Annotated in this window: 43 protein-coding genes (1 of these 43 cut by a window edge); 23 read left to right on the top strand and 20 right to left on the bottom strand. The window is 73.0% G+C overall.

All coding sequences use genetic code 11. The annotated features are described in order from the left end of the window. Positions 1 to 55: 55 nt before the first annotated feature. Complete coding sequence (locus BDZ31_RS09010) at positions 56 to 1,255, top strand: LysR substrate-binding domain-containing protein (protein WP_183341272.1); 1,200 nt, start codon at positions 56 to 58, stop codon at positions 1,253 to 1,255. A 19-nt stretch (positions 1,256 to 1,274) separates the two neighbouring features. Here the strand turns inward: BDZ31_RS09010 and BDZ31_RS09005 are convergent, their stop codons facing one another. Continuing rightward, the gene (locus tag BDZ31_RS09005) at positions 1,275 to 2,651 is read right to left on the bottom strand and encodes an FAD-binding oxidoreductase (RefSeq protein ID WP_183341270.1); all 1,377 of its coding nucleotides are present in this window, start codon (positions 2,649 to 2,651) and stop codon (positions 1,275 to 1,277) included. 217 nt (positions 2,652 to 2,868) lie between these two features. Here BDZ31_RS09005 and BDZ31_RS09000 point away from each other — a divergent pair, with 217 nt between their 5' ends. Both BDZ31_RS09000 and BDZ31_RS08995 read left to right on the top strand, forming a co-directional pair. After that, positions 2,869 to 4,317 (top strand): TolB family protein, encoded by a 1,449-nt coding sequence (locus tag BDZ31_RS09000; RefSeq protein ID WP_183341268.1) that lies wholly within the window; start codon positions 2,869 to 2,871, stop codon positions 4,315 to 4,317. A gap of 143 nt (positions 4,318 to 4,460) precedes the next feature. Further along, entirely contained in the window at positions 4,461 to 5,342 is an 882-nt protein-coding gene (locus BDZ31_RS08995) for a hypothetical protein (RefSeq protein ID WP_183341266.1), read from the top strand. Here the strand turns inward: BDZ31_RS08995 and BDZ31_RS08990 are convergent. The 11 genes from BDZ31_RS08990 to BDZ31_RS08940 all read right to left on the bottom strand — a co-directional run bounded on the left by BDZ31_RS08990 (position 5,291) and on the right by BDZ31_RS08940 (position 21,102). Continuing rightward, positions 5,291 to 5,935 carry an NADPH-dependent F420 reductase gene (locus BDZ31_RS08990; protein ID WP_221242960.1) on the bottom strand — a complete coding sequence of 215 codons (645 nt, stop codon included), beginning with the start codon at positions 5,933 to 5,935 and terminating at the stop codon, positions 5,291 to 5,293. The genes BDZ31_RS08995 and BDZ31_RS08990 overlap by 52 nt on opposite strands. 45 nt (positions 5,936 to 5,980) lie before the next feature. Further along, positions 5,981 to 6,760, bottom strand: coding sequence for a helical backbone metal receptor (locus BDZ31_RS08985; RefSeq protein WP_183341264.1), 780 nt, complete (start codon positions 6,758 to 6,760; stop codon positions 5,981 to 5,983). 80 nt (positions 6,761 to 6,840) lie between these two features. Further along, positions 6,841 to 10,293, bottom strand: coding sequence for a methylmalonyl-CoA mutase family protein (locus BDZ31_RS08980; RefSeq protein WP_343075555.1), 3,453 nt, complete (start codon positions 10,291 to 10,293; stop codon positions 6,841 to 6,843). Positions 10,294 to 10,463: 170 nt separating this feature from the next. Continuing rightward, entirely contained in the window at positions 10,464 to 10,859 is a 396-nt protein-coding gene (locus BDZ31_RS08975) for a nuclear transport factor 2 family protein (protein ID WP_183341262.1), read from the bottom strand. Positions 10,860 to 11,165: 306 nt separating this feature from the next. Then, complete coding sequence (locus tag BDZ31_RS08970) at positions 11,166 to 12,311, bottom strand: helix-turn-helix domain-containing protein (RefSeq protein ID WP_183341260.1); 1,146 nt, start codon at positions 12,309 to 12,311, stop codon at positions 11,166 to 11,168. A gap of 257 nt (positions 12,312 to 12,568) precedes the next feature. Next, positions 12,569 to 13,456 (bottom strand): hydroxymethylglutaryl-CoA lyase, encoded by an 888-nt coding sequence (locus tag BDZ31_RS08965; protein WP_183341258.1) that lies wholly within the window; start codon positions 13,454 to 13,456, stop codon positions 12,569 to 12,571. A gap of 49 nt (positions 13,457 to 13,505) precedes the next feature. After that, on the bottom strand, positions 13,506 to 14,783 hold the full coding sequence (locus BDZ31_RS08960) for a hydroxymethylglutaryl-CoA reductase, degradative (RefSeq protein WP_183341256.1): 1,278 nt from the start codon (positions 14,781 to 14,783) through the stop codon (positions 13,506 to 13,508). A gap of 27 nt (positions 14,784 to 14,810) precedes the next feature. Continuing rightward, positions 14,811 to 15,590 carry an enoyl-CoA hydratase/isomerase family protein gene (locus tag BDZ31_RS08955; RefSeq protein WP_183341254.1) on the bottom strand — a complete coding sequence of 260 codons (780 nt, stop codon included), beginning with the start codon at positions 15,588 to 15,590 and terminating at the stop codon, positions 14,811 to 14,813. Continuing rightward, entirely contained in the window at positions 15,590 to 16,849 is a 1,260-nt protein-coding gene (locus BDZ31_RS08950) for a CoA transferase (RefSeq protein WP_183341252.1), read from the bottom strand. The genes BDZ31_RS08955 and BDZ31_RS08950 overlap by 1 nt, the downstream gene beginning before the upstream one ends. Further along, positions 16,846 to 19,029, bottom strand: coding sequence for a hydantoinase B/oxoprolinase family protein (locus BDZ31_RS08945; protein ID WP_183341250.1), 2,184 nt, complete (start codon positions 19,027 to 19,029; stop codon positions 16,846 to 16,848). Before BDZ31_RS08945 ends, BDZ31_RS08950 begins: the two co-directional genes overlap by 4 nt. Positions 19,030 to 19,056: 27 nt before the next feature. Further along, positions 19,057 to 21,102, bottom strand: coding sequence for a hydantoinase/oxoprolinase family protein (locus BDZ31_RS08940; RefSeq protein WP_221242959.1), 2,046 nt, complete (start codon positions 21,100 to 21,102; stop codon positions 19,057 to 19,059). Between the two features lie 193 nt (positions 21,103 to 21,295). Here BDZ31_RS08940 and BDZ31_RS08935 point away from each other — a divergent pair, with 193 nt between their 5' ends. The 3 genes from BDZ31_RS08935 (at position 21,296) to BDZ31_RS08925 (ending at position 24,142) form a co-directional block, all read left to right on the top strand. Further along, complete coding sequence (locus tag BDZ31_RS08935; protein WP_183341246.1) at positions 21,296 to 23,347, top strand: helix-turn-helix domain-containing protein; 2,052 nt, start codon at positions 21,296 to 21,298, stop codon at positions 23,345 to 23,347. 91 nt (positions 23,348 to 23,438) lie between these two features. Then, a complete protein-coding gene (locus BDZ31_RS08930; protein WP_183341244.1) occupies positions 23,439 to 23,720 on the top strand; it encodes a hypothetical protein in 282 nt (93 codons plus the stop codon). 146 nt (positions 23,721 to 23,866) lie between these two features. After that, positions 23,867 to 24,142 (top strand): hypothetical protein, encoded by a 276-nt coding sequence (locus BDZ31_RS08925; protein WP_183341242.1) that lies wholly within the window; start codon positions 23,867 to 23,869, stop codon positions 24,140 to 24,142. Here the strand turns inward: BDZ31_RS08925 and BDZ31_RS08920 are convergent. The 3 genes from BDZ31_RS08920 to BDZ31_RS24520 all read right to left on the bottom strand — a co-directional run bounded on the left by BDZ31_RS08920 (position 24,139) and on the right by BDZ31_RS24520 (position 26,959). Then, positions 24,139 to 25,098, bottom strand: coding sequence for an NAD(P)/FAD-dependent oxidoreductase (locus BDZ31_RS08920; RefSeq protein ID WP_183341240.1), 960 nt, complete (start codon positions 25,096 to 25,098; stop codon positions 24,139 to 24,141). The two genes, BDZ31_RS08925 and BDZ31_RS08920, sit on opposite strands and share 4 nt — an antisense overlap. 200 nt (positions 25,099 to 25,298) lie before the next feature. Further along, a complete protein-coding gene (locus tag BDZ31_RS08915) occupies positions 25,299 to 26,792 on the bottom strand; it encodes an FAD-dependent oxidoreductase (RefSeq protein ID WP_221242958.1) in 1,494 nt (497 codons plus the stop codon). Next, entirely contained in the window at positions 26,789 to 26,959 is a 171-nt protein-coding gene (locus tag BDZ31_RS24520; protein ID WP_221242957.1) for a hypothetical protein, read from the bottom strand. Before BDZ31_RS24520 ends, BDZ31_RS08915 begins: the two co-directional genes overlap by 4 nt. 85 nt (positions 26,960 to 27,044) lie before the next feature. On the opposite strand from BDZ31_RS24520, the gene BDZ31_RS08910 reads away from it, so the two are divergent. After that, on the top strand, positions 27,045 to 28,346 hold the full coding sequence (locus BDZ31_RS08910) for an RsbRD N-terminal domain-containing protein (RefSeq protein ID WP_183341236.1): 1,302 nt from the start codon (positions 27,045 to 27,047) through the stop codon (positions 28,344 to 28,346). Here BDZ31_RS08910 and BDZ31_RS08905 read toward each other — a convergent pair. Next, positions 28,322 to 30,034 (bottom strand): FAD-dependent oxidoreductase, encoded by a 1,713-nt coding sequence (locus BDZ31_RS08905; protein WP_183341234.1) that lies wholly within the window; start codon positions 30,032 to 30,034, stop codon positions 28,322 to 28,324. The genes BDZ31_RS08910 and BDZ31_RS08905 overlap by 25 nt on opposite strands. A 169-nt stretch (positions 30,035 to 30,203) precedes the next feature. Between BDZ31_RS08905 and aceB the strand changes: the two genes are divergently transcribed. Both aceB and BDZ31_RS08895 read left to right on the top strand, forming a co-directional pair. Continuing rightward, positions 30,204 to 31,769: a malate synthase A gene (gene aceB / locus BDZ31_RS08900; RefSeq protein WP_183341231.1), complete on the top strand. Its 1,566-nt coding sequence runs from the start codon at positions 30,204 to 30,206 to the stop codon at positions 31,767 to 31,769. Between the two features lie 74 nt (positions 31,770 to 31,843). Then, on the top strand, positions 31,844 to 32,347 hold the full coding sequence (locus BDZ31_RS08895) for a YciE/YciF ferroxidase family protein (RefSeq protein ID WP_183341230.1): 504 nt from the start codon (positions 31,844 to 31,846) through the stop codon (positions 32,345 to 32,347). Between the two features lie 70 nt (positions 32,348 to 32,417). On the opposite strand, the gene BDZ31_RS08890 is transcribed toward BDZ31_RS08895, so the two are convergent. Beyond that, positions 32,418 to 32,849, bottom strand: coding sequence for a MerR family transcriptional regulator (locus tag BDZ31_RS08890; RefSeq protein WP_183341228.1), 432 nt, complete (start codon positions 32,847 to 32,849; stop codon positions 32,418 to 32,420). A gap of 162 nt (positions 32,850 to 33,011) precedes the next feature. Here BDZ31_RS08890 and BDZ31_RS08885 point away from each other — a divergent pair, with 162 nt between their 5' ends. The 4 genes from BDZ31_RS08885 (at position 33,012) to BDZ31_RS08870 (ending at position 41,159) form a co-directional block, all read left to right on the top strand. Then, the gene (locus BDZ31_RS08885) at positions 33,012 to 34,508 is read left to right on the top strand and encodes a SulP family inorganic anion transporter (RefSeq protein WP_183341226.1); all 1,497 of its coding nucleotides are present in this window, start codon (positions 33,012 to 33,014) and stop codon (positions 34,506 to 34,508) included. Between the two features lie 373 nt (positions 34,509 to 34,881). Beyond that, complete coding sequence (locus BDZ31_RS08880) at positions 34,882 to 40,335, top strand: RHS repeat protein (RefSeq protein ID WP_183341224.1); 5,454 nt, start codon at positions 34,882 to 34,884, stop codon at positions 40,333 to 40,335. 356 nt (positions 40,336 to 40,691) lie between these two features. Further along, positions 40,692 to 40,841, top strand: coding sequence for an RHS repeat-associated core domain-containing protein (locus tag BDZ31_RS08875; RefSeq protein ID WP_183341222.1), 150 nt, complete (start codon positions 40,692 to 40,694; stop codon positions 40,839 to 40,841). 18 nt (positions 40,842 to 40,859) lie between these two features. After that, positions 40,860 to 41,159, top strand: a complete 300-nt coding sequence (locus BDZ31_RS08870; RefSeq protein WP_183341220.1) for a hypothetical protein — start codon at positions 40,860 to 40,862, stop codon at positions 41,157 to 41,159. Positions 41,160 to 41,249: 90 nt separating this feature from the next. Here BDZ31_RS08870 and BDZ31_RS24515 read toward each other — a convergent pair whose 3' ends face one another. After that, complete coding sequence (locus tag BDZ31_RS24515) at positions 41,250 to 41,498, bottom strand: hypothetical protein (RefSeq protein ID WP_221242955.1); 249 nt, start codon at positions 41,496 to 41,498, stop codon at positions 41,250 to 41,252. Between the two features lie 42 nt (positions 41,499 to 41,540). Between BDZ31_RS24515 and BDZ31_RS24510 the strand changes: the two genes are divergently transcribed. From BDZ31_RS24510 to BDZ31_RS08835, 7 genes are all read left to right on the top strand, one after another. Further along, complete coding sequence (locus tag BDZ31_RS24510) at positions 41,541 to 41,879, top strand: hypothetical protein (protein ID WP_221242954.1); 339 nt, start codon at positions 41,541 to 41,543, stop codon at positions 41,877 to 41,879. Positions 41,880 to 42,504: 625 nt separating this feature from the next. Continuing rightward, complete coding sequence (locus BDZ31_RS08860) at positions 42,505 to 42,981, top strand: RHS repeat domain-containing protein (protein ID WP_221242953.1); 477 nt, start codon at positions 42,505 to 42,507, stop codon at positions 42,979 to 42,981. A gap of 29 nt (positions 42,982 to 43,010) precedes the next feature. Beyond that, on the top strand, positions 43,011 to 43,295 hold the full coding sequence (locus BDZ31_RS08855; RefSeq protein WP_183341215.1) for a hypothetical protein: 285 nt from the start codon (positions 43,011 to 43,013) through the stop codon (positions 43,293 to 43,295). A gap of 260 nt (positions 43,296 to 43,555) precedes the next feature. Further along, the gene (locus tag BDZ31_RS08850) at positions 43,556 to 43,909 is read left to right on the top strand and encodes a hypothetical protein (RefSeq protein WP_183341213.1); all 354 of its coding nucleotides are present in this window, start codon (positions 43,556 to 43,558) and stop codon (positions 43,907 to 43,909) included. Beyond that, entirely contained in the window at positions 43,884 to 44,120 is a 237-nt protein-coding gene (locus tag BDZ31_RS08845) for a hypothetical protein (protein ID WP_183341211.1), read from the top strand. The genes BDZ31_RS08850 and BDZ31_RS08845 overlap by 26 nt, the downstream gene beginning before the upstream one ends. Before the next feature lie 148 nt (positions 44,121 to 44,268). Continuing rightward, on the top strand, positions 44,269 to 44,448 hold the full coding sequence (locus tag BDZ31_RS08840; RefSeq protein WP_183341209.1) for a hypothetical protein: 180 nt from the start codon (positions 44,269 to 44,271) through the stop codon (positions 44,446 to 44,448). A 142-nt stretch (positions 44,449 to 44,590) separates the two neighbouring features. After that, complete coding sequence (locus BDZ31_RS08835) at positions 44,591 to 45,220, top strand: class I SAM-dependent methyltransferase (RefSeq protein ID WP_183341207.1); 630 nt, start codon at positions 44,591 to 44,593, stop codon at positions 45,218 to 45,220. Between the two features lie 37 nt (positions 45,221 to 45,257). Here BDZ31_RS08835 and tal read toward each other — a convergent pair whose 3' ends face one another. Both tal and tkt read right to left on the bottom strand, forming a co-directional pair. After that, positions 45,258 to 46,364, bottom strand: a complete 1,107-nt coding sequence (gene tal / locus BDZ31_RS08830) for a transaldolase (RefSeq protein WP_183341205.1) — start codon at positions 46,362 to 46,364, stop codon at positions 45,258 to 45,260. A 28-nt stretch (positions 46,365 to 46,392) separates the two neighbouring features. Further along, on the bottom strand, positions 46,393 to 48,429 hold the full coding sequence (tkt, locus tag BDZ31_RS08825) for a transketolase (RefSeq protein ID WP_183341203.1): 2,037 nt from the start codon (positions 48,427 to 48,429) through the stop codon (positions 46,393 to 46,395). Positions 48,430 to 48,569: 140 nt separating this feature from the next. Between tkt and BDZ31_RS08820 the strand changes: the two genes are divergently transcribed. The 3 genes from BDZ31_RS08820 to BDZ31_RS08810 all read left to right on the top strand — a co-directional run. Then, positions 48,570 to 49,391, top strand: a complete 822-nt coding sequence (locus BDZ31_RS08820) for a L,D-transpeptidase (protein ID WP_183341201.1) — start codon at positions 48,570 to 48,572, stop codon at positions 49,389 to 49,391. A gap of 101 nt (positions 49,392 to 49,492) precedes the next feature. Further along, on the top strand, positions 49,493 to 50,134 hold the full coding sequence (locus BDZ31_RS08815) for a putative glycolipid-binding domain-containing protein (protein WP_343075554.1): 642 nt from the start codon (positions 49,493 to 49,495) through the stop codon (positions 50,132 to 50,134). A gap of 116 nt (positions 50,135 to 50,250) precedes the next feature. Continuing rightward, positions 50,251 to 50,314 carry the 5' end (the start) of an SfnB family sulfur acquisition oxidoreductase gene (locus BDZ31_RS08810; protein WP_183341199.1) on the top strand. Its footprint extends 1,184 nt past the window's final position, so only the first 64 of its 1,248 coding nucleotides appear in the window; the start codon lies at positions 50,251 to 50,253; the stop codon falls past the right edge of the window.

Below are 50,314 nucleotides of genomic sequence, written 5' to 3'. Positions count from 1 at the left end.
GGCGAGCGGGCGCGTCGCGGTGGCGCGGCGGCACTCCGGAACGTAGACTGCGCCGGTGAGCTTCGAGCTGCGCCATCTGCGGGCCTTCGTGGCGGTCGCCGAGGAGCTGAGCTTCACGCGCGCGGCGCAGCGGCTCCACCTCGCGCAGCAGGCGCTCAGCACGCAGGTCCGCCAGCTGGAGGAGCGGGTCGGCGCGGTGCTCGTCCAGCGCACGACGCGCAAGGTCGAGCTGACGCCGGCCGGGCGCGCCTTCTACGACCACGCGGTCGCGCTGCTGGCGGCCGCCGACGCCGCCGCCGAGGCGGCGCGCGCAGCGGCCGGCGAGCGCCAGCGGCTGATGGTCGGCTTCGGCACCCCGTTCGACCACGAGCCGCTGAAGCCGGTGCTCGAGCGGTTCGCGCAGCGCCGCCCCGACGTCGCGACCGACGTGCTGTTCGCCGATCTCGTCGACGCGTGCGGCGGCGCGCGGCGCGACGACGTCGACATCGGCGTCGCCGCCGGCCCGTTCGACACGACCGGACTCGAACGGCAGGTGCTGTGGAGCGAGCCGCTCGGCGTCGCGATGGCGGCCGACCATCCGCTCGCCGCGAGAGCGGCGATCTCCGTCGAGGAGTACGTCGCCGCGACGATCTTCGACTTCCCGACGCCGGACCAGCCGTCGCGCGACTTCTGGATGGGCGTCCGTCACCGCGGCGGCCGCCCGCCCCATTTCGTCGCGCGCTTCCACAGCCTCGACGCGCTGCTGCAGGGCATCCGGGCCGGCCTCGGCGTCAGCTTCATCCGCGAACGGATCGTCGACTCGCTCGGCCCGGCCTCCGGCGTCGTCTTCCGTCCGCTCGACAACGGCGAGCGGGTCGAGATGTCGCTCGCCTGGCGGACGGGAGACGGCCGCGACCCCGTCCGCGACTTCGTCGACGCCTGCCGCGTCGCCTTCGGCCACACGCCGGCTCCGGCCGAGGACGCCGCCGGGAAGGCGTCCGGACCGGCGCCGGCTCCGGCCGTCGACGCCGCCGGACCGGAAGGCACCCCCGCGGCCGCCGACACCGCCGGACCGACGCGTGACCCGGCGCCCGCTCCGGCCGGCCCGCCCGCCCCGACAGGCTCGCCCACGCCGGCCGTGCCCGCGCCGGCTGGCTCGCCCGCGCCGGCCGGGCCCGCGCCGGCTGGCCCGCCCGCGCCGGCCGGCTTGCCCGCGCCGGCCGGCCCGCCCGCGCCGACCGCACCCGGCGGTCCGGAGCGCGACGCCGCTCCGTGACCGCCGGCGGTCGGATCGATCAGGCCGGCGGGACCGGGCGGTTCGAGCGGATCAGGTCGCCCGGGTCGACGGCCGCCTTGACCTGCTGCAGCCGCCGCCACGTCTCCGCGTCGAAGGCGCTGGCGGTCTCGACCGGCGTGTCGGCGAAGTTGAGGACGCTGCCGCTCCGCACCGGCGCGACCGCCGCCAGCACGCCGTCGAGCGCGCTCCGGATCGCCACGCCGCCGTCGGGTCCCATCGGGATGCCGAACGCGAACAGCAGCTGCTCGCCGTCGATCCACGCGAGCGCGCCGGCGTCGCGCGGCGCACGGCCGAGCGCGCCGCCGAGGTGGCGCAGCTCGACGCCGACGAGCGGATGACCAGCCTCCGGGCCGGCGGCCGCTGAGAGCGCGGCGGCCGCGGCGTCGTCGAGCGCGCTGAGCAGGGCGTGGTCGCCGAACGCTGGCGTCGGCTGCTCGGGATCGCCGTTTATGTGGCAGAGCGCCGGCGCCGGGAGGACGGCGAATCTGTCGAGCGTCGCGCCGCCGAGCGCGCGCAGCGACGCCAGCAGCGCGTCGGCCTCCGTCGCCGGGCCGTCGTGGACGGCGGTGATCGCGACCGTCGGGCGTCCGCGCAGCGGCTCGGGCACCTCCGGAAGCGGCGGCAGCTGCAGCCAGCGGAAGGACGAGGTCGTGGCGTCGGGCAGCGTCGCCGTCCATTCCCGCCACGCGGCGAGCAGCTCGGCGCCCCGCTCGCCGGGCCAGGCGATCGTCCCGGCGAAGGCCTCGGCGAGCGGCAGCAGCTCGAACTCGATCGCGGTCACGAGCGCGAACGCCCCGCCGCCGCCGCGCAGCGCCCAGAACAGATCGGCGTCGGCGTCGGCGGTGACCCGGCGCTGCGCGCCGTCGGCGGTCACGACCTCGAACGCGACGACCTTGCTCGACGCCAGCCCGTGGCGGCGCGCCAGCCAGCTCAGCCCGCCGCCGAGCGTGTAGCCGACGACGCCGACGTCGGGCGAGGAGCCGTGCAGCGCCGCCAGCCCGTGGCGGCCGGCGCTGACGGCGACATCGCCCCACAGCGCGCCGGCCTGCGCCCGCGCCACCCGGCGGGCCGGGTCGATCTCGACGGCGGCCATCCGCTGCGTCTTCAGCAGCAGCGTGTCGGAGAGGTCGCCGAGGGCGGGCGCGCCGTGGCCGGTGCCCTGCATCGCGACGCGCAGGCCGCGCTCGCCGGCGAAGCGCATCGTCGCGGCGATCTCGGCGGCCTCCTCGGCGTAGACGACGGCGGCCGGCCGCAGGTCGGCGGCGAGGTTCCACGCCTGGCGTGCGGCGTCCCAGCCGTCGTCGCCGGGGGCGAGCGCGTGGCCGCGCAGCGCGGCGCGCAGCGGTGAGAGGTCGAGGCTGGCGTCGGTCGTCATCTGGGTCTCCTCGCGGTCGGTTCGGAAGGCGATCGTGGGCCAGCGGGGCGGCGATGTGAAACAGCCGTTCGGTGTCGCTCTCACAACGTCGCGTTGTCGAGCCCATTGACCTCGGTACGCGGTGAATCCCACATCGAGTCGCTGTTTCACCTGAAGCCGGAGCGATCCTACCGTGGGCGCCGTCGAATCCGAACCCCACGCTCCAGGAGGAGTCCAGATGCAGCAGCTCCAGCGCGCGCTCCGGCGCGGGGCGCTGGCGGCCGTCCTCGCGACGGCCGTCGCTCCCGGTGCCGCAAGCGCCGACTCGATCGTCTTCGTCAAGGACCACGACGTGTGGCTCGCCGAGCCCGACGGCAGCGCGCAGCACCGCGTCACGTCCGACGGGACCGCCGACAACCCCTACCGGTCGCCCTCGCAGAGCGACGACGGCACGATCGTCACGGTTCGTGCCCAACCCAACAACGGCCCGCTGCTGAAGCTGCGCCAGAACGGCGAGGCGCTCGGCGAGATCAGGCTGCCGCCGATGGTCGCCGGGCCGCTCAGCCCGCACATCTCGCCCGACGGCCGGCTGGTCGCCTACGAAGAGGCGAACGGCGACCCGACCGGCTGGCTCTCGACCGACGTCTACTACAGCCGCACCGACGCGTACACGCCGCGCGCGACGTTCGGCTCGCCCGGCCGCGGCGCGCGCGGGCCGTCGTGGATCGACTCCGGCCGCGCGCTCGTCGGCGTCGGCAACCTCGCGACGACGCATGCGCCCGGACAGCCGGCGACGACCTGGTGGGACGATTGGGACCACTGGGATCGCTTCGGCGGCGGCGGGAACCTGGAGGACGGCGAGTACGCCGCCGGGACGGTCGTCTTCGCGCGCGGCTACCAGCAGATCGACAACCAGCTGATCGTCTACCGCGCCGCCGGCGGCTTCGCGACGCTGCCGACGCCGATCTGCTCCTTCAGCGACCCGGCCGACGGGCCGCTCGGCCGCCACTTCGCCGACCCGACGCTGTCGGCCGACGGGCGCCGGCTGTGGTGGCAGGAGGGCGACGGCGTCTGGACGGCCCCGCTGCCGGCCGGCGACGACTGCGCCGAGATCAGACCGCGGCTGCTGATACCGGGCGCGAGCGAGCCCGACTGGAGCCCGGCGGCCGTGAACCCGGGGCCGCGGCCGGCGCCGAGAGAGCCCGCGCCGGGCCCGGAGCCGGATCCCCAGCCGGTGCCGAGAACGGGCGGGCCGGGCAGATCGGGCAGATCCGGCAGAGCGGGCGGGCCGGGCAGAGCGGACAGATCGGGCCGGTCGGGCAGAGCGGGCCGACCGGGCCGGTCGGGCGGCGGCAGGCCCGGCGGCGGCTCTTCCGCGACGGTGCGCGCGCGGCTCGCCGCGACGCCGCGGATCGGCGCCGCGCTGCGCGGCGGCCTGCGGCTCCGGATGACGACGCAAGCGGCCGGCACGGTGCGCGCGACCGCCCGCCACGGCGGCGCGATCGTCGCCCGCGGCAGCGGACGCGCCCGCGGCGCCGGCACGACGACCGTCGCGCTCCGCTTCACGCGCGCGGGCAGACGCGAGCTGCGCGCCGCCCGCCGCGCCCGCCTGGCGCTCCGTGTCAGCTTCGCCGCCCGCGGAGCCGCGCCGGCGACGCGGACCGTCGCGGTGACCCTGCGCCGCTGACCCTGCGAACTCCGGTCGTTCGCACCCTCCGCGGGGTGCGGACGACCCGACGAAGCCGAACTCCGGTCGTTTGCACCCCTCTGCGGGGTGCGGACGACCGGAGTTCCCGACCCGACCGACACGATCGAGAGAAGGAGACGGACATGACGAGGACCGCCCTGCTGGCTGCGATCGGCGCGGCCGCGCTGCTGCCGGCGAGCGCGCCGGCCGCGACCCGCGCGCCGCACGCGCCGGCCGCGACGCACGCCCCGGCCGCGCCGCCCGCGCCGGCCGTGACGCACGCACGTGCCGCCGCCCACCCCGGCGCCGCCCACCCCGGCGCCACCACCGCCCGCGCGAAGGTGCGGACCGGGCTGTTCAAGGTCGAGCTGGAGGGGGTGCAGCGCACGACCTGGTCGACCGACTGGAGCTCGACCGAGGGCTGCGATCTGTCGGTGCACGGGAGCGGAAGCGAGACGGTCCGCTTCCGCTCCAAGCCGACGACGATCCTCGTGACGTGGATCGGCCAGACGCGGGTCTTCACGCGCGGCAGAGCGATCGGAGCGCTCGACCTCGCCGCGACGATCACGCGCCACGGCAGCGAGCAGGCGGACGGCGAGGTCTGCTCCGACGGCGACGGCGGCGGCGCGCCGGCGGCGCCCGACTGCGGCACGAAGCGCTCCCGCCGCACCGTCGAGCTCGGCTACCCCGTCCGCCGCAGCGACGTGATCGCGCTGCGGACCGACCACAACGTCCCGCTCGGCCCGTTCAGAAGCTGCCCGACCGGCGGCGTCTCATGGCCGTCGCTGCTCGACACCCACCCGGTCACCGGCCGCGTGGTCGGCGCCGCGCTTCCGATCGCCGACCTCTTCCGCCACGGCAAGAACGTCGTGATCGCGCGCGACCGCGCGGTGCAGGACAGCGGCGGCGACCGCTCGACCACGACGATCCGCTGGACGCTCAGCTTCACGCGCCTTGGCGGCAAGCCGCCCGCTCAGGCCGCGAGCCGGTCGCGCAGCTCGCCGGTGCGGAGATCGGCGCCGTAGACCGGCGCGCCCGGCTGCTGTCTGCGGCCGTCGGCGAGCGAGCCGGCGTCGACGGCGTCGAAGCCGAGCTGGTCGACGAGGCCGGTGACGACCCGCTTGGCCTCCTGGTCGTCGCCGGCGATCGGGATGCCGATCCGGTCGGGGTCGCCGGCCGGCCGGCCGCGGTCGCGCAGGTGGTCCCAGCGGATCGTGTTGAACGCCTTCACGACCTGCGATTGGGGGAGGTGGGCGGCGAGCAGCTCGCTGGAGGTCGTGCGGTCGTCGTCGAGGCGGGCGTCATGGCCGTCGCGCTCGGGGTAGTAGTTGTTGGCGTCGATCACGACCTTGCCGGCGAGACCGTCCGGCGGCAGCTCGGCATAGCGCCCGAACGGGATCGCGACGATCGCCAGCTCGCCGAACTCGGCCGCCTGCGCGGCGTCGAGCGCGCGCACGCCGGGACCGATCTCGGTCACGAGCTCGCGCAGCGTCTCGGGTCCGCGCGAGTTGGCGATCGCGACCTCGTGGCCGGCCGCGACGAGCCCGCGCGCGAGCGTCCCGCCGATGTGCCCGGCGCCGATGATCCCGATTCTCATGCCGTGCACGACCGGCGTCATCGGCGAGCCGCTACCCGCGCCGCGAACGGGAGAAACGGCCGCCGGTCAGCCGCCGGCCCGCTCGCCCAGGTAGCGCAGCCCGGCGATCGCGCGCGAGCCGTACCACGAGGTCATCTCGCCGTCGATCAGCTCGACCGCCGCGTCGGGGAGCACTGCGGAGACCTCCGCGATGTGGCGCTCCTTGAAGTGGTAGGGCTCGCTGCTGAGCAGGACGCGGTCGACGGCACCGGCGACCTCGGCGAGCGCGACCTCGGGGTAGCGGTCGGCGGCGGGGCGGGGGAGGGTCCGCCAGCCGACGAGCGCGAGCGTGCGCGCGATGTAGGTGTCGGGCGCGACCGTCATCCACGGCTCGCGCCAGATCAGGTACAGCACGTCGCGCGCCGGCCAGTCGCGCGCGGCGAGCGCGTCGTGCTCGCGCAGCAGCGCCGCGCACAGCGCCTCGGCCTCGGTCTCGCGGTCGAAGATCGCGCCGAGCAGCCGGTAGAGCGGGAGGTTGTCGAGCGGGCCGCAGGGGTGGGTGACGACGACGTGGGGGACGAACGCGGCGAGCGCATCCGCCGTCCCGCGCGTGTTCTCGTCGACGTTGACGATCGCGTGCGTCGGCGCGAGCGCGCGGACGGCGTCGAGCTTGACGTCCTTCGTCCCGCCGACCTTCGGGATCGTCCGCACCGTCTCCCACGGGTGGATGCAGAAGCCGGTCCGCCCGACCAGCCGCTCCGCGAGCCCGAGGTCGCACAGCAGCTCGGTGATGCTCGGCACGAGGCAGACGATCCGCGGCTCCGGCCCGGCCGGCGCGTGCCGCACCCCGGCCGCGTCGACCAGCACCTCCCCGAACTCCGCAGGGTTCTGGGTCTGTGAGACCCGAAACCCTGCGCTCTTCGGCTCGCGCGGGCCCGCCACGCCAGCTACATGTTGCGGCGGTACTCGCCGCCGACCTCGTAGAGCGTCGCGGAGATGTGGCCGAGCGAGGCGACCTTGACCGCGTCCAGCAGCGCGTCGAAGACGTTCTCGCGCGCGAGCGCGACCTCCCGCAGGTGGGCGAGCGCGGCCTCGCGGCGGTCGGCGGCGTTGCGCTCGAAGGCGCGCACGTTGGCGATCTGGGCCTGCTTCTCGCCCTCGGTCGAGCGGGCCAGCTCCGGTTCGACGTCGAGCTCGCCGGCGCCCTCGCGCGGGAGGAAGGTGTTGACGCCGATCAGCGGGAGCGTGCCGTCGTGCTTCAGACGCTCGTAGTAGAGCGACTCCTCCTGGATCTTGCCGCGCTGGTACATCGTGTCCATCGCGCCGAGCACGCCGCCGCGCTCGGAGAGTCGCTCGAACTCCTCGTAGACGGCCGCCTCGACCAGGTCGGTCAGCTCCTCGATCGCGAACGAGCCCTGCCACGGGTTCTCGGTGAAGTTCAGCCCCAGCTCGCGGTTGATGATCAGCTGGATCGCGACCGCCCGCCGCACCGACTCCTCCGTCGGGGTCGTGATCGCCTCGTCGTAGGCGTTCGTGTGCAGCGAGTTGGTGTTGTCGAAGATCGCGTAGAGCGCCTGCAGCGTCGTGCGGATGTCGTTGAACGACATCTCCTGCGCGTGAAGCGACCGGCCCGAGGTCTGGATGTGGTACTTCAGCATCTGGCTGCGCGGGCTCGCGCCGTAGCGCTCGCGCATCGCGCGCGCCCAGATGCGCCGGGCGACGCGGCCGATCACCGCGTACTCCGGGTCCATCCCGTTGGAGAAGAAGAAGCTGAGGTTCGGCGCGAAGTCGTCGATCGCCATCCCGCGCGCGAGGTAGTACTCGACGATCGTGAAGCCGTTCGCGAGCGTGAAGGCGAGCTGGGAGATCGGGTTGGCCCCGGCCTCGGCGATGTGGTACCCGCTGATCGAGACGCTGTAGAAGTTGCGCACCTCGTGGTCGACGAAGTACTGCTGGACGTCGCCCATCATCTTCAGCGCGAACTCGGTCGAGAAGATGCAGGTGTTCTGGGCCTGGTCCTCCTTGAGGATGTCGGCCTGGACCGTGCCGCGCACCGTCCGCAGCGTCTCGGCCTTGATCCGCTCGTAGGTGTCGCGGTCGACGACCTGGTCGCCGGAGACGCCGAGCAGGCGCAGGCCGAGGCCGTCGCTGCCGGACGGCAGCTCGCCGCTGTAGCGGGGGCGCTCCTTGCCGGCGAAGAGCTCGTCGAGCTTCTGCTCCGCCTCCGGCCAGCCGCCGGTCGCGTCGAGGTGCTTCTCGACCTGCTGGTCGATCGCCGCGTTGAGGAAGAAGGCGAGCACTATCGGCGCCGGGCCGTTGATCGTCATCGAGACCGAGGTCGTCGGCGCGCACAGGTCGAAGCCCGAGTAGAGCTTCTTCGCGTCGTCGACGGTCGCGATCGAGACGCCGGAGTTGCCGACCTTGCCGTAGATGTCGGGACGCTCGGCCGGGTCCTCGCCGTAGAGCGTGACCGAGTCGAAGGCGGTCGAGAGGCGGGCCGCCGGCTGGCCCTCGGAGAGGTAGTGGAAGCGGCGGTTGGTGCGCTCCGGCGTGCCCTCGCCGGCGAACATGCGGGTCGGGTCCTCGCCGGCGCGGCGGTAGGGGAAGACGCCGCCGGTGTACGGGTAGTGGCCCGGCAGGTTCTCCTTCATCAGGAAGCGCAGCCGGTCGCCCCAGCCGTCGAGGCGCGGCGGCGCGATCTTCGGGATCTTCTGGCCGGAGAGCGATTCGCGGTAGTTGTCGCCGGTGATCTCGCGGCCGCGGACGGTGTAGGAGTAGGTGTCGGCGGTGATCCGCTCGACCATCTGGTCCCAGCCGCGCAGCAGCCCGACCGCCTCGGCGCCGAGGTCGGCGACCGTCGCGTTGTAGCGCTCGCGCAGCGCGGCGGCGGGATCGTCGCCCTCGGCCGCGGCGTCGAGCGCGGCGGCCGGGTAGGGCTCGAGCGGCGCCGGCAGCGCCGGGTCGTGCAGCGCTCTCAGCGCCGCGTAGAGGTGCTGGGCCTCGGCGGCCTGGCCGGCGAGGCGCTCGATCTCGGCGTTGACCGCGCGGCCCTGCTCGGCGATCTCGGCGAGGTAGCGGACGCGGCTGCCGGGGATCAGCTGGTTGCCGAGCGGCTCCCTGCTCGCCAGCTCCAGCCGCGGGTCCCAGCGCTCGGGGTCGACGCCGTCGGCGGCGCCGAGCGCTCTGCAGAGGTTGACGAACAGCCAGCTGACGCCGGGGTCGTTGAACTGGCTGGCGATCGTCGGGTAGACCGGCGTCTCGTCGTCGGTCGCCTCGAAGGCGACGCGGTTGCGGCGCCACTGCTTGCGCACGTCGCGCAGCGCGTCCTTGGCGCCGCGCTTGTCGAACTTGTTGATCGCGACGAGGTCGGCGAGATCGAGCATGTCGATCTTCTCCAGCTGCGACGCCGCGCCGAACTCGCTCGTCATCACGTACATCGCGACGTCGACGAGGTCGACGATCTCCGAGTCGCTCTGGCCGATCCCGGCCGTCTCGACGATCACGAGGTCGAAGCCCGAGGCGCGCAGGTAGGCGACGGCGTCCTCGAGTATCGCGCTGGTGGCGCGGTGGCTGCGGCGGGTCGCGAACGAGCGCATGAAGATCCGCTCGTTGCGCAGGCTGTTCATGCGGATGCGGTCGCCGAGCAGCGCGCCGCCGGTGCGGCGGCGCGTCGGGTCGACCGCCAGCACCGCGACCCGCAGCTCCGGGAAGGAACGCATGAAACGGGCGAGCAGCTCGTCGGTGACGGTGCTCTTGCCGGCGCCGCCGGTGCCGGTGATGCCGAGCACCGGCACGCCGGCGCCGCCGTCGCGCCACGCCGCGCGCAGCTGGTCGAGCGCGGCGGTGTCGAAGACCTCGTCCTCCAGCGCGGAGAGCATGCGGGCGATCGAGAGGTCGTCGCGCGCGGACGGATCCGCGGGCGGCTCGGAGGCGACCCGCTGCGCCTGCGCGCGCTCGATCAGGTCGCCGATCATGCCGGTCAGCCCGAGCGCCATCCCGTCGTTGGGGTGGTAGATCCGCTCGACGCCGTGCTCCTGCAGGTCGGCGATCTCCTGCGGCGTGATCGTGCCGCCGCCGCCGCCGAAGACGCGGATGTGCTCGGCCCCGAGCTCGGCGAGCATGTCGACGGCGTACGTGAAGTACTCGGTGTGGCCGCCCTGGTAGGAGCTGATCGCGATCCCGTCGGCGTCCTCCTGGATCGCGGCGCGCACGACGTCGCGGACGCTGCGGTTGTGGCCGAGGTGGACGACCTCGGCGCCGCTGTCCTGGATCAGCCGGCGCATGACGTTGATCGCGGCGTCATGGCCGTCGAACAGCGACGCGGCGGTCACGAACCGCAGCGGCGGGGCGTCGGTGCGCTGGTCGGTGGCGGCGTCGGCGACGCTGGACTGGATCGTCACGTCATCTCTCCTGGGACGCTCAATTCCTGCAGTCCCGAATGTCGGGATCAAGATAGTAGGAGTGTCGCATATTTCCCGCGCGCCGATCGCCAGCAGGTCGCAGGGCGGACCTGCGTCGCAGCTCCGAGCCGATCCAGGGCGGCGCTCGCCGGGGACCGCCCCGACGCCCGCTACGTCGCGACCATGCTGGTGTGGTGGGCCTGGTGGCGCCAGAGGCCCTCGCGGGGGTCGCGGACGAGCACGTCGGTCGCGAGGCCGTCGAGCGCGAACGGACGGCCGGCGTGGGTGCCGGACTCGCTCCACGCGTAGGCGCAGACGGCGACGTCGCCGTGGCGGCGCACGGCGAAGTCGGAGAGCGCGTGCGACTCGATCGTCGCCGCGGCGACGAACTCGCGCGCCTGCGCCAGCACCTCGTCGCGCCCGAGCGTGCGCGCGACCGGGCCGCCGCTGGAGATGTAGTCGTCGAGCAGCAGCTGCTCCAGCGCGGCGAGGTCGCCGGCTCTCATGCTGTCCCACCACCGCCGGACGGCGGCCTCGGGCGTCGTCGTCTCGGTCGCTGCGCTCATGCTGATCCTCCGTCGATCGGATGCGCGCCGGCCCGTGCCGGCACCGTCGCCGCATCGTCGCCGGGCGCGCCGCCGGCCGCCTGATCGGATTTGCGCTTCTCGTGGGCGGTGGAGCGAGGCGGCGCGGGGCGACGCGGGCGCGGTGCGAGGTGCGGGCGGTCAGGGCGCGCCGCGCAGCTCGGCGGCGGCGTGCGAGGCGGGGCGACGGGCGCGCGGGGCGAGGTGCGGGTGGTCAGGTCGTGCCGCGCAGCTCGGCGGCGGCGTGCGGGGCGGGGGCGACGCGGGCGCGGGGCGAGGTGCGGGTGGTCAGGTCGTGCCGCGCAGCTCGGCGGCGGCGCGCGGGGCGGGGGCGACGCGGGCGCGCTCCCATTCGAGCGGGCAGCCGGGCTCGCGCTCGCGGCCGTCGAGCTCGGCCAGCACGCCGGCGAGCACCTCGCGGCGATGGGCGCTGAACGTCAGCACGTGCGCGACGGCGCCGCCGAAGGTGAAGCTCTGCGGCGGGTCGCAGAGCGCGTCGACGAACAGGTCGTCCCACTGGCCGCGCTCGGCGATCCGCCGCGCCAGCGCGACGAAGGCGTCGCCGGCGGCCGCGAAGCGGGTGCGGAGGGCGGCGATCGTGCGGTCGCCCGCCGGCGGCAGCGCCGTCCCGCCGATCGCGGCCGTCCACACCTCCTTGGTCCAGACGAGCCGGTCGAGCATCGCCCGCGCGCTCGGCTCTGGGCCGTCGAAGCTCAGCACGACGTGCCCCGGCCGCAGCTCGCGGTCGAGCTGATCGTCGGTCAGCAGCGCCGCGCGCTCGATCAGGCGGCCGGTCAGCCAGCGGTCGTGCTCGAGCATCCGGTCGGTCAGGCCGTCGGGTGCGCCTCGGGTCGGGGAGCCGTGAACGCCGCCGGCGCGGTCGGGACCGCGGTGGCGGTCGTCGCAGCGGCCGCGCTCGTGGTCGTCGCCGAGGTGGTGGTGGCGCTCGTGGTCGTCGCCGAGGTGGTGGTGGCGGGTGGAGCCGCGGTCGGCGGCGGAGCCGAGGTCGTGGTCGCGGGTGGAGTCGCGGTTGCGGTCGCGCGCGTGGGCGACCAGGCCGGCGGGCGGGTGGAAGTGGATCCCGTTCGGCGCCGCGACGCGGAAGTCGCCGCGGGCGCTCGCGAAGCGGCTCGGCGCGATCCCGTGGAGGCGCGCGAAGGCGCGCGAGAAGGCCTCGGTCGAGCCGTAGCCGGCGTCGATCCCCGCGTCGGTGACGGTCGCCCCCTGGAGCAGCTGCCACGCGGCCCGCTCCAGCAGCACGCGGCGGCGCAGCGTCGCGGGCGGCTCGCCGGCGCCGGCCGCCACCAGCCGGTCGAAGTGGAAGCGGCTGAAGTGCGCCCGCCCTGCCACCGCCGCCCCGCCGGCCGGCCGCCCGACCGCGTCGAGCACGGCGTCGAGCAGCGCGCGCAGGCGATCGGGTCTCGCATCCTCCACGCGCCGATCCTCTCACGCGGGGCGCGGGGCGCGGGGCGCGGGGCGCGGGGCGCGGGGCGCGGGGCGCGGGGCGCGGGGTGCGGGGTGCGGGGCGCGGGGCGCGGGGCGCGGGGCGCGGCGCGGGCGCGCGAGGCGCGGGGCGCGCGAGGCGCGGCGCGGGGCGCGCGAGGCGCGGCGCGGGGCGCGGGCGCGCGAGGCGCGGGGCGCGAGCCCACGGCGGCGTGCTGCGCCGGGCGGGGCGGGGCGGGGCGGGGCGCTCAGCCTCCGCCGTGGCGGGCGAGGGGGGTCGGGGGCTCGCCGACCAGCTCGGCGAGCATCCGCGAGGCGTCGAGGAGGGCGGGGAGGTCGACGCCGGTCGCGACGCCGGCCGCCTCGAATAGATGCACGAGCGCCTCGGTCGCGACGTTGCCGGCCGAGCCGGGCGCGAACGGGGAGCCGCCGAGGCCGCCGACGGAGCTGTCGAAGCGCGCCACGCCGAGCGTCAGGCCGGCCCACGCGTTGACGAGGCCGGTCGCGCGCGTCTCGTGGAAGTGGAGGCCGATCTCCGCGCCCAGCTTGCCGACGAGCGCGGCGACCCGCGGCGGCGTCGCCAGCCCGGTCGTGTCGGCGCAGGTGATCCGCGCGGCGCCGGCGGCGCGCGCGGCGGCGGCGATCCGGGCCACCTCCGCCGGCGCGACGTCGCCCTCGTACGGGCAGCCGAAGGCGCAGGAGATGACGACGTCGACCGGCACGCCGGCATCGCCCGCGAGCGCGCCGATCGCCTCCACCTGCGCGAGCGCCTCGGCGCGAGACATGTTCGTGTTGCTGCGGCTGTAGCCCTCCGACGCCGAGACGGTCACCGTCAGCTCGTCGGCGCCGGCCGCGAGCGCGTCGCGGGCGCCGCGCGCGTTGGGAACGAGCGCCGCGCGCGTGACGCCGGGCAGCGGCCCCAGCAGCTCCAGCAGCTCGCCGCTGCCGGCCATCGCCGGGACCGCTCTCGGCGAGACGAAGGCGCCGACCTCGATCCGCTTCAGCCCGGCCGCAGCCAGCGCCCGCACCAGCCGCGCCCGCTGCTCGAGCGGCAGCGGCCGGTGGACCTGCAGCCCGTCGCGCGGCCCGACGTCGCGCAGCTCGACGGCCGCCGGCAGCGTCCACGGGGCGCTCACGCCGGCGCCTCTGCGCGCAGGTCGGCGGCCGGCAGCGCCCACGGCCCGCTCACGCCGGCGCCCCCGCGCGCAGCTCGGCGAGCGCGGCCTCGGCGCGGTCGGCGCGGACGGTGCCCTCGGCGACGAGTCGCCGCACGACCGCGTCGACCTCCTCCGCCGTCGCGCCGGCCGCGATCGCGATGTTACGCGCGTGGAGCGTCATGTGGCCGCGCTGGATCCCCTCGGTCGCGAGCGCGCGCAGTGCGCCGACGTTCTGCGCCAGCCCGACCGCGACGACGACCTGCGCCAGCTCGGCGGCGGTCTCGACGCCGAGCAGCCTGACCGCGGCGCGGGCGGTCGGGTGGGTCTTCGTCGCGCCGCCGACGAGGCCGACCGGCATCGGCACCTCGAGCGTGCCGACGAGGTTGCCGTCGGCGTCGCGCTCCATGTGCGACAGCGTCGTGTAGCGGCCGTCGCGGACCGCGTGGCTGTGGCAGCCGGCCTCGACGGCGCGGGTGTCGTTGCCGGTCGCCAGCACGACGGCGCTGATGCCGTTCATGATCCCCTTGTTGTGCGTCGCCGCGCGGTAGGGGTCGTCGAAGGCGAGCCGATAGGCGTCGACGATCCCGTCGACGACCTCGGCGCCGCCGAGCTTGCCGGCGTCGAAGACGGCGCGCGCCCGCGCGAGGCGGAGGTCGGCCTTGTTGGAGAGGATCCGCAGCAGCACGCGCCCGCGCGCGATCTCGGCGATCCGCGGCGCGAGCGCCTCGGCCATCGTGTTGACGGCGTTGGCGCCCATCGCGTCGCCGACGTCGACGATCAGGTGGACGACGACGTGGCGCTGCTCGGCGCCGTCGACGACCCGCACCTGCAGCTCGCGCGCGCCGCCGCCGAGCCGCACCAGCACCGGGTCCTGCGCGTCGGCGGCGGCGAGCAGCTCGTCGCGGCGCTCGTGGAGGCGCAGGCTGGCGCCGTGCGGGTCGGCGACGTCGAGCACCTGGATCTGGGCGATCATCAGCGGCGCGCTGGTCGAGCAGAAGAAGCCGCCGTGCTCGCGCGCGACCTGGGCGAGGTTGCTGGCGGCGGCGATCACCGACGGCTCCTCGGTCGCCATCGGCACGAGCAGGTCGCGGCCGTTGACGCGGAAGTTGGCGCCGACCCCGAGCGGGACCGGCATCAGCCCGACGGCGTTCTCGACCATCCCGTCGGCGATCGGCAGGATCGCCTCGTGCGCGGGACGCAGGTCGTCGAGCACCGCCGGGTCGGCGTCGCTCGCCTCCGCGAGGGCGGCGAAGCGCTCGTCGAGCGCGAGCTTGTAGAAGCCGGGCAGGCGGCTGTTGACAGGCATTGCTTCTCTCCCTGATGTCGGTCGCGGTCAGCGCTCGGCGGAGCCGCGGAAGTCCGGTGCGCGGCGCTCGGCGAAGGCCCGCAGCCCCTCGCGCGCGTCGTCGCTGGTGAAGGTCCTCTGGCCGAGCCGCGCCTCGCGCGCGAACGCGTCGGCGAGCGGCAGGTCGGCCAGCTCCAGCACGCTCTGCTTCGTCGTCTGGACCGCCTGGGCGCTGAGCGACGCGATCCGCTCGGCGACGCCGCGCGCGGTCGCGTGCAGCTCGCCGGGCGCGACGACGCGGTTGAGCACGCCGACCCGCAGCAGGTGCTCGGCGTCGAAGCGCTCGCCGGTCAGCAGCAGCTCCATCGCGGCCGCGTAGCCGATCTGGCGCTGCAGCCGCACGAGCGTCCCGCCGGCCGGCACGAAGCCCATCGTCGGCTCCGGGAAGCCGAAGCTGGCGTCGGCGGCGGCGATGCGGATGTCGGTCGCCAGCAGCAGCTCGAAGCCGCCGCCGAGGCAGAGGCCGTTGACGGCGGCGACGATCGGCTTGTGGAACGGGGCGTCCTTGAGGTGGGCCGGGTCCCAGCGCGAGATGTCGAACTGGTCGGAGGCGAGCGCCGGGATCGACTCGGTCAGGTCGGCGCCGACGCAGAAGGCGCGCTCGCCGGCGCCGGTCAGCAGCACGACGCGGACGGCGTCGTCGTCGCGCGCCGCCCTCCACGCCTCGCCGAGCTGGTCGTACATCGCGAGCGTCAGCGCGTTGAGCTTCTCGGGCCGGTCGAAGCGGATCTCGGCGATCCCGTCGGCGACCTCGTAGGCGATCGCCATCAGATCGTCCCCCGTGCGCGCAGCTCGGCGAGCCGCTCGGCGGAGAGGCCGAGCGCGCCGCCGAGCACGTCGTCGTTGTGCTGGCCGGGCGTCGGCGCCTGCGCGCGCGGGTCGCCAGGCGTCTCGCTCAGCTTCACCGGCAGCCCGAACATCCCGACCGCGCCGCCCGGGTAGTCGACGTCGACGACCATCTCGCGCGCGGCGACCTGCGGGTCGGCGACGACCTCGCCGATGTCCTTGACGGCGCTGAGCGGGATCCGGTCGCCGGCGATCGCCTCCAGCTCGGCCTTCGTGCGGGAGGCGAACCAGCCCTCGACGATCGGCTTGACGCGCCGCTGGTAGACCTCCTCGTCGAAGCGCTGCTCCATCGTCGCGATCTCGGGGTCGTCGACCAGCTCCGGCGCCCCGAACAGCTCGCAGCTCTCGCGCCACAGCTTCTGCGTGTAGCCGCCGAAGAAGACGTGGCCGTCCTTGCAGGGGAAGAGGCCGTACGGCCGCACGAACGGGTGGTCGTTGCCGAGCGGGCCGGCGACCCTGCCGGCGACGGTGTAGTCGACGACGGCCGTCTCGGTCAGCGACAGGACGGCGTCCTGCTGGCTGACGTCGACCAGCTGGCCGACGCCGGTCCGCTCGGCCTCGCGCAGCGCCGCGACGGTGCCGAAGGCGGCGTAGAGCGACGCCGACAGGTCGCCGATGATCGTGCCGACGCGGACCGGCTCGCGGTCGGCATAGCCGTTCATCGACCACAGCCCGCCGGTCGCCTGGCCGCTGTTGTCGTAGGCCGGCTTGCGCGAGCTGGGGCCGTACTGCCCGAAGCCGGAGATCGCCGTGTAGACGAGCGCCGGGTTCTCCTCCCGCAGCGACGCGTAGCCGAGTCCCAGCCGCTCCATCGTGCCGGCGCGGAAGTTCTCGACCAGCACGTCGCTGCGCCGCACCAGCTCGCGCAGCAGCGCCTGGCCGTCGGGCGACTTGAGGTCGAGCGTGATGCCGAGCTTGTTGCGGTTGTACTGCGCGAAGAAGCCGCTGAAGCGGTCGCCGCCGTCGCCGACGAACGGCGGGAAGTCGCGCGCGTAGTCGGGCTCGGCGGGGTTCTCGACCTTGATGACGGTCGCGCCGAGGTCGCCGAGCAGCATCGCGCAGTAGGGGCCGGCGACGACGCGCGTGACGTCGAGCACGGTGACGCCGCGCAGCGGCCCCTGCCGCCGCGGCGCGCCCGCGACGGCGTCGAGCGCGGCCTGCCAGTCGGTGCGCGTGCTCACGCCGCACGCTCCACCGTCACGCGCACGTCGAGCGCGGTGCCGCAGCCGGGGCAGAGGTGCTCGTCGAGCCGCACGGCGTCGTTGGGGCGGACGCGCACGCCGAGCTCGCCGAGCCGTTCGGCGGCCCTCGTCCGCCGCAGCACCGCGCCCTCGGCCCACTCCTCGCCGGCGCCGAGGCCGGTCCCGCAGACGCGGCACTCCCAGCCGTCGCCGCCGCGCTGGCAGAGCGAGCCGGCGCCCTGCTCGCCGCGGCGCAGCTCGGCGAGGCTGCGGATCGCGACCGCGGCCGGCTCGCGGCCGAGGCGCTCGGCCCGCGCCCGCGCCCGCAGCCGCTCGGTCCCGGCCTGGTCGACGGCGCCCTCGCCGTCGAGCGCCACGCCGTAGGCGGCCTCGGCGGCGGCCGCGGTGACGTAGCCGTCGCGCACGTCGGCGGCGACCGCCGCCGGGTCGCGCAGGAGCGGGTCGCCGTAGCCGCCGCCGCCCGCGATCCGCTGGCGGAAGACGTCGCCGGCGCGGATCGTCAGGCCCTGCTGGACCAGCTCCAGCAGCTCGGTCTCGCGCGGCGCGAGCCGCTCGGGGTCGGCGGCCTCGCCGCGCGCGAAGGCGCCGTCGACGTCGACCTCGCGCAGGATGCTCTGCTCGCCGCCGCCGCCCGGGTAGGCGCCGCCGTAGCCGCCGGCCGGCACCTGGGCGCAGGGGCAGAAGACGGTGTGCAGGACCTCGTCGCAGCGGCGCAGCGTCCAGGCGTAGTCGACGCCGAGCCCGCCGCGCTGCGCGCCCGGGCCGCCGGTCGCCGCGTCGACCCGCTTCCACAGGTAGAGGACGGGATACATCAGCTCGTTCATCTCGACGTCGGGGACCATGTTGCTGATCTGCGTCGTCATGCCCGAGCCGTCGAGGCCGTCGCCGGTCGCCTGCGCGCCGGCGCCCATCAGCCCGCCGTCCATGTTGAAGAGGACGAAGTACTCGCCGTCGTCGGTGCGGGTGCCGGCGGAGATGCCGCCGGTCCACGAGTCGGCCCAGATGCCCTGGGCGCGGCCGCGCAGCTCGGGGTCGTCGCTGCGCTCGACGACGCGGTTGAGCAGCAGCGTCACGAGGCGGGTGACGCGGCCGCCGACGGTGAGGTGGCCGTTGCTTGCCGGCGCCGGCACGTCCGGGTTGACGATGCTCGCCTCCGCGGCGAGGATCTCGACCGGCCCGAGCACGCCCTGGTTGAACGGCAGGTCCCACGCGAGCACCGGGTTCATCCCGCTGGCGACGCTGCCGACGAGCGCGCCGTAGGAGCAGTTGACGAAGCCGGCGACCTGCGGGCTGGAGCCGGAGAAGTCGAAGGTCAGCCGCTCGCCGTCGACGGTCATGCGGCAGTGGATCTCCAGCAGGTCGGCGACCTTGCCGTCGCCCTCCTGCCACTCGCTCGCCTCGTAGACGCCGTCGGGCAGGCGGCCGATCCGCTCGGCGACGACCTGGCGGGCCGCCTCCAGTGCCAGCTCGGCGTAGCGCGCGAAGGTGTCGGCGCCGAACTCGTCGATCGTCGCGGCGAGGCGGCGGGCGCCGGTGTTGTTGGAGGCGACGAGGCTGCGCACGTCGTTCCAGAAGGGGACGGGCAGCCGCACGTTGTTGACGATCATGCGGCGGACCGACTCGACCGGCTCGCCGGCGTCGTAGCACTTGACGCCTGGCGGCATCCGCAGCGCCTCGGCGAAGCAGTCGACGGCGCTCGGCGCGAAGCCGCCGGGGTTCATCCCGCCGATGTCGAGCAGGTGGGCCTGCGACTGCGCGAAGCCGACGACCCGCCCGTCGTGGAAGATCGGCGAGATCACCGAGACGTCGGGCGGATGGGTCGAGCCGGCGGTGTGCGAGTCGTTGGAGATGAAGGCGTCGCCGGGCCGCATCTCCTCCAGCGGGACGGCGTCGAGCAGGCCCCTCAGCGCGACGCTGGCGGAGCCGATGTGGAACTGGACGTAGTTGGAGTACGCGTAGATGCGGCCCTCGGCGTCGAAGAGGGCGGTGTTGAAGTCGCCCGACTCGGTGATCACCGGCGAGCCCGACGAGCGCATCATCGCGATCGCCATCTCGTCGACGATCGCGTCGAGCCGCATCCGGATGACCTCGAGCGTGACGGGATCGTGCGCCTGCGCGCCGCGGGGCGCGGTGGGGGCGGCGGTGTCGATCGTGCTCATCTCTGTCTCTCCTCGCAGCCCGGGCGCTCAGCCGCGCGCCGGCAGGTCGATGATGTAGTTGGCCTGCGCGTCACGCTCGATCGCGGCGCCGTCGGGCACGTAGAGGTTGGTGTCGGGCTCCTCGACGATGCAGGGGCCCGCGCGGCGCTCGCCGAGCGGCAGGCCGCGGTGGACCTCGACCTCGCGGCGGCGGCCGGTCATCGGCTCGACGATCTCGCGCCGGCGCTGGCCGCCGTCGTCGTCGAGCAGCAGCTTCACGGGCGCCGGGTCGCCGGCGCCGAAGCGGCCGATCCCCTTCACGCGCGTGTTGGTGACGAGCACCTCGGCCTCGGTCCAGGCGGTGCCCTCGCCGAACTCGGCCTCGTAGTCGGCGACGAAGCGCTCGCGCACGGCCGCCTTGAGGTCGTCGGTGAAGGCGGTGGCCGGCAGCTGCGAGGTGACCTCGAAGACCTGGCCGGCGAACTTCATGTCGGCCTCGCGCACCAGCTCGCGGGCGTCGGGCGCGATCTGGTCGGCGCCGAACCACTCCTGCACGCGCGCCTCCAGCGCGGCGAAGGCGCGCTCCAGCTCCTCGGCGCTCTGCGCGAAGCTCCACGGCGTCGTCTGCACCGCGGTGAAGATCGAGTCGGAGTGGAGCAGCCCGAAGGCGGAGAAGACCGACGCCGCGGCCGGCACGACAAGGCGGGCGACGTCGCACTCGCGCGCGATCTCGGCCGCGAACAGGCCGCACGCGCCGCCGAAGGAGACCATCGTGAACTCGCGCGGGTCGTGGCCGCGGTTGACGGTCAGCGCGCGGATCGCGTTCGCCATCTGGACGGTCGTCAGCCGGTAGATGCCGGCGGCGGCCTCGTCGACGTCGTAGCGCAGCGGCGTCGCGACCCGCTCGATCGCCGCGCGGGCGCGGTCGCGGTCGAGCGCGATCGTGCCGCCGAGGAAGTAGCCGGGGTCGATCAGGCCCATCGCGACGGTCGCGTCGGTGACGGTCGGCTCCTCGCCGCCGCGGGCGTAGCAGGCGGGGCCGGGCACCGAGCCGGCGCTCGTGGGCCCGACGCGCATCAGCCCGCGCGAGTCGATCCACGCGATCGAGCCGCCGCCGGCGCCGATCGAGCTGATGTCGACGGCCGTCAGCGCGGTCGGGAACTGGCCCATCTCGGCGCGCGGCAGGACGCGGTAGGCGCCGTCGCTGATGATCGCCGCGTCGAAGCTGGTGCCGCCCATGTCGGCGGTCACGACCCGTCTGAGGCCGAGCTGGTCGCCGAGCCGGCGCGCGCCCTCGACGCCGCCGACCGGGCCGGAGTTGAACATCTTGATCGGCGTCTTGCCGGCCTCGTCGACCGACAGGAAGCCGCCGTCGACCTGCATCAGCTTCAGCCCGCTGCGCAGGCCGCGCTCGCGCAGCGCCGCGTCGAGCTGGGCGAAGTGCTCGGCGACGACCGGCTTGCAGGCGGCGTCGAGGACGGTCGTGACCATCCGCTCGTACTCGCGGTAGACCGGCGCCAGCTCGGAGGAGAGCGTCACCGGCAGGTCGGGCGCCAGCTCGCGCACGAGCGCCGCCGCGGCCTGCTCGTTGGCGGGATTCTTGAACGACCACAGGAAGCAGATCGCGATCGCCTCGACGCCCTGGTCGAGCAGGCCGGCGATCGCCGCGCGCGCCTGCTCGCGGTCGAGCTCGCGCAGCACGACGCCCTCGACGTCGACGCGCTCGGCGACCTCGGCGATCCGCCGGCGGTCGACGATCTCCGGCGGGGCGCTGTTGGCGTGGGCGTCGCGCGAGGGGCCGCGGTTGGAGCGCGCGATCCGCAGCGTGTCCTTGAAGCCGGCGGTCGTCAGCAGGCCGACCGACGGGAAGCGCAGCTCGTCGATCACGTTCGTGACGATCGTGTTGCCGAGCACGAACTTCTCGATCGAGCCGAAGAAGGTCGCCTCGTCGAGCTCAAGCTGCTCGCGCGCCCGTCCGAGCACGGCGAGGATGCCGCTCGTGACGTCCTTGGTCGAGTAGGCCTTGGCCCGGATCAGCTCGCTGCCGGCCGACACCACCGTATCGGTGAACGTGCCGCCGACGTCCACTCCCACTTTGATCCGCATAGCTCTCCTCAGAACCGGAAGGTCTCCCGCCGCCGGGGGAGGTTCGGCGGGACTGCCGCAACGCTACGGCCGCCCGACACCCGGTCGCAATGTGTCGATGTCCACTGTTGGCGATGCACTATGGTGAATCCTCCGCTGTCGGTGCCGCGTCGAGGAGCGCGGTCCGTCACAGGTTCCCGTGATGCAGAGACGCGACCGCGCCACCAACGCCGTGCCGAGAGCAGCGCTCGAGCTGCTCGCCCGAGGCGAGCCGGCAGAGCGGCTGCGGGCGCTCGCCGACGGCGCCGGCGCGGGGGAGCGGGCCGACGTCGACCTGGCGCTGCAGGTGCTCGGCCAGCTCGAGCGCCATCGGACCCGCGAGCGGGAGCTGCTGGCGCTGTACGAGACGGCGCACGACCTGACCGCGCTGCGCGACGTCGACCGGGTGCTGGGCGCGATCGTCCGCCGTGCCCGGCAACTGCTGTCGAGCGACGTCGGCTACCTGTCGATCCACGACCGCGAGCGCGACGACTTCTACGTGCGCGCGACCGACGGCTCCTTCTCCGACGACTTCCGCCGCATCCGCGTGCCGGCCGGCGTCGGCATCTGCGGCCTCGTCGCCGCCGACAAGCGGCCCCGCTTCTCCAGCGACTACGCCGACGACGACCGCTTCCGGCACAGCGGCCGGATCGACCACGGCGTGCTCGCCGAGGGGATCGAGTCGCTGCTCGGCGTGCCGCTGATGGCCGACGACGCGGTGATCGGCGTGCTGTTCGTCGCCGACCGCTACCCGCGCGCCTACGCGCCCGAGCAGATCGCGCTGCTCGACTCGCTCGGCGCGCTCGCAGCCGCCGCGATCGAGAACGCCCGCCTCTTCCAGGAGAGCCGCGACGCGCTGCTGCGCGAGCGGCGCGCGAACGCGGCGCTGCAGGCGCGCACGCTGGAGATCCAGTCGGCCGCCGACGTCCACGAGCAGCTGACCGCGCTGCTCGCCGCCGGCGGCGAGCTGGCCGACTTGGCCGACGTCGTCGCGCGCGAGCTCGGCGGCGAGGTGATCGTCGTCGGCGACGCCGGCGAGCCGCTCGCGCGCTCGGGCGGCGACGACGGCGCCGGCTCCAGCGGCGGCGGTGGTGTCGGCTCCAGCGGCGGCGGTGGCGCCGGCGGCGGCGGTGGCGGCGGTGTCGGCTCCAGCGGCGGCGACGGCATCGGCTCTAGCAGCGGCGTCGGCGCGGGCGGCGAGCTGAGCGACGCGCTGCGGGACGGGCTGCGGCGCTCGGCCGAGCTGGGGCGCTCGCTGCGGCTGGAGGCCGAGGGCGCGTGGGCGGCCTCGACGGCGGCGCCGAGCGGCGGCGAGGGCGGGCTGGTGCTGCTACGCGACGGGCCGCTGTCGCCGCCGCAGGTCCGCATGCTGGAGCGCGCCGCGGTGATGGTCGCGCTCGTGCTGCTGTCGCGCGAGCGGGTCGTCGCCGCCGAGCAGCGCGCGATGGGCGACCTCGTCAACGGTCTGCTGACGCAGCCCCACGCCGATCCCGAGGCGCTCGGCCGCGAGGCGCGCCGTCACGGGCTTCCGCTCGACCAGCCGCTGGCGGTGGTCGCGCTGCGGCTGGAGCAGGCGCGCGAGCCGCGCTTCGCGCAGGTCGCGCGCGCCGCGCTCGGCGGCCGCGGCCTGGTCGGGGCGTTCAACGGCGAGCTGGCGGCGATCGTCGCCGCCGACGACGCCGAGACGAGCGCCGCGCGCGTCCACGCCGACCTCGCCGCGGCCGCGCGGGCGCCGGTGACGGCCGCGATCGCGCTCGCCGGCGAGCCGGCCCAGCTGCCCGGCGCCCACCGCCGCGCCAGCCGCTGCCTGCGGCTGCTCGTCAGCCTCGGCCGCGAGGGCGACTGCGCGAGCGAGACGGCGCTCGCGCCGTACGCGCTGCTGCTGAGCGGCCAGGGCCGCGCCCAGGTCGGCGGCTACGTCGAGCGTGAGCTGGCCCCGCTCGCGCGCTGGGACGAGCGGCGCGGCACCGAGCTGGTGCGCACGCTGCTGACCTACTTCGACTGCGGCCACAGCACGACCGCCGCCTCCGCCGCGCTCCACATCCACCCGAACACGCTCCGCCAGCGGCTCGACAAGGTGACCTCGCTGCTGCCCGGCTGGAACGACCCCTCGCGCGTCCTCGAGCTCCACCTCGCCCTGCGGCTCCACATGCTCCACGCCGCCGACGGCGGCGACGGCGCCGAGCCGGCGGACGGCCGGCCGGCGAGGGGGTGAGGCGGCGGCTGGACCTGCGGTCGATCTCTCGGAGTGAACGAAGTGGGCACATGCCTCGCTGCTGCCGGCGATCGTCGGCTAGGGTCGGCGGATGAGCGAGTTCCGTGGGTGGGTCGGGGTGCCGTCGTTCCCGGATGGGCGGGACGAGGCGTGGATGCGGCTGTTGTCGTGGCTGGACACGCATACCGACACGGGGCCGATACTCGACGGGCCGGCTGACGATCGTGCCGGGGTGCGAGTGGTGCTCGCGACCGAGGCGAACGGCGAGGCTGCGGCTGTGCGTGCGATGGTCGACGTGACGACCAGGGCGCTGGAGGCGATCGGGCTGGGCGATCGCAGCCCCACGTCGGTCGAGCTGGAGCGCGTCGCATGACCGTCTGGATCCTGAGCTGCGAACGGGCCGCTCGATGGTCGATCACCTCGATGCGGCGGCGATCGCGACGCCGTCGCACCGTCCGACGCTCGGCGCAGCGAACGCCGGTTGTCGGCGTTTCCGGCCGGTAGGATCGCGCACCAAGCATGCTCGCCCACTACGACAGCGAGGCGAGATCGCTCGCGATCAGCCTCGAAGCCGATGCCTCCCATCGGCGAGTCACTGAGGTCGCGCCCAACGTGATCGTCGGCGTCCGCGACGGCAGAGCCGTATTCGTGGAGGTCATAGCGTGCGATGTCGTCGGGCTCGACGGGCTTGGCACGGCTGCACGCGAGTTCGGCCTCGACGGCGATGCGCTGCACGCCGCTGCCAGGGCTGCCATCGCCGCACCCGACCGCGACATCGACATCACGGTCGGCTAGCGCCGGGCCCGGTCGTCGGAGACCCCGACCGGCTCGCCGGCGGCCTGTTCGTCCATCAGGCCGTGGACGACGAAGGCGGCGGCTTGGGCGCCGGCGGCGACGGCGTTGGCGACGGAGGGCATCGCACCGGTGAGGTCGCCGGCGGCGGCGAGGCCGGGGACGTCGGTCTGGTTGAACGGGTCGACGACGACCGCGTCGGCGGCGAGGCCGGCGGAGGCGGAGACGGCGCCGAGCTGCTCGGCGAGCGGCGAGCGCTGGTGGAGCGTCACGGGGACGAGCAGGCCCTCGCAGCGCAGCTCGCCCCCGTCGGCGAACTCGACGGCCTCCAGCGCGTCGCCGGTGCCGCGCAGCCCGGCGACGGGGCGCTCGTCGACCGTCACGCCGAGCGCGTCGAGCCGGCGCGCGTCGTCGTCGGAGAGCCCGGCCGGGCCGTCGGCGAGCAGCGTGACCTCGTCGCTCCAGCTGCGCAGCAGCACGGCGCGGCGGGCGCCGTCCTCGCCGCGGTCGAGCACGGCGAGCGGTCGCTCGCGCACCTCCCAGCCGTGGCAGAAGGGGCAGTGGAAGACCGAGCGGCCCCAGCGCTCGGCGATCCCGGGCAGCTCCGGCGGGCGGTAGTCCATCCCGGTCGCGAGCAGCACCCGCCGTGCCGTCTCGCGGCGGCCGTCGGCCAGCTCCAGCTGGAAGCCGCCGCCGTCACGGCGTTCACCGGCGACGACCTCGCCGTCGCGGACCTCGACGGAGGGGTACGCCGCCAGCTCGCGGCGGCCGAGCGCGTACAGCTCGGCCGGCGGGCGGCCGTCGTGGCCGAGCAGGCCGCCGATCCCGTGCGCCGGCAGGTTGCTCTGAGCGCCCGCGTCGACGACGAGCGTCCGCCGCCGCGCCCGCCCGAGCGCGAGCGCGGCGCTGAGGCCGGCGGCCCCGCCGCCGACGACGATGCAGTCCCATGTCGTGTCCATGTGACCAACGTGGCAGCGGCGGGGCGATCTGCCAAGGGCGCTTGCCGAACCGGCAAGCGCTGCGCCGCGTCGAGGCGCTTGCTCGCGGCTCCGCACGCCGCCGACGCCACGTCGAACGGGAGCAGGCGGCCGAAAGAGGCAGGCGCCCGCCGCGGGCGCCGCGACCCCGGAGGTGGCGGTGAGCTCGCCGGCGAGCCGCGTCACCCCGCCGGCGCCGGGGCGGACGGCGGCGTCGCCTCCTCCGCGGACGGCGCCCCGACCAGCTGGAAGTCGGCGGCGTCGGCATGCGCGACCGCGCGGACGTACTCGAGCATGAAGCCCGGCCAGTTGCCGACGACGCGGCCGTCGCCGTCCTTGCGGTACCAGCTCTGGCACCGGGTCCAGACCGAGCCGTCGAGGCGCGTCTGGACGGCCTCGGTCGAGGCGCGCTCGACCTCCGGCCGCACCGACAGCGCGCCGCCGCCGGCGCGCGCCAGCAGCGCGAGCGCGCTGACGACGTAGCCGGCTTGCGCCTCGATCATCGCGACGATCGAGCCGACGCCGAGGTTGGTGTTCGGCCCGTACATCAGGAACAGGTTGGGGAAGCCGGCGACGGTGATCCCCAGGTGGGCGCGGGCGCCGTCGCGCCACGCCGCCTGCAGCTCGCCGCCGCCGGCGCCGTGGACGCGCAGCGGCACGACCGGCTCGTCGGCGTGGAAGCCGGTGCCCCAGACGATCGCGTCGACCGGCCGGTGGACGCCGTCGGCGGTGCGCACCCCGTCGGCGTCGATCCGCTCGACCCGCTCGGTCACGACCTCGACGTTCGGCCGCTGCAGCGCCGGCAGGTAGGTCGAGCTGAAGAGGATCCGCTTGCAGCCGAACTCGTGTCTGGGCCAGACCTTGCGGCGCACCTCGCGGTCGCGCAGCTGCAGGCGCATGAAGCCGGCCGACCAGAGGCGGAAGGCCGCCTTCAGCGGCGGCAGCTTCGTGTAGCCAAGGATGAACGTCTCCATCACGCCCCACATCCCGTAGCGGCGCAACCGCTGCAGCCCCGGGACGCGTCGGATCGCCGTTCGCACCGCGGCCGGGTAGGCCGGGTTGCGGCGCGGCAGCAGGTACGGCGCGGTGCGCTGGTAGAGGTCGACGCGCGCCGCCTGCTGCGCCAGCACCGGCACGAACTGGATCGCGCTCGCGCCGGTGCCGATCACCGCGACCCGTCTGCCGCGCAGGTCGACGTCGTGGTCCCAGCGGGCCGAGTGGAAGGCCGGCCCGGCGAACGCGTCGGCGCCGGGGATGTCGGGATAGGCGGGGCGGTTGAGCTGGCCGCAGGCGAGCACGAGCGCGTCGGCGACGTGCCGCTCGCCGGCGGCAGTCGTGAGCGTCCACGACAGCGCCCGCTCGTCCCAGTGCGCCTCGGCGATCTCGCAGCCGAAGCGGATCCGCGCCAGGATCCCGTCGCGCTCGGCGACCTCGCGCAGGTAACGCTGGATCTCCGCCTGCGGTGAGCACGGACGCGACCAGTCGCGCCGCTGCGCCCACGAGAACGAGTAGAGGTAGGAGGGGACGTCGCAGGCGGCGCCCGGATAGGTGTTGTCGTTCCAGACGCCGCCGAGGTCGTCGGAGCGCTCGAAGATCGTGTACTCGTGGCCGGCCAGCCGCAGTCGGTGGGCGCACTCGATGCCGCTGAAGCCCGCGCCGACGATCGCGACCCTCACGACGCCGCCTCGCAGGTCCGGACGCGGATCGCGCCGCCCCCGTCGAGGGTTCGGCGGCGGATGAGCCCGCTCGCCTGGTCGAACGCGGCGGGCGGGAGCCCGATCCGGCGGGAGGGGCCGGTCGGCTCCGGCGCGGGCCGCGGCGCTGCGGAGACGGTGGTCGACATGGTCTCCGATCGTCACCGCCCGGCACGGCGCGGCCGTGTGCGAAGCGCACATCCGGCCCGTCGCGGCGGGGTACCATCGCACGCCGTGACCCCCGGGGCGTGGAGGGAGCTCGCGGCAGAGCTCGCCGACGACGGCGACCGCGTCGGCCTGCTCGCGAACGCCGTGACCGACCGGATCCTCGCGACGCTGCCGCTCGGCGCCGACGAGGAGATCGCGGATGCGACCCGCCACAGCGTCGCGGACAACATCTGGCTGTTCACGTCGATGGTCGCCGCCGGCATCGCGCCCGAGCGCGCCGCGCCGCGGACGATGGCGGAGGAGTGGGTCCGCCTGCTCGCGCGCCGCGGCATCGGCGCCGAGACGGTCGCCGCCTCCTACCGGCTGGCGCTGGGCGGCTTCTGGGAGGCGTGGACCGAGCTGCTGCGCGACCGCGCCGACCCGCACGAGCTGGCCGACGAGCTCGACCGCTCGATCCGCTACATGCTCGCGTGGGTCGACGTCCTCTCCGAGCGGGTCGTCGAGCTGCACGAGCAGGAGCGCCGCGCCTGGGCGCGCAGCGGCGAGGCGGTGCGGGCCGACACGATCCGCGACCTGCTCGACGGCGCCCCGGTCGACCTGCGGCTGGCCGAGAGCCGGCTCGGCTACCCGCTCGCACGGACCCACCGCTGCGTCGTCGGGTGGTGCGAGGCCGGCGGGGAGCAGCAGCCCGATCACGGCCGGCTCGCCGCCGACGTCGCGGCCGCGCTCGGCGCGCGGCGGTCGGTCAGCTTCGCGGTCGACCGCGAGACGGTCGCGGTGTGGGCGATCGAGGCGGAGGAGGGGAGCGGCGCCGGAGCGGGCGGCGGGCGCGGATCGGGTGGCGGGCGCGGGCCGCGCGGCGGCGCGACCGGCGATCCGCTCGCCGCGGTCGCCGCCGACGGCGTCTCGATCGCGGTCGGGCGCGCGCACGCCGGGCTCGACGGCTTCCGCTGGGCCCACCGCGAGGCGATGCACGCCCGCCGCGTCGCGCTGCTGGAGCGCCGGCCTCCGGGCGCGGTCGTCCGCTACGAGCAGGTCGCGCTGCAGGCGCTCGCGAGCGCCGATCCCGAGCACGCCCGCCGCTTCGTCGCCTGGCAGCTCGGCCCGCTCGCCGGCGGCGACCCCGCCTCGCGCGTGCTTGCAGAGACGGTCCGCTCCTACCTGCTGCACGAGTCGAACCTGCGCGCCGCCGCGGCCGACCTCGGGATCCACCACAACACGGTCGCCAACCGGCTGCGGCGGGCCTCCGAGCTGCTCGGCGGCCCGCTCGCCGGGCGCGGCGCCGAGCTGCTGATGGCGCTCGCGCTGCTCGACGCGACGCGCGACGGCGCCGCACGGACCCGTCAGGCGGCCGACGGCACCTCCTGAGGGACCGGCTCGGGCTCGCCGCCGGCGGTGCGGCCGGGGATCGGGAGCGAGCCGAGCGGGACGACGTCGGACGCGCCCGGGGCGGCCGGGACCGTGCTCATCGCCCGCTCGGCCATCGCCGCGATCGTCAGCGACGGGTTGACGCCGACGTTGGCCGGCACCGCCGCGCCGTCGCAGACGAGCAGGTTCTCGTAGCCGAAGACGCGGTGGTCGCGGTCGACGACGCCCTCCTCCGGCGTCGCGCCGATCGCCGCGCCGCCAAGGATGTGGGCGGTCGTCGGGATTCCGAACAGCGCCTCCGGCACCGACGAGCCCGGCGCGCCGCCGGTCTCGCGCGCCAGCCACTCGGCGAAGGCGTTGGCGACCGGGATGAAGGTCGGGTTCGGTCTCTCCGGGTCCTGCCGGGTCTGCATCCGCACGCCGCCGCCCCGCCGGCGGCGGAAGGTCAGCTCCATCGAGCTGTCGAGCGTCTGCATCACGAGCACGACGATCGAGCGCTGGCCCCATCTCGGCTTGAAGACCAGCTCGGCGACCCAGCCGGGATGGCGGACCACCTGGCGCAGCCATTTGAGCGGCCGCGTGAGCCGGTTGCCGCCGCCGGTGAGGACGGTGAAGAGGCCGCGGATCGCGCCGCCGCCGGCCCCGTAGGTGACCGTCTCGACGTGGGTGTGCGGGTCGGGGTAGATCGACGAGGTGATCGCGACCCGCCTGGAGATCGCCTCCGCGCGGCCCTCCGGCACCGTCACGACCAGCACGGCCTCGCTGTTGGTGCGGATCAGCTTGCCGAGCCGCCGCGACAGCCGCGGCAGCGAGCCGTCGAAGCGGGCGCGCGCGAGCAGCTCGTTGGTGCCCAGCGCGCCGCCGGCGAGCACGACGCCGCCGGCGCGGATCGTGCGGGCGGTGCGGTCGGAGCGGCCGGTGCGGCGGTGGGTGACGAGCCAGCCGTCGCTCCCGTCCGCGGCACCGAGCGGCCGCAGGCCGATCGCCTCGCGGCCGGCCTCGATCCGCGCGCCCCAGCGCTGCGCGAAGTGGAGGTAGTTCTTGTCGGTCGAGTTCTTCGAGCCGTGGCGGCAGCCGAGCATGCAGCGCCCCTCGTGCTGGCAGCCCATGCGGTGCGGCCCGTCGCCGCCGAAGTAGGGGTCGGCGACCTCTCTGCCGGGGTTCTCGAGGTAGGCCCCGACGCGCGCCTTGCGGTAGGTGTGGCCGACGCCGATCTCCTCGCCGTAGCGCTTCAGCAGCTGGTCGGCCGGGTCGTCGCCGGTCACGTCGGTGACGCCGAGCATCCGCTGCGCGGTCTCGAAGTGCGGCGCCAGCTCGGCCTCCCAGTCGCCGAGGGACTCCCACTGCGCGTCGTGGAAGAACGCTCTCGGCGGGACGTAGAGCGTCATCGCGTAGACGAGGCTGCCACCGCCGACGCCGGCGCCGCTCATCACCAGCGCGTCCTTGAAGAACGACAGCCGGAACAGCCCGCGCAGCCCGAGTCGGGGCGCGTACAGGTAGCGGCGCAGGTCCCACGAGCTGGACGGCATCTCGCTCGCGTCGCGGAACTGCTCGCCGCGCTCCAGCACGAGCACCGACCAGCCCTTCTCCGCCAGCCGCATCGCGCTGACGCTGCCGCCGAAGCCCGATCCGATCACGACCCAGTCGACGTCGAGCGCCGGCCGCCGGTCCGTCACGTTCTCTCCCATGGCGTGCAGCCTCTCCGGCGGCGGGGCGCCGGCGCTGTGCGGACGACACCGCCGCGGCGACCGCGGCCGTGCGCCGCGCACAGGCGCGCCCTCACCGCATCGGGCGTCCGCCGCGCGCGGACCCGGCGGCTCGCGTCCGGCGGCCCGCCGGATTATGGTGGTTGGCGAGATGTCGAGGGCAACCGCCTCACCGGTCCGCCCGCCGCGCGACGAGCGCGACGCCGAGCTGCTGTCGGCCGACGCGCTCGCGTTCCTCGCCGAGCTGCACGGCCGCTTCGGCGCCCGCCGCGACGCGCTGCTGGCGGCGCGGCGCGGGCGCCCGGCGCCGAGCGGCTTCCTGGCGGAGACGCGCGCGATCTGCGAGGACGACGACTGGCAGGTTCCGCCGCCGCGCCCCGACTACGCAGACCGGCGGGTGGAGATCACCGGCCCGACCGACCGGAAGCTGGTCGTCAACGCGCTCAACTCCGGCGCGCGCGGCTTCATGGCCGACTTCGAGGACGCGACGACGCCGCGCTGGGACCTGCTGCTCGACGGCCAGCTCAACCTGACCGAGGCGATCGCCGGCACGCTCGTCCACGAGGAGCCCGACGGGCGTCGCTACGAGCTCGGCGAGCGGACGGCGACGCTGCTGGTGCGGCCGCGCGGCTGGCACCTGCCGGAGGGGAACCTGCTCGTCGGCGGGGAGCCGATCGCCGGCGCGCTGTTCGACGTCGGCCTCCACCTGCTGCGCAACGCGCGGGCGCTGCTGGAGCGCGGCTCGGCGCCGTACCTCTACCTGCCGAAGCTCGAGCACCACGACGAGGCGGCGCTGTGGCACGACGTGCTGAGCTGGATCGAGCAGGCGCTCGACCTCCCGCACGGCGCCGTGCGCCCGACGGTCCTGATCGAGACGCTGCCGGCGGCCTTCCAGATGGAGGAGATCCTGTTCGCGCTGCGGGAGCGCTCCTACGGCCTCAACGCCGGCCGCTGGGACTACATCTTCTCGGCGATCAAGAGCTTCCGCGACCGGCCCGAGATGGTCCTGCCCGACCGCGTCGACGTGAAGATGACCGTCCCGTTCATGCGCGCCTACACCGACCTGCTCGTCGCGACCTGCCACCGCCGCGGCGCCTTCGCGATGGGCGGGATGGCGGCGCTGGTGCCGTCGCGCGGCGACGAGGAGGCGACCGCGCGCGCCGTCGAGGCGGTCCGCGCCGACAAGCGGCGCGAGGCCGGCGACGGCTTCGACGGCACATGGGTCGCCCACCCGGCGGTCGTCGTGGTCGCGCAGGAGGCGTTCGACGCCGTGCTCGGCGAGCGGCCCAACCAGATCGACCGCCGCCGCGACGACGTGACCGCCGACGCCGGCGCGCTGCTCGACCTTCCGGCGACGCCGGGCGCCGTCACCGAGCGCGGCGTGCGCGGCGCCTGCCGCGTCGCCTACCTCTACCTGTCGTCGTGGCTGAGCGGCCGCGGCGCGGTCGCGATCGACGGCCTGATGGAGGACGCCGCGACCGCCGAGATCTGCCGCGCGCAGCTGTGGCAGTGGATCCGCCACGGCACGCGGCTCGACGACGGCCGCGTCGTCACGCACGAGCTGGTGACCGCGCTGCTCGACGAGGAGATCGCGCGCACCGGGGTCGACGACTCCCGTGCGCGCGACTTGCTCGAGCTGGTCGCGCTCGGCGACGAGCTGCCGGAGTTCCTGACGCTCGTCGCCTACGACGGGCTCGGCTCCGCGCCGCCTCCGTGACGGCGGCATCGCACGTTTCCGTGGGCAGGCGGCGGGTAGCGGAGCCGGCACCCCCGCAATGGAAGGAGCGAGCGATGTTCGAGCACTTGAACACGCCCGAGGAGGCCTACAACTACAAGCTCGGCGCGACGTTGAAGATGGAGAACAAGGTTCTCGACATCCTCGACGACAACATCGAGCACGCCCAGGACGAGCGCGTCAAGGCGCTGTTCCGCCATCATCAGGACGAGACCCGCAGACATGTCGCGAACATCGAGCAGGCGTTCAGACTGATGGGCTGGGAGATCGACGACTCGCCCTGCCCGGCGATCGAGGGGCTCGAGAAGGAGGCGAAGGCGAACGTCAGAAAGAGCGACGACGCGCTCGTCGACTCGGTCCTGCTGCAGGGCGCCGTCGAGGTCGAGCACCACGAGATCGGCGTCTACGAGAACCTGATCCTCAACGCCAGAGCGATGGGCCGCGAGGACGTGGCCGCGCTGCTGAGACAGAACATCGACGAGGAGATGCACACGCTCGAGGAGGTCCGTTCGCTGGAAGCCCAGCTCGTCGGCGCGACCGCTGGGCAGCCGCTGCACTGACACGGCGAGGCGCCGCGGCGGAGCGGAGCGGCGCTCCGCTCCGTCCCGCCGCGTCGCGCCCGACGTCGCCTCAGCCGCCCGCCAGCGCGCGCAGCTGCGCGGCGAACCGCTCGCCGTTGGCGAGCTTGGCGCGGAGGTCGTCGCAGCGGGCGGCGGCGAGAGCGGCGAAGTCGGCGATCGCGGCGCGGGCGGCGGCGCGCTCGGCGGCCGGCGCGGCGTCGTCGCCGAGGAGGTCGTGGGCGGCGAGCAGCTCGCGCATCTGCTCGACGGTGAAGCCGAGCGGCTTCATCTGCTTGATCAGCAGCAGGCGCTCGATCTGCTCCTCGGTGTAGAGGCGGAAGCCGCCCTCGGAGCGGGCCGCGGGGATGACGAGGCCCTCCTCCTCGTAGAAGCGGACGGTGCGCAGCGAGAGGGCCACACGCTCGGCAACCTCGCCGATCTGCAGCATCCGCTCGGAGCGGTCGGCCGGCGCGGCGGCGGAGTGCTCGGCGGGGGAGGGCATCGCGAGCGACAGCGTATCGGGCCGGAGGTGCCGTCCCCTCGCGCGCACTCTGTGCGCGACCTCACAGATCAGACCGTTATCCCTACCCTCACGTTCGGGTAGGGTTGCTCGCCGTCGGGCGTGAGGTTCCGGCAGACCCACCGAGCCCCCGGAGCGCCGCCCATGCCCGCCATCGCCCTGCCCGCACGTCCCCGCCTGAGACGCCCGCGCCTGCCCGCCGGCGGCGTGCTGCGGACCGAGCTGCTGTCCGGCCTCGTCGTCGCGCTGGCGCTGATCCCCGAGGCGATCTCGTTCTCGATCATCGCCGGCGTCGACCCGAGGGTCGGCCTCTACGCGTCGTTCACGATGGCGGTGACGATCGCGATCGCCGGCGGCCGGCCGGCGATGATCTCGGCGGCGACCGGGGCGATGGCGCTCGTCGTCGTCTCGCTCGTCGAGCAGCACGGGGTCGAGTACCTGCTCGCGGCCGGCATCCTCGCAGGCATCTTCCAGGTCGTGCTCGGCGCGCTCGGCGTCGCGAAGCTGATGCGGTTCGTGCCGCGGTCGGTGATGACCGGCTTCGTCAACGCGCTCGCGATCCTGATCTTCCTCGCGCAGGTGCCGCACCTGACCGACGGCGGCCTCGCCGGCTGGCTGCTGGTCGCCGCCGGCCTCGCGATCATCCTGCTCGTCCCGCGCGCGACGAGAGCGGTCCCGGCGCCGCTGGTCGCGATCGTCGTGCTGACGGTCGTCGTCGTCGCCTTCGGGCTCGACGTCAACGACGTCGGCGACGAGGGCGAGCTGCCGAGCGCGCTGCCGGTGCTCGGGCTGCCGTCGGTGCCGTTCGAGCTGGAGACGCTGCGGATCGTCGCGCCGTACGCGCTGACGCTCGCCGCCGTCGGCCTGCTGGAGTCGCTGATGACCGCGAAGCTGGTCGACGACATCACCGAGACGCGCTCGAACAAGGACAGGGAGGCGCGCGGGCAGGGGATCGCGAACGTCGTCACCGGCTTCTTCGGCGGCATGCCGGGCTGCGCGATGATCGGGCAGACGATGATCAACGTCCGCGCCGGCGGCGCCCGCACGCGGCTGTCGACCTTCTGCGCCGGCCTCTTCCTGCTGATCCTCGTCGTCGGCCTCGGCGACGTCGTCGCGACGATCCCGATGGGGGCGCTCGTCGCGGTGATGATCCTCGTCTCGATCTCGACCTTCGACTGGCACAGCGTCGCGCCGGCGACGCTGCGCCGGCTGCCGCGCGGCGAGACGGTCGTGATGCTGCTGACCGTCGCCGGCACCGTCGCGACCCACAACCTCGCGATCGGCGTCGCGCTCGGCGTGCTCGCGTCGATGGTCCTCTTCGCCCGCCGCGCCGCCCGGCTGGTCGCGGTCGAGCGGGTGGTCGACCCCGACGGGACGACCGCGATCTACTCCGTCAGCGGCGAGCTGTTCTTCGCCTCCGACCAGGACCTGATCGACGCCTTCCAGTACGCCGACGATCCCGCGCGGATCGTGATCGACCTCTCGCGCGCCCACCTGTGGGACTCCTCCGCGGTCGCCGCGCTCGACGCCGTCGAGGGCCACTACGCCCGCCACGGCGCGACGGTCGAGATCACCGGCCTCGACCGCGGCAGCGAGCAGCTGCGCCGCGACCTCTCCGGCCAGCTCGCCGGGGTGGAGTAGCGCGCGTCTCGCGGTGGTCGTCGTCATGGCGCCGTGCCCCGTGCCGGTCAACGACGCGGCAGCTCGTCGCTGTCAGGGCAGCGAGACGCTTCCGGCTGAGAAGTACGCGCCGGCGAGCATCGCCCCTTTAGTTGTTTCTTGACGCGCTCGCGAGTGGTGCGTAGGGTCTCGGCGCGTTGACGCTCGTGGGAGCCAGCCACGGGGCGACGGGGATCGGGGAGGGGCTGTGTCCGTTCGCGTTGTTGCGGTTGGGTTGGCTTTGCTGCTCGGATTTGCGGCATCGTCGGTGGAGGCGGCGACGCCGTTTGAGCGACCTGAGCGAGCGGTCCGGGAGTTCGTCGGGAGACGAACGCCGACGACACGGACATGGCAGATGCCCTCCGGTCAGCATGTGACGCAGGTCGCGGCCGGTCCGGTGCAATGGAGGGATCGCAACGGTCGCTGGCACGAGTTCTCGCTCGATCTTCGTCCGGGTGATGGTGTGTGGCGCGCCAGGGCCGGTCGAGCGGCGGTCGAACTTCCGACCGTGCTTGGCATGGCGGGCGCCGGGATCACGCTGTCGAACCGCGATGGCGACGAACTGGGCATGCTCTTCGTCGGAAGACCGACGCAAGCGCAGGTTTTCGGATCGGAAGCGACCTATCGCGAGGTGGCCGATGGTGTGGACCTGAGGCTGCAGGTGGTCCCTGAGGGTTTGAAGGAGGACATCGTCCTGGCGGGGCCGCACGCGGATCGGCGTTTGGCGTTTCGGATCACCGCTCCTGGACTCACCGTCGATCAGCGCCGCGGCATGCTGCGCTTTCGGCGGGGCGAGCGCACGGCGTTCGCGATTCCGCGGCCGGTGCTGATCGACGCGAACGGGGCGATGACGGCGGACAACGGCTTCCAGCTGCGGCAGGTCGCGCCGGGGGAGTGGGAGCTGACCGTTGTGCTCGACGATGCGTGGCTCAAGGAGATGGGGCGGGCGTGGCCGGTGGCGGTCGATCCGACCGCCAATGTGCTCGTGTTGGATGCGGTGGACGACTGCCAGTGGTTCTGGTCGCCCTTGGACGACCCGTCGCCGGTGTGCAACGTTGGTCCGGAGCGGTTCGTCGGGCAGACCGCGGCGCTCGACAGCAGCGGGCTTGTTCAGATCGGCATGCCGAGACTCTCGTTCGGGCCCTCATTGACGCTTGTGCCGACGGACACGATCGAGAGCGCGACGCTGCGGCTTCACCGGCTCGACAGTCAGCTCGTTGATCCGGCGGGGTCGATAACGAGAGCATGGAGCCATGACGTCCTCGTGCTGCCGGCTCTGACGAGATACGACATGGGTGTGAACTACAGAGGCGTCAGAGGCGCGCCGATCGCTCCGGGCACTGCAGGGCCGGTGGAGAGCGATGTGACCGAGCTTGCGCGCCAGTGGCAGCTGAACGAACTGACCGGTGGCACTGAGGGGATCGCGAATGAGGGTTTCCGGTTCGTTCACAACGAACATGTGCGGTTCAGAACCTGCACGCAGATACTCAACACCTGCGACTGGACCAGATTCGCCTCCGCGCAGCATCCCGACCCGGAGCTGCGCCCTGTGCTCGAGGTTCGGAGCTGGCCGGCAGCACCGGCTGGCAGTGCGGTGATCTCGCCTAGAGAGGGTGAGTTGACGGGCCGGTTCATGAGATTGCAGGCGCGGGCCTTGCATTCGTCGGTGACTGACGTGCAGTTCCAGTACGTCGCGGGTTCGGGTAGAAGATGGCAGGACATCCCTTTGAGCGCGTTGCGCAGTACCGCGCGCGAGCCGCTGGCGAGCACGGTGATCCCGGTGAGCGGGCCGACCGGTGACCGCCGCTCGCAGATGGTGGTGTGGGATCTGTCGGCGACGCCGGACGGCGACATCGACGGTCCCGTGCATGTGCGCGCGTATCTCAACAGCCCGTGGTTCGGTCAGGGCGGCATGACCGATGATGTCGGTTTCCGGCTTGACCGGAACGGCATTGCGAGAACGGCGAGCACGGATCTCGGACCCGGTGAGCTGGATCTCGTCAGCGGCGAGTTCTCGCTGACCGAGACGGATGCGACGCACCGGGCGTTCTTGCAGGACTTGACCTTGTCGCGCACCTACAGCTCTCGCGGTGTGTCAAGACGCAACTACGACATGTTCGGGCCTGGTTGGGAGGCCAACATCGATCCGGATGGCGGCGAGCTCCCGTACAAGAACATCTACAACTTCAGCAAGATCGAGGACGAGGTCGTCGAGCGTCAGGAGTTCAGACTCGGCGACTTCGACTGGGAGAACTTCCTGAACGGTTTCCTCGAATGCGTGATTCTCGCCGAGGATGAAGACGCCGCGAACGCCTGCTTGGCGATGAGAGGGTCGATCGACTACAGCGTCGAGACGATTTCCGAGATCAAGAGATGGGAGTATCGGTACGCCGTGCTCGAGCTCGGCGACGGCCGCAAGACGACGTTCACGCAGACCGTCGATCCCAACGGCCAGGTGACGGGTTGGGTGCCGGCCGACGACATCCCCGGCTACAGACTGGAGTACGCGAGAACAGAGACGGCGGGCATCTTCGAGTTCGTGCTCACCGAGCCGGGTGGCGGCGTCGCCCGGTTCCGGTCGGAGATCGCGAACTCGCCGAACCACCGAATCCAGTCGTACCGGCAGCCGGGGAGCCCCTCTGCGTTGAGCTACACGTATGAGGCGAGCGGCGGTCGGCAGCGGCTCAAGCGGGTGACGGCACCGACTCCGACCGGCGGCACTGCGCATTGGATGGAGCTCAGCTGGAGCGATATCGGCGCAGGAACGTGGCGCGTGACGTCGGTGAGCGTCGGCTCGGGTGCTTCGGCGGGGACCACGGTCGCGCAGTACGCCTACAACGCGAACAAGCGGCTTGCGAGAGCTTGGGATCCGCGCATCAGCCCTGCGCTCGTCACCGAGTACGCGTATGACACGAGAGGGCTGCTGAACCAGGTCGGGCCGCCCGGCGAGGAGGAGTGGCGACTCGCCTACACGCAGCACGCCGGAGATGTCGGGCCACGGTTGGAGTCCATGAGCCGCGACCATCCGAATGGTGGGACCGCTGTGAACACCGTGCGGTACGGCGTGCCGCTGAGCGGGAGTGGCGCACCGTACGACATGAGCCCGGCCGAGACCGCCCGCTGGGGACAGGTCGACGATCTGCCGTGGGACGCCGTCGCGATCTTCCCCGCCGATGACGTCCCGACCGGCTCGACGCCTGACTACGGAAGAGCGACGATCCACTACCTCGATCTGGACGGGCGCGAGGTCAACGTTGCCGAGCCCGGCGGGCACATCTCGACCGTCGAGCATGATGCCAACGGGAACGTGATCCGGCTGTTGACCGCAGAGAACCGTGTCCGCGCGCTTGCCGCCGGTGCCGCGAGCGCCAACGTCGCCAACGATTTGTCGACGGTCAACCTGTATTCGCCGGATGGCGTCGATCTCGTCGCGACCTACGAGCCGCGGACGGAGATCGAGCTGGCAAGCGGCAGAGTCGTGACGGGTCGCCGTGTCACGACCACGCACTACGATCAGGGAGCTCCCGCCGGCGGCCCATACCACCTGCCGACCAGCAAGTGGCGCGCGGTCGAGATAAGTCCCGGGTACCGGGCAGACCAGCGGGAGATGGTCCGCTACAGCTACGACGCGCCGACCGATGGCGTCGGCGGCATGAGCGGGTGGAGAGCGCGCACCGCGACCCGGACGACGGTCGACCCCGGCGGTAGAAGACTCGTCTCCCAGCAGTTCCTGCACCCCGACTACCCCATCGTCGAGGAGACTCGCACACCGCGCGGCGCCGACGGCGGAGCGCGGCCAGAGGTGCGCTACCGCCGCTACGCGAACATCGGCAGTAGACGAGTCCCGGCCGGCGTCCAATCGCTCTGGGGATGCGGCAGAGGGGCGCCCAGCGGCTTTCTCTGCCTTGAAGCAGACAACACGTACAGAAGCCCAATAATCGATGGCGCAAAGGGCAAGCTTCCGCGAACGTACACCTACAACGTCCTCGGTCTCCCGACGGAAATTGCCGATTACTTCGATCCTGGTCTCGCGCCACGTACCGCATCGACAACGTACGACACGGCCGGGCGGGTGACGAGAACGTCGGTGGCCGGCGGGCAGGGCACCGCGGTGCCAGAGACGACGGTGACCTACAGCTCGACGACCGGCCGCGAGACCGGTGTGAGCGCGCCGGGCCGCGGCACGATCGCGCGCGTCTTCGACTCCAACGGACGCCTGCAGCAGTACACCGACGCGAGTGGGTTGGTCACCAGATCGACCTACGATCTGCGCGGACGGGTCAGGTCGACGGTCGAGGACGACTCGCGGACGACCACGTATGGCTATGACGATCGCGACAATCTCGTGAGCGTCACCGACCCAGACGCCGGCGGAGCGATCACGGCCGCGTACGATGCCGACGGTCAGCTGATCCGCGAGAGCTTGCCGAACGGCATCGAAGGCTTCTTCGGCTATGACGTCGCCGGATATCCGAGCACGCTGCGCTGGGAGAAGATGGTCGGCTGTACCAGAGACTGCGTCTGGGTCCGCAGCGATATCACGGCCCGCGATGCCGACGGCAAGATCACCGGCCACGAGACCACGGGGTCTAGACAGACCTATCGCTACGACACGGCGGGCCGCCTCGAACGCGTCGACGACATCCGAGCTGTCGATCAGCGCTGCGTGCGCGAACAGTATGCCTACGACGTCGAGTACAACCGCACCAGCCGCGACGAGACCGTCGGCACCCCGAGTGCAGCATGCGGCACGGGCGCCACCACGTCGCGCTCATGGACGCACGACAACGCGAACCGCATTACGAACATGGGGTGGAGACACGACGCGTACGGGCGCGCAACCGATGTCCCCGCGCCCGACTCCGGTGGCAGAGGTGCGCTGAGAGCCGTCTACTACGCTGATGACCTCGTGCGGCAACTGACGCTCGACGGGCGCTCCCACACCTACGATCGGGATCCTCTCGGGCGGACGTCTTCGGTCGTCTCGACCGGCGGTTCGATTCTCGCGCTGACTTCCAGACATCGCTACGCCGACGACTCAGATACGCCAGTGGCCACGACCCGCAGCGACAGCACCACCGCCCGCAACATCGGCGGCCCGAGCGGGCAGCTCGTCGCCATCAAGGACGGTGCGACGCTCGCCTTCCAGCTGCGCGATGTCCACGGCAGCATCGTCGCGACAGCTCCCGCTACCGGTTCGCCGGATGCGAGCACGAGCTACAACCCCTTCGGCGCTGTCGTCTCACCGACGCCGAACGTGGTCGACTGGGCCAAGGGCACTGCCGGCTACGGCTGGCTCGGCGCACACCAACGAACCAGCGAGTTCGAGCAGTTCGAGGGCGCCGCGCCGCCGATGGAGATGGGCGTCCGCGTCTACCTTCCCGCTGTCGGGCGTTTCCTGCAGGTCGACCCGGTCGAAGGCGGGTCAGCGAACGACTACGAGTACGCGCTGCAAGACCCGGTCAACTTGAACGACCTCGACGGCAAGCGGGGCCGACCTGCGTACTACAGACCGTGGTGCACGAGAGTCGGTAAGAAAACGAAATGCTCGTGGAGAGTGAAACGGCCGGATAGCAGCGGGTTTGGCGTCTTCCGAGTGGTCGGCTCGACCGTCCGGGCGATCAACCGGTGGGTCTATGCGAAGATCAATCCGTTCAATCCCCATTCGTCAGTGTCAAGGTGGGTCCACGACAACGCGCCGTCTCTCGGAGATCTGTTTGGCTGTGGCCTGAGCTTCAAGATCGGAAAGCGAGACTATGGACCGGACCTCTGCCAAGCGGGCTACGAGTGGAACCGCGCACATGGATGAGTCGGGATGAAAGCGACACGGCGTTTCTGGTTGTTCGCGATTCTGTCGTTGCTGTGGGCGGGCTTGCTTGTGCAGGCACTGTTTCCTCCGGATGGGGCCAAGACGGAGCTGCTGCACCTCGGGACGGTCTTCTGGGTAGTGGTTCAGGGAGCTCTGCTCTGGCTGGCGTATCGGGCGTGGCAGGACTGGCGATAGCCGCCGGTCCGGCCCGCACAAGCCGCGAACACGATCCCTTCGGCACGGTGCCTTTCCGACACCGAACGTGCTCGACTGGACCAAGGCACTGCCGGCTACGGCTGGCTCGGCGCACACCAGCGCTCCACCGAGTCGAACAGTTCGAAGGATCCGGCGCACCGATGGAGATGGGCGTCCGTGTCTACCTCCCGGCGGTCAGGCGTTTCCTGCAGGTCGATCCGGTCGAGGGCGGGTCTCCGAACGACTACGAGTATGGACCGGAGGACCCGGTCAACGTGAACGATCTCAGCGGCGCGATAGTGAACCCTTGAGCTAGCATTGAGCAAGCGGTGAAGAACTCGTGGATATTCAGAGCGCAGGACTCCATGAAGAAGGTGCTTAGACGATGCGTCGCCGGCACTGTATGGGGTGGCGTCATAGGCGCAGCGCTCGACGCGGGACGCCAGTTGTTGGCCAGAACGGACGCCCTCAAGCGAAACGCCCGCCGTATCCGTAAGATCGCGACCGTTTCCGGTCCCAACGCGGCACGGAAGCGCCAGCATTACCTGAAGCGCATGTTTCGGGACCTGAACGGCGTCATGAAGGCGGCCAGATCAATTTCGACATTCGGCGTTTTCACTCGTGTGTGACGGGAGGATGAACGATCGTGAATTCAGCGCGTTCTAAGTATCGTGCTCATCCTGCGTTTGTGTCGAGAGAGATGGGCGCGGGTGATCCGCTCACGCTTTTGCCGGAGCGTCTCGGCGTGCGATGGTGGAGTCGCAATCGCGCCGAACGGCACCGGCAGGAGGGGGGCGTTCTTCTCTTCGTTGCTGAGAACGTTTGGAGAGGAGTCCGGCGCGACGGTCTTCGCCGAATTCAGGAACGCAGACCACGCACAGGCGTTCGCCGCTCGTTGGCAGTTGTGTGCCGATGGTGACGAAGTCACCGGTGGTAGCACGGGCGAGATTGTTTGGGATCTCGCTCATGAAAGAGTTGACTGCGTAGAGATCCGGAGCTTCGACGGTCGCATGAGGCTTGAGCTGGAGACACCGTGGAATGGCGTGGCGGTGTGGCTCAATGCCGACGAGGAGGAGGCGTGGCGCCCGGGCCTTCAAGACGTTATCCGTATCGATGCCTCCGACGCTAACGCGGACGGACATCCGGTACGCGCCGTCATCTATGTCGCCTTGGGACACGCGACTTGGATCGTTCCGTCCCTTCTCGGAATCCTCACTATGATGGGTATGGATCGGCTTGGCTTGAGTCTGCTGATCGCGATCCCGCTGGGCTTTATGCTGATCGGCGCTCTGATCCTCGGTCCTCCCGTCACGGCGACGCGACGCGCAGTGGGGCGTTGGATGTCGTGAGGATGGACGAAACTCTCGTCCCTTCTGGTCGGGGCATGAATAGCCGCATGCCTCGAGGCCCGTGGAAGCCTGAGTGTTACGCCTGGCACGGGCGCCACCACGTCGCGCTCATGGACGCACGACAACGCGAACCGCATCACCAACATGGGGTGGAGACACGACGCGTACGGGCGCGCAACCGATGTCCCGGCACCCGACTCCGGCAGCAGAGGTGCGCTGAGAGCCGTCTACTACGCTGATGACCTCGTGCGGCAACTGACGCTCGACGGGCGCTCCCACACCTACGATCGGGATCCTCTCGGGCGGACCTCGTCGGTCGTCTCGACCGGTGGCTCGATTCTCGCGCTGACTTCCAGACATCGCTACGCCGACGACTCAGATACGCCAGTGGCCACGACCCGCAGCGACAGCACCACAGTCCGCAACATCGGCGGCCCGAGCGGGCAGCTCGTCGCGGTCAAGGACGGTGCGACGCTCGCGTTCCAGTTGCGCGACGTCCATGGCAGCATCGTCGCGACCGCTCCGCCCGTCGGTTCGCCGGGTGCGAGCACCAGCTACAACCCCTTCGGCGCTGTGATCTCGCCGGCTCCGAATGTGCTCGACTGGACCAAGGGCGTGGCCGGCTATGGGTGGCTCGGATCGCATCAGCACCACCGAGTTCGAGCAGTTCGAGGGCGCCGCGCCGCCGATGGAGATGGGTGTCCGCGTCTACCTCCCGGCTGTCGGGCGTTTCCTGCAGGTCGACCCGATCGACGGCGGGTCAGCGAACGACTACGAATACGCGCTGCAAGACCCGGTCAACTTGAACGACCTCGACGGCAGATGCGTCAAGGTGTTTGGAAAGAAACTGCCGTGCCCTGAAGTGGCCAAGAAGAGCATGCGGAAAGCAGGCAAAGCTGCGAGATGGATGGTGAGGAAGGGAAAACAGGCGTGGTCAGCCGGTAAGAGACTCGTCAAAGTCGCTCGTGGGGCGACTGGTATTAGCTGGGCAGCTTGCTTTGGGTGGAAGCTGAGCGCGGCAAGCCGCGAGAGCGTGCCGTCTGCGCGTCAGGTCGGAAGGATCGCAATGAGCTGTACACCGGTCGGGTTCGTATTGGAATGATCGAGACTGCGAGATCGACCCCTGCGTGGGTGCTCACGACGCTGTTCGTCGTGATCGGTGTAGGCGTAGGTGTGTGGACGACGCCCTGGGTCACCGTCGCGGCGTTCGTGATCTTCTCGGCGGTCGTGATCTGCCGGGGCATCGAGCCGGCGCACATCCTCGGGACGGTCGTCGGCGTCTCGGGGGCGGTGTTGCTCGTTGCGGATGTGCTTTCCGTCACGCAACCCTTCAAGGCAATGCTGGCGTCGCTTTTGCCAGTTGCGGTCTACTTTGCATGTGACCGCGATAGCGCGGCGCAGAATCCTCATGGATAAAGCGACGTCGCGGAAGTGTCTGTGATTAGGAGATGTGCGTCGCGGCGACCGCTTGGTCGTGCTCGGAAGTGATTCAGCGCGATAATGTGTCTATTGTTGTGCGGGTGGAAATTTCACTGGGTGTTCGTTGGAGTGGCGCTCTTGGTGGCTGCGGCCGGATCGTTCATCATCGCCGCTGTGCCGGCGAGGCACGGGGCCGTGCCGGCCGCAGCTTCGAAGTGACGATGTAGCCATGTTCACGTTCACCATCCTCGACTGAGATGGAGCGAAAGCGTCTCCGGCATTTCCGCGTCCATCCGGCAGAAGGCGTGCATCGGACCGATCCGGCGGGTCAGCATGGGGTCGACGAGCAGAGCCTCGGATTTCGATGGCTGCGGTTGAGCGAGCATGAGCAGGAGGCCGAGTTGCGCTTGACCCGGGTGCTGGTGCTCGAAGCGATCATGGCGCGGGCTCCCGAGGCATTTCGCACCGCAGGCGCACCCGCGCGCAATGATGCCGTCACGTCCTTTGCCGAACGTGACGAGCTCGACCTCACGCGCGACGGGACGATGGTTGTGCGGTGGACGGGGCGGCGGTCGGGGCGTCGCGTTGCTGACCGATCAGGAGGCCGATGAGATCGCGCGGCGCATCGCCACGTTCGCTATGCAGCGTGGTCCGGATGACTACGCGCGGAAGGCACCGGCCGTCGCGTTGGTGGCGACCGGCTGGGCAGTGCGTGTCGCGATCGTCGTCCTTGGACTGGTCCTGTGGACAGTGGCCGAAGCGCTTCCGGTCACAGTGCGGATTGCGTTGGTGGCTGTTGTCGTGATGGTCGCGGACCTCTGACGTGGCCGATCAACGAATGGGCGGTGGGGCGCTACCGTCGCGCGGGATCGGCGCGTGGGAGATGAAGCGATCCGGCATGGCAGGATGTGTCCGGCGCGTGGGGGTGGATGAAGGAGCTTTGCGGTCGATGACTCGGCTTGCGAGAGGGATGGCGAGATTCGACACAACGGTCGTGCGCGACGTGCCGCCGGTTGTCGTGGGGGGAGCCGTGGCGGTACTGGACGGCGTCGGAGGCATCCCGGGATTGGCGATCTTCGTCGCATCGCTCGGAATTTGCTATTTGCTGTGGATTCCCATTGCGGCGAAGCTGACCGAGCGCGGGGACTGAGCGACGAGTGCTCGGCACCGCGATACGGGTCGGCGCGAACGGTGCGGGGAAGTAGGAGTAGCGCGTCGTCCCGAGGCCACGCATCTTGCCAAGACGGCAAGCGCCCTTGCCGACCTGCGGCCCCGCTGCCACGCTGACGACCATGGATACGACCGAGATCGGGAACGAGCGGGCGCGGTGGTGGGAGGAGTTCTACCGCGAGGGGAGAGGCCGCTGGAGCGGCAAGGTCAACCGGTCGCTGGCCGCCGAGGTCGCCGGCCTGTGGCCCGGGACGGCGCTCGACCTCGGCTGCGGCCAGGGCGCCGACGCGATCTGGCTCGCGCAGCAGGGCTGGCGGGTGACCGCGGCCGACATCTCGTCGATCGCGCTGGAGCAGGCGGCGCGCGCGGCCGCGGCGGCCGGCCTGCCCGCCGACGCGATCCGCTGGGAGCGGCACGACCTCGCCCTCTCCTTCCCGGCCGGCCGCTTCGACCTCGTCGCGTCGACCTTCCTGCACTCGCCGGTCGAGCTGCCGCGCGACCGGATCCTGCGCGCTGCCGCCGACGCGGTCGCGCCCGGCGGCACGCTGCTGGTGATCGGCCACGCGCCGTCGGACGCGCATCCCCACGCCGACCTGCCGACGCTGGAGGAGGTCGTCGCCGAGCTCGACCTGCCGCGCGACGGCTGGCGGCTGCGCACCTGCGAGCTGCGCGAGGTCGAGCACGCCTTCCGCGACGAGGCGCCGACCAGACGGGTCGACACGATCGTGCGCGCCGAGCGCCTGGGGGAGTAGCCCGCGCACGCGGCCGCGGCCGCCCCTCCGCGGCCGCTCAGGCGGTCGCCGCGCGCTTGTCGGACAGCCCCTCCAGCAGCTCGTCGAAGGAGGCGGCGAACTTCTCGACGCCCTCGCGCTCGAGCGTGTCGGTGACGTCGTCGTAGTCGATGCCGGCGGCCGCCAGCTCGGCGAAGACGCGGCGCGCGCCGTCGAGCTCCAGCTCCAGCCGCGGCACCGCGCGGCCGTGGTCGCGGAAGGCGTCGAGCGTCTCCAGCGGCATCGTGTCGATCGTGTCGGGGCCGATCAGCTCCTCGACGTAGCGGGTGTCGCGGTAGGCGGGGTTCTTGACCGAGGTCGAGGCCCACAGCACCCGCTGCGGCGTCGCGCCCTTGTTCGTCAGGAACTCCCACCGCTCGCCGGTGAAGGCGGTGCGCCAGCGCTGGTAGGCGAGCCGCGCGTTGGCGATCGCCAGCTCGCCCTTCAGCCGCTCGGGGCCGCCGGCCTCCTCCAGGCGGCGGTCGGCCTCGGTGTCGATGCGGGAGACGAAGAAGCTCGCGACCGACGCGATCCGCGCCGGGTCGCCGCCGTCGGCGACGAGGCGCTCGAGCCCGCGCAGGTAGGAGACGACGACCTCGTCGTAGCGGCGCAGCGAGAAGATCAGCGTCACGTTGATCGAGATCCCGGCCGCCGTCGCGTCCTCGATCGCGGCGAGGCCGGGCTTCGTCGCCGGGATCTTCACCAGCACGTTCGGACGGTCGACCTCGTCGCGCAGCCGGCGCACCTCGCGGAAGGTCGCGAGCGTGTCGTAGGCGAGGCCGGGGTCGACCTCGATCGAGACGTAGCCGTCGCGGCCGGCGCTGCCGTCCCAGATCGGGCGGAAGAGGTCGCAGGCTTCGCGCACGTCGCGGGTCGCGAGCGCCCAGAACGCCTCCTTCGCGTCGGCGTCGCGCAGCTCGCGCAGCTGGTCGTCGTAGGCGTCGCCGGCGGCGATCGCCTTCTGGAAGATCGTCGGGTTGGAGGTCGCGCCGACGACGGCGTCCTGCTCGATCAGGCGGGCGATCGTGCCGTCGCGCAGCGCCGCGCGCGAGAGGAAGTCGATCCAGATGCTCTGGCCGAGCGCCGAGAGGCGGTGGAGCGGGGAGGAGGTCGTCGGCGCGGTCATGGCGGTCGCGGTCCTTTCGTCGGGCGCCTCATGCGACGCGGTCGAGCAGCGCGAGCGCCTCGGCCGCGATCCGCTCCTGCGTGAAGCCGAGCTCCTCCAGCACGCGGGTGCCGGGCGCCGAGGCGCCGAAGCGGTCGATGCCGAGCGAGGCGCCGCGGTCGCCGACCCAGCGCGACCAGCCGAGCGTCACGCCCGGCTCGACCGACAGCCGCGTCGGCACCGTCGGCGGCAGCACGGCGTCGCGGTAGGCGTCGTCCTGGGCCTCGAACAGCTCCCAGCAGGGCATCGAGACGACGCGTGCGCGGACGCCCGCGTCGGCGAGCGCTCTCGCCGCGTCCAAGGTCGGTCCGACCTCGGCGCCGGTCGCGATCAGGATCGCGTCGGGGTCGCCGTCGCCGGCCGGCTCCCACAGGACGTAGGCGCCCTGCGCGAGCCCGTCGGCCGCGGCGACCTTGTCGCGGTCGAGCGTCGGGATCCCCTGGCGCGAGAGCGCGAGCGCGACCGGGCCGTCGTCGCGCTCCAGCGCGACGCGCCAGGCGACGGCGGTCTCGTTCGCGTCGGCCGGCCGGATGAACCAGAGGTGCGGGATCGCCCGCAGCGCGGCGTAGTGCTCGACCGGCTGGTGGGTCGGGCCGTCCTCGCCGAGGCCGACGGAGTCGTGCGTGTAGGCCCACACGACCGGCAGGCGCGAGAGCGCGGAGAGCCGGACGCTGGCGCGCATGTAGTCGGAGAAGATCAGGAAGGTCGAGCCGTACGGCGAGAGGATCCCGCCGTGGGCGGCGGCGCCGTTGACGATCGCGCCCATGCCGTGCTCGCGGATCCCGAACGGGACGTTGCGGCCGGCGTGGACGCGCGCGAACTGGCCGCCGCCGACGAAGGTCGTGCGGGTCGACTCGACGAGGTCGGCGGCGCCGCCGATCATCGTCGGCGTGTACGGCGCGAGCGCCTGCATCACGGCGTTGCCGGCGGCGCGCGTCGCGAGCTTCTCGCCGGCCGGGAAGGTCGGCAGCGCCTCGCGCCAGCCGGGCTCGGGCTCGCCGGCGTGGGCGCGGTCCCACTCTGCGCGCATGTCGGGGTGCGCGGCGCTCCAGGCGTCGAAGCTCTCCTGCCACCGCGCCCGCTCGGCGGCGCCGCGCTCGCGCAGGTCCATGTGGCGGTAGACCGCCTCGTCGACGGCGAAGTGGGCGTCGGGGTCGAAGCCGAGCACCTCCTTGGTCGCGCGCACCTCCTCCTCGCCGAGCGCGGAGCCGTGGCTCTTGGCGGTGTCGACGGCGTTCGGCGCCGGATAGGCGATGTGCGAGCGGATCTTGACGAAGCTCGGCCGCTCCGTCTCCTCGCGCGCGGCGGCGAGCGCGGCGTGCAGCGCGTCGAGGTCCTCGGAGTCGTCGACCGAGAGGACGTGCCAGCCGAGCGCCTCGAACCGCTTCAGGTGGTCCTCGGCGTTGAACGACAGCTCGGTCGTGCCGTCGATCGTGATGCGGTTGTCGTCGTAGCAGAGGCAGAGCTTGCCGAGCCCGAGCTGGCCGGCGATCCCCGCGGCCTCCTGCGAGACGCCCTCCATCAGGTCGCCGTCGGAGCAGATCGCCCAGACGCGGTGGTCGAGCGGGCTCGGACCGCCGGGGCGGCCGTAGCGCTCCTGCAGGAAGCGCTCGGCGAGCGCCATCCCGACGGCGTTGCCGACGCCCTGGCCGAGCGGACCGGTGGTGACCTCGACGCCGGCGGTGTGGCCGCGCTCCGGGTGGCCGGGGGTGCGCGACCCCCACTGGCGGAACTGCCTCAGGTCGTCCAGCGACAGGTCGTAGCCGGTCAGGTGCAGCAGCGCGTACTGGAGGATCACCGCGTGGCCGGAGGAGAGCACGAAGCGGTCGCGGCCCGGCCACTCCGGCGCGGCGGGGTCGCAGCGCAGGAATCTGGTGAAGAGCGTGTAGCCGAGCGGCGCCAGCGCCATCGCCGTCCCGGGATGCCCCGAGTTCGCCTGTTGCACGCTGTCCATCGCGAGCGCCCGGATCGTGTCGATCGAGCGCCGCACGACCGCCTGGTCGACGTCGCTGCCGTCGCGCGTCATCTGCTGGCGATACCCGTTCGCGGTCGATGGAAACGAGCGGCGCGCCGGAAGCCGGTCGGGAGCCCGGGCGGGGATCGGGGAGGGGCGGCGCGGCGCTTTGCGCGACGATCAAGCGAGCACTCCCGACCGTGAGCAGATGGATGTCCCGAACTTCGACGACCGCGATCATCGCCGCGCGCGCCGCGGCGCTGCTGGCCCTCGCCGGCCTCCTCGCCGCGACCGCTTCGACCGCCGCGTCCGCGTCCGCGCCGGCCACCGGCGTGCCGGCCGCTCCCACCGCCGGCGCGTGGATCGCCGCCGCGCGCACCGACGCCCCGGTGAGGCCGATCCCACGCCGCGGCGCGACCGTGGCGAAGATCGTCGCGCCGGTGATGGCGCGGGCGGCGCCGGACGTGGGAGCGAGAGCGGTCTGGCGGGTGCCGACGGCGACCGGCTGGTCGCGGCAGGCGCAGGTGCTGCTGGTGCTGCGCAGCAAGCGCGACCAGGCGGGCCGCCGCTGGCTGAAGGTCGTGCTGCCGATCCGCCCGAACGGCACGAGGGGGTGGATCCGGGCCGACTACGTCCAGCTGCGGAGAACCCGGTACTGGATCGACGTGTCGACCGCCCGCCGCCTCGTCACCGTCCGCCGCGCCGGTCGCGTGGTGCGCCGCTTCCGCGCCGTCGTCGGCGCGCCCGGCACGCCGACGCCGCACGGCCTGTTCGCGATCTGGGAGCGCAACCGCCAGCCCGATCCGGGCGCCTTCCTCGGCCCGTGGGCGCTGTCGCTGACCGCGCTCTCCAACGTGCTGGAGAACTACGGCGGCGGACCGGGCCGCGTCGCGATCCACGGCCGCGCCGGCCTCAGCCTCAACGACCCGCTCGGCAGCGCGCGCTCCCACGGCTGCATCCGCGTCGCCAACGCCGACGTGAGCTGGCTCGCCCATCGGGTCCCGGCCGGCACGCCGGTCGCGATCCGCCGCTGAGCCGGTCGCGGGCGCCGGTGCGCTCGGCGCCGGCGCGCCGCGCCCGTGGGAGGCCGACGCCTGGCGCGGAGCGCGCCGGGCGGTTTGCGATGATCGCCGGCGTGATCCGGCGGATGGTGCTGTGGCGAGGGCTGGAGGAGTGGACCGCGGAGGCGGCGCGCGTCGAGATCGGCGACGACGGCCTGCGCGCGACCGGCACGCAGCTCGGCTCCCATCGGCTGCCGTACCGGCTCGACTACGCGCTCGACGCGACCGGGCCGGGCTTCGCCACCCGCCACCTGCGCGTCGCCGCCGCCGGCGAGAACTGGCGGCGCTCGATCGACCTGCTGCGCGACGAAACGGGTCGCTGGCACTGCAACGCCCAGCAGGAGGGCGAGGTCGCGCTCGCGGCGCCCGGGCTCGCCGCGGAGGCTGCGGCGGCCGGGCTGGCGGCGCCCGGCTTCACGGCCGAGGCGGCGGCCGCGCTGGGGCCGGAGGCGCTCGACTGCGACCTCGGCCTCTGCCCGCTGACCAACCTGATGCCGATCCGCCGCCACGCGCTCGACCGCGCGCGCGGCGCCCACGACTTCACGATGGCGTGGGTCTCGGTGCCAGACCTCGCCGTCCACGCCGACCGCCAGCGCTACGAGCACCTCGCCCCGGGCCGCGTCGCATTCAGCCAGCCGACCGGCTTCGCCGCCGAGCTCGAGCTCGACGACGACGGCCTCGTCGTCCACTACCCGCAAATCGCCGAGCGGGTCTGAGGCGACCGTCGAACCGCCACCAGGCCGGCGCGCGCCGCCGGCCGGCCGGCGACTGTCTGCGAACTTGCCTATATTGACCGGAATAGTCAAGTTGCCACGCAGGGAGCTTCTCTCACATGACTTCACCAACGGCGGACGCCGCGACCGCGGCGGACGGAACGGCGGCCGGCGCGACCGTCG

The organism is Conexibacter arvalis (assembly GCF_014199525.1).
In the GTDB taxonomy this organism is placed as follows: domain Bacteria; phylum Actinomycetota; class Thermoleophilia; order Solirubrobacterales; family Solirubrobacteraceae; genus Conexibacter; species Conexibacter arvalis.
The sequence above is the reverse complement of the archived record's forward strand: the minus strand, read 5'-3'. Positions and strand labels throughout refer to the sequence as shown.

Excerpts from the sequence above, each read along its gene's own strand:
- BDZ31_RS08905 (WP_183341234.1), bottom strand. The coding sequence starts at position 30,034 with ATGGGAGAGAACGTGACGGACCGGCGGCCGGCGCTCGACGTCGACTGG.
- BDZ31_RS08860 (WP_221242953.1), top strand. The coding sequence starts at position 42,505 with ATGGGTGGCTCGGATCGCATCAGCACCACCGAGTTCGAGCAGTTCGAG.
- tal (WP_183341205.1), bottom strand. The coding sequence starts at position 46,364 with ATGACCGCGCCGACGACCTCCTCCCCGCTCCACCGCCTCTCGGCGCTC.
- BDZ31_RS24515 (WP_221242955.1), bottom strand. The coding sequence starts at position 41,498 with ATGAGCGAGATCCCAAACAATCTCGCCCGTGCTACCACCGGTGACTTC.
- BDZ31_RS08935 (WP_183341246.1), top strand. The coding sequence starts at position 21,296 with ATGCAGAGACGCGACCGCGCCACCAACGCCGTGCCGAGAGCAGCGCTC.
- BDZ31_RS08920 (WP_183341240.1), bottom strand. The coding sequence starts at position 25,098 with ATGGACACGACATGGGACTGCATCGTCGTCGGCGGCGGGGCCGCCGGC.
- BDZ31_RS08990 (WP_221242960.1), bottom strand. The coding sequence starts at position 5,935 with ATGACGCCGGTCGTGCACGGCATGAGAATCGGGATCATCGGCGCCGGG.
- BDZ31_RS08885 (WP_183341226.1), top strand. The coding sequence starts at position 33,012 with ATGCCCGCCATCGCCCTGCCCGCACGTCCCCGCCTGAGACGCCCGCGC.
- BDZ31_RS08930 (WP_183341244.1), top strand. The coding sequence starts at position 23,439 with ATGAGCGAGTTCCGTGGGTGGGTCGGGGTGCCGTCGTTCCCGGATGGG.
- BDZ31_RS08835 (WP_183341207.1), top strand. The coding sequence starts at position 44,591 with ATGGATACGACCGAGATCGGGAACGAGCGGGCGCGGTGGTGGGAGGAG.
- BDZ31_RS08895 (WP_183341230.1), top strand. The coding sequence starts at position 31,844 with ATGTTCGAGCACTTGAACACGCCCGAGGAGGCCTACAACTACAAGCTC.
- BDZ31_RS08890 (WP_183341228.1), bottom strand. The coding sequence starts at position 32,849 with ATGCCCTCCCCCGCCGAGCACTCCGCCGCCGCGCCGGCCGACCGCTCC.
- BDZ31_RS08925 (WP_183341242.1), top strand. The coding sequence starts at position 23,867 with ATGCTCGCCCACTACGACAGCGAGGCGAGATCGCTCGCGATCAGCCTC.
- BDZ31_RS08955 (WP_183341254.1), bottom strand. The coding sequence starts at position 15,590 with ATGGCGATCGCCTACGAGGTCGCCGACGGGATCGCCGAGATCCGCTTC.
- BDZ31_RS08820 (WP_183341201.1), top strand. The coding sequence starts at position 48,570 with ATGTCCCGAACTTCGACGACCGCGATCATCGCCGCGCGCGCCGCGGCG.
- BDZ31_RS08840 (WP_183341209.1), top strand. The coding sequence starts at position 44,269 with ATGGCGAGATTCGACACAACGGTCGTGCGCGACGTGCCGCCGGTTGTC.
- BDZ31_RS08880 (WP_183341224.1), top strand. The coding sequence starts at position 34,882 with ATGCCCTCCGGTCAGCATGTGACGCAGGTCGCGGCCGGTCCGGTGCAA.
- BDZ31_RS08850 (WP_183341213.1), top strand. The coding sequence starts at position 43,556 with ATGGAGCGAAAGCGTCTCCGGCATTTCCGCGTCCATCCGGCAGAAGGC.
- BDZ31_RS09005 (WP_183341270.1), bottom strand. The coding sequence starts at position 2,651 with ATGACGACCGACGCCAGCCTCGACCTCTCACCGCTGCGCGCCGCGCTG.
- aceB (WP_183341231.1), top strand. The coding sequence starts at position 30,204 with ATGTCGAGGGCAACCGCCTCACCGGTCCGCCCGCCGCGCGACGAGCGC.
- BDZ31_RS08945 (WP_183341250.1), bottom strand. The coding sequence starts at position 19,029 with ATGAGCACGATCGACACCGCCGCCCCCACCGCGCCCCGCGGCGCGCAG.
- BDZ31_RS08995 (WP_183341266.1), top strand. The coding sequence starts at position 4,461 with ATGACGAGGACCGCCCTGCTGGCTGCGATCGGCGCGGCCGCGCTGCTG.
- BDZ31_RS08960 (WP_183341256.1), bottom strand. The coding sequence starts at position 14,783 with ATGCCTGTCAACAGCCGCCTGCCCGGCTTCTACAAGCTCGCGCTCGAC.
- BDZ31_RS24510 (WP_221242954.1), top strand. The coding sequence starts at position 41,541 with ATGAGGCTTGAGCTGGAGACACCGTGGAATGGCGTGGCGGTGTGGCTC.
- BDZ31_RS08975 (WP_183341262.1), bottom strand. The coding sequence starts at position 10,859 with ATGAGCGCAGCGACCGAGACGACGACGCCCGAGGCCGCCGTCCGGCGG.
- BDZ31_RS24520 (WP_221242957.1), bottom strand. The coding sequence starts at position 26,959 with ATGTCGACCACCGTCTCCGCAGCGCCGCGGCCCGCGCCGGAGCCGACC.
- BDZ31_RS08875 (WP_183341222.1), top strand. The coding sequence starts at position 40,692 with ATGGAGATGGGCGTCCGTGTCTACCTCCCGGCGGTCAGGCGTTTCCTG.
- tkt (WP_183341203.1), bottom strand. The coding sequence starts at position 48,429 with ATGACGCGCGACGGCAGCGACGTCGACCAGGCGGTCGTGCGGCGCTCG.
- BDZ31_RS09000 (WP_183341268.1), top strand. The coding sequence starts at position 2,869 with ATGCAGCAGCTCCAGCGCGCGCTCCGGCGCGGGGCGCTGGCGGCCGTC.